Origin of the sequence: Algibacter miyuki, from assembly GCF_030409805.1 — a bacterium.
GTDB lineage: Bacteria > Bacteroidota > Bacteroidia > Flavobacteriales > Flavobacteriaceae > Algibacter > Algibacter miyuki.
On the sequence record NZ_JAUFQP010000013.1, the window covers coordinates 115,344 to 173,014 of the forward strand.

Here is a 57,671-nt window from a genome sequence, read left to right on the forward strand (position 1 = left end):
GTTTTCCTTTTTCGTCCCAGTTTTTTTCAGCATTATATTTTGCTATAAGGGCATCATAATGGTTGTTAGATGCTGTGTATGCATTTCTAACAGCGCTAGAAAACTGGAAAATGTTTAAATTCTCAGGGGTAACAACTGCTTTTTGTAACTCATCACCAATGACTTCACTTTTATAATTTTGTTCTTTTAAAAACGTATCTAACTCAGCTTGGGTTAAACTGAAAGAACCTGTAAAAACGGTTCCTATAAATATGGCTAATCCTAATAGAAAAAGGGCTAAGCCGGTTTGTTTAATTGCTTTCATATCTTATGCTTTGCTAAAAATACGTTTCCAGCTTTTCTTTTTTAATTGAATGTTAGTGTTGTTTTCTTGGTTGAATTTCGCGACGATTTCCTTTTCGTGAAGTTTGTAAAATTCAGGATCGAAATTAGCATCGGCTAAATGTTCTAAAACATAATCTACCGTGCGTTTTTCATTTAAAATCTTGTCGAAAAATTCGTGACGCATGCGTATTCCGAAGTTGTTAATACCAATAAATTCTCGAGTGGTTTTATCGTAATTAATATGAATACATTTTTTACCATCTTCGTGTTCCCAATAAAAACGAGATTCATGGTCTTTAGCTTGTGCCCAAACCCAACCATAAGTTTGGTATTCTATATCGATAAACTTGGCAGAGTTAAACCAATGTCCTGGTTTGTATGCGGTTTTATTTCCGCAAATAGTTTGAGCTAAGGTTTCGCCCATCATACGGCCAGTGTACCAAACGGCCTCAATAGGGCGGCGTTGGTCAATGCCTTCATGCTGTTCGGCACAATCGCCAATGGCATATATATAATCAAAATTGGTTTCTAAAAAGCGGTTAACTTTTACACCACGTCCTATTTCAATGCCAGAATCTCTTAAAAAATCTATATTTGGTGAAACTCCCGCAGTTAATCCAACTACGTTACACGGAACTTCTTCTCCAGTTTCGTCAATAATAATTGATTTTACCTGCCCATTTTCATCCGAAACAATTTCTTTTAAGTTGGTAGAAAGGCGTAAATCTATTCCGCTACTTAAAATTTCACGGTTAATCATTTGGCTTTCACCTTCAGGTAATACACCATTCCAAAAACTGTTTTCTCTTACTAAAAACGTTACCGGAATATGGCGTGAGTGTAGCATTTCGGCCATTTCAATACCAATTAATCCGCCTCCAACAATCACAGCACGTTTACACACTTTATTATCTGGCGCATATTTTTCTAGATTTTCTAAATCTTGTTTATGGTACATACCCATAACACCATCTAAATCTTGCCCTGGCCAACCAAATTTGTTAGGCTTGCTACCTGTGGCAATAATTAATTTATCAAACATCATGGTGTCTCCCTCAGTAAAATGTAAGGTCTTGTTTTCGGGATTAATACTTTTTACAAAACCTTTTTTTAATGAAATCCTGTTTTTCTCCCAAAACCAATTTTCATAGGGTTGAGTATGTTCAAACTTCATGTGTCCCATATATACATACATGAGTGCTGTTCTGGAGAAAAAGTACTCCGTTTCAGCAGAAATAATCGTTATTTTTTTGTCCGAAAGTTTTCTAATGTGTCGCGCTGCCGTAACACCCGAAATTCCATTTCCTATAATGACAATATGTTCCATAGTGTGATAATTATGTTATACTAGGTCGTGTTAAATTCAATAACTTAACGTAATCTGTTTATTTAGAATTATTTTAAATTGAAGCTTGTTGTGTAAGGAATTATAAAGGTGTACAAACTTTTTATTTTTTTTATAAATGTAAGTTATCTTACATATTAGGCGACTGAGGTATTGTTAATTTGTATTTATCAAAACCTACAAACATGAAATATAGAATATTTATAATTGCTTTATCTTTAATCTCTTTTAACGGATTTTCTCAAGATGTTTCCAATTATTTTTCGAAAGCAAATGCTTTTTTTAGTTTGAATGTTTCCAACGGAAAAGTGAATTATTCAAAAATAAATGCCAACCAAGAATCGCTTAACGAGATTTTAAAGTTAGCCGAAAAAATGGTGGTAAGCAAGGAAAATCCTCAGACCTACCAAGCTTTCTGGATAAATGCATACAATTTGGCTGTTATAAAAGGTATTGTAGATAACCACCCGATGAAATCACCTTTAGATAAAAAAGGCTTTTTTGATACAACAACTTATAAATTAGGTGGAAAAACAATAACCCTTAATGATATAGAAAATAATGTGTTGCGTGCCGAATTTGGCGATGCCAGATTTCACTTTGTGCTGGTTTGTGGCGCTTTAGGCTGCCCGCCCTTAATAAGTAAAGCATATATGCCAAAAACATTAAGTGCACAAATGGATAAACAAACCAAAATAGCTTTAAATGGTTCTTTTTTGAAGATCAATACAAAGAAAAATCAAATTGAAGTCTCTCAAATTATGGAATGGTATAAGGAGGATTTTACTAAAAAAGGCACTACCGAAATCGATTTTATAAATAGTTACAGAACAGAACCTATTCCATCAAATTATAAATTAAGTTACTTTCCTTACAATTGGGCAGTTAACGCACAATAAATAAAAATTTAAGATTGATACTTTGTTCTGCGGAATCTTAAAATATTTATTCCTATAAATGAGGATGAAAAAGAAGCTTCAGTAAACATGTTGTCTCGATGAAAATAACCAACCAAAAATATTAAAACATGAAGAAAATTACAGCAATCCTTATTTTACTAGTCGTATCATATTCAAGTTTTGCACAACAAACCGATGTGGAGAACACCCAAAAAAGTAATATTCAAACCTATACACCTTCAAAATTATTGAGCGAGGGGCAATGGGATATCAAGTGGTTTAATAATTTATATACCGAAACTAAAGATTTATTTGGTGCTAATGGCGCTAAACGAGACATTGCTAGACAAACCTTTTTTACCTCTACTTTAGACGTGTTTACCGGGGTTTCGCCAAATAGTAAATTAAATGTGGGTTTGTTATTAGAGTTTCGATCTAATGTTATTGGAGGACGCGATGCACTCGATGTTTTTAAATTTGATGGTGAGCGTAATACAGCGCGTTCTGGTTTAACATCTTTTGCGCCGGCCATAAAGTTTAATCCTATAAAAGGAATTGGTAATTTTACAATTCAGACGGCATTTCATATTCCATTAGTAGATAATGAAGTGGAAGATGGTGTGTTTTTAGATCAAAAAGGCTTTACATTTCAAAATCGTTTTTTCTACGATTTCAGTTTTTCAAATGGCGATTGGCAACTGTTTTCAGAACTAAATACCGAATATAATTTTGGTAAAGAAATAGAAAGGGATATAACAGGAACTCAAATAGGGGGTAGTTTCGCAAACAACAGTTTCCGTTTAACGCCTGGTGCATTTTTAAGTTATTTCCCGAGTACTAAATTTACGGTTTTAGGCTTGGTACAACATTCTCAATTAATCGATGCGGGAAACAATTTTTCTCAAAATTACACCGCTTTGGGTGGTGGGGTTAAGTATCAATTAACCAATGTGCTAAATATAGAAACCCTTTATACGAGCTTCGTTAGAGGTAATGATACTGGATTAGGAAAAACTTTTAACATTGGTTTAAGAGCATTATTTTAATCAATAATAGTACATTAGTCGTTTAAATATATTTTATTGATGAAGCTACCTAAATGCTTGTTTTTGTTACTATGCTGTATCGTACAATCTTGTACATCGCAACCTAAAAAAATTAATGGAGTCAGTTTTGTTGCTTCGCGCGAACCTATTTCTAAAGAAAACGTGATGCCCGTGGTGCGTGTTAATGCCAATTTTGCAGCCGTAATGCCTTTTGGATTTATTAGAGATTTAAATCATCCTGAAATTAAATACAATACCGAAAGACAGTGGTTAGGAGAAACAAAGTCTGGCGCAAAACAGTATAGTGTTGAGCTACAGAAAGAAGGCATTAAAATTATGGTTAAACCTCAAATTTGGATTAATCATGGCACGTTTACAGGGCATATTAAAATGACTACTGAAGCCAATTGGAAACTCCTAGAAATATCATACAGTAAGTTTATTTTAGAATATGCTAACTTAGCAGAAACGCTACATGCTGATATTTTTTGTATTGGTACGGAACTAGAACAATTTATTGAACACCGACCAGCGTATTGGAGTCAGCTTATTTTAGAAATTAAGAAGGTTTACAAAGGGAAACTAACCTATGCGGCCAATTGGGACGAATTTAAACGCACGCCGTTTTGGGATCAATTAGATTATATTGGTGTCGATGCTTACTTTCCGGTAAGTGATAATAAAACCCCAACGGTGGCCGAATGTTTAACGAAGTGGGAAGTGCATAAACCGGTGATTCACGAGGTGTCTAAAACATACGATAAGCCTATTTTATTTACTGAATTCGGTTATCGAAGTGTAGATTATTCAGGAAAAGAGCCTTGGAGAAGCGACCGAGATATGAATGCTGTAAACCTAGAAGCTCAAGCTAATACAACCGAAGCGCTGTTTAAAACCTTTTGGGATGAAGCGTGGTTTGCTGGCGGTTTTATTTGGAAATGGTTTCACAATCACGATAGATCTGGAGGTGAAAGTGACTCGAGATTTACACCACAAAATAAGCCGGTTGAAAACTTAGTAAAAGCCCATTACGGACGCTATAAGTAATACGGAATTTTAATAAAAACTTTTGATACCATATGATAAAACAATTACTTATTTTTTTATTGATAATTGGTTTTGAAGGTTTTGCCCAAAGCAATAAAATTTCCGAATTTAAAATTGAAGGGGCCAAGAAACTAAAAGAATCTTTCGTAAAAAAGATAGCATTAATAGAGGTTGGTGACGCCTTAGATTCTTTAGTTATCGCTCAAGATATTATCAGTTTAAAACGGTTACCATCCGTGTCTCATGCCGATTTTGAAGTTACTAAAACTTTAGAAGGCTACTTTGAAGTGGTTTATAAAATTCAAGAAAATTTCACACTTATTCCTTCAGTAAATATCTATACTACCGACGACGACGAGTTTGCATACCGTTTGGGGCTTTACGAATTTAATGCCTTAGGAAGAAACATCACGTTTGGCGGGTTTTATCAACGGGATATTTTTGATAGCTACGCCATTAATTTTAGAGCACCTTATTTATTTTCTAATACCATAGGGTTGGCTGTGAATTTACAGGATTTAACAACCCAAGAACCTATCTTTTTCGATAACACTTCGGCTAATTACAAGTATAATAATAGATCTGTTGAGGTTTTAGGGTTGTATCAGTTTAACTTCAGTAATAGGTTAGAATTGGGATTTAATATTTTTGAAGAAGCATATAAATACCAGTCTGGCGCCACAAGTGCCGATGTTCCACAACAATATAAAATCCCAAAATGGATGATAAAAGGGATTTACGAATACAATAATTTAGATTATTTCTATCAGTATGTTTCGGGGTTTAAAAGTCAGTTTAACTTTCAATTTGTTACCTCTAGTAGTCATGAATCTTCTGAGTTTTTTATAGGTTGGAATGACTTTCTATACTTTAAACGTGTAGGTGAAAAAGGCAATTGGGCCAACAGACTTCGGTTAGGTTTAGCTAATAATGATGATACGCCGTTTGCACCGTTTTCCGTAGATAATAATTTGAATGTTAGAGGTGTTGGTAATACTATTGATAGAGGAACGGGGGTTATTGTTTTAAATACCGAATATCGTTATACATTACTAGAAAAAGATTGGTTTATTTTACAGGGGAATTCTTTTGTAGATGCGGGAACTTGGCGCAATGCTGGAGGTCGCTTATCAGATTTTGGTAAAACAAAAAATATTAAAATTTATCCAGGTGTTGGACTGCGCTTAACGCATAAAAAAATATACAATGCCACCTTCCGTATAGATTATGGTTATGGGATTACCAAAGGCGCTACAAAAGGTCTTGTATTTGGTATTGGACAGTATTTTTAGAGGTTTAATGTGTGCTGTTACTTTTGATGACTTAGGTTCTTTTGTGCCATAAATAACTGGTTAGTCACAGTGTTTTAGGGACTGTATAAAGATTCTTGTATATTCAAAACACATTAATTTTACCCCAAAATGATGGAAAATTAACAGATAATTAAGCATATAAATACGCCAATTTCAATGTTTTGAGAAACGGGCATGGAGTATACCTTTGTCGTGTAGAATTATTGCAAAACAATTAGTCCAAATCTTAATATTATGTTTATATCACAAGCCTACCACTGTAATCAAGTATTACATGAAGAAAAGAGTTCAAGCGTAGAAAGAGAAACATCAAAAGCGAACAGCCAAATAAATGGGAGTGAAAACTTTTTTCAAAAGTTAAAACAGGTTTTTAATGTTAAAAAACGTGTGTTTCAATCGTACTAAATAGAGTAATATAAAATGCCCAAATTAAACTGTATTCTATTTTTACAGCTTAACTTGGGCATCTTTTATTGAATAATTTAGTGTTTACTCTAAAATAAGTACTAAATCTTCCGAATTCACCATAAATCCAGTTTTTAAAACAATTTTCTTAACGGTAGCATCGGTTGCAGCTGTAATGGTGGTTTCCATTTTCATGGCTTCAATTATAAATAACGGTTGATTTTTAGTTACTTTTTCACCTTTCTTTACCAAAATAGTAGAAAGCATACCTTGTAATGGTGCGCCAATTTCATTACTATCGGTTTTATCCACTTTCATGTTTTCAACTTTATCCACCTTAATAGAGGTGTCTTTAATTTCAACACTTCGGCCTTGTCCGTTCACTTTAAAATAAACGGTTACTATACCGTCTTCATTGGCTTTTCCTATAGAATCTAAAGTAATTAGTAGGGTTTTTCCTTTGTCTAATTCAACAATAGTTTCTTCTCCAATTTCCATACCGTAGAAGAAATTCTTGGTCGGTAAATTCATCAGGTTGTCATATTTTAAATGCTGATTGAAAGCATCGGTAAATACTTTTGGATACAACTGATAAGATAAGAAATCGGTGTAATCTATAGTTCGACTTAAATCGTGTTCAAATATTTTTTTGAAAGCCTTGTATTCCTTATCGATATCCAGCGGCGGAATATGCGCATTTGGTCTATCGGTGTAAGGTTCTTGGCCTTTCAGAATTAATTTTTGTAGTGCCACTGGAAAACCACCAACAGGTTGTCCTAATTCACCTTTGAATAAATCGACTACCGACTGCGGAAACGAAATCGTGTCACCACGTTCCTTTACATCTTGAATGGTTAAATTGTTGCTCACGAGGTATTGCGCCATATCGCCAACTACTTTAGAACTTGGCGTTACTTTTACAATATCTCCAAAAAGCGTATTGACTTCACCGTACATTTTTGTAATTTCATGAAAGCGATCTTCCAAACCTAAAGCACGTGCTTGTGGTTTTAAGTTTGAATATTGTCCACCAGGAATTTCGTGCTTAAAAACGTCTCCCGAACCGGCTTTTAGGCCCGATTCAAATGGATAATAATATTCTCTTACGGTTTCCCAATAATTTGAATATTCATTTAAAGAATCGATGTTGATGGTACTCGCACGATCTTGAAACTTCATCATCTCGACAATCGAATTGAAGTTGGGTTGAGCGGTTAAACCGGATAAGCCTCCAAGTGCAACATCTACAACATCTACACCGGCTTCAATAGCTTTTAAATAAGTAGCCGATTGAATGGATGAGGTATCGTGCGTATGCAAATGAATAGGAATATTAAGCTCTGATTTTAATGCTGAAATAAGCTCGTAAGCGGCATAAGGTTTTAGTAAACCAGCCATATCTTTAACGCCTAAAATATGCGCGCCAGAGTTTTCAATTTCTTTGGCTAGGTTAACGTAGTATTTTAAATTGTATTTGGTGTTTTCGGGGTTTAAAATATCGTTGGTGTAACAAATAGAACCTTCGGCTAAACCGCCAGTTCGTGTGCGTACATGTTCAATACACGGACCTAAGGATTTCATCCAGTTTAACGAATCGAAAATTCTAAAAACATCAACGCCGTTTTCCCAAGATTGTTCTACAAATTCACCAATAACATTATCGGAATACGCTTTGTATCCCACGCCATTAGAACCTCTAATAAGCATTTGTAATAATAAATTAGGCATTGCTTTTCTAAGCATGCGTAGACGTTCCCAAGGGTTTTCTTGTAAAAAACGCAAGCAAACATCGAAGGTTGCACCACCCCAAACTTCCATACTAAAAATATCAGGATGGTTTTTTGCATAGCCTTCCGCAACTTTCATCATATCGTAAGTTCTCATGCGTGTGGCCAACAAACTTTGGTGCGCATCACGCATGGTGGTATCGGTAAAATGAACTTTCTTTTCATTCATTAACCATTGCGAGAATTTTTCTGGTCCTAGTTTTGTTAATAAATCCTTAGTACCTTCTGTGTATGGCGCATCCGCATCAAACTTCGGAACTTTAGGTTTTATAAAGGTTTTAGAACGATCTACTTTTTTTACGTCGGCATTTCCGTTAACAATAACATCGCCTAAATAAGTGATTAGTTTTGTGGCACGATTTCTCGGTGCTTTAAAAATGAATAAATCCGGATTAGATTTAATAAAATTCACCGTTACTTTACCTTGTCTAAAGGTATCGTGTTTTAAGATATTATCAAGAAACGGCATGTTTGTTTTTACACCTCGAATTCTGAATTCGGCCAAAGCACGACGAATTTTTCTACTAGCACCATCCAACGTTCTACTATTTGCTGTAACTTTTACAAGCATGGAATCGAAAAAAGGCGAAATAGTAGCACCTTGATAGATACTTCCTGCATCTAAGCGAATACCAAAACCAGAAGCACTTCGGTAAGCCGATACGGTGCCGTAATCGGGCTTAAAATCGTTTTGTGGGTCTTCCGTAGTAATTCTACATTGCAAGGCGTAACCGTTGATTTGTACCGATTCCTGGTTCGGAATTTTTATTTGTTCGTCGGCTAGCTTGTAACCGCCAGCGATAAATATTTGTGTTTTAATTAAATCGATATTAGTAACAACCTCGGTAACGGTGTGTTCTACCTGTACACGCGGGTTTACTTCAATAAAGTAAATAGAATCGTCATCGTCCACCAAAAACTCAACCGTACCAATATTATTATAGTCTACGGCTTTGCAAATTTTAATGGCATAGTCATAAAGTGCTTGTTTCGTTTCATCTTTTAAACCGTAAGACGGTGCAAATTCAATTACTTTTTGGTATCGGCGTTGTACCGAGCAATCTCTTTCAAATAAATGAACCGTATTACCAAAGCTATCGGCTACAATTTGAATTTCGATATGTTTTGGGTTTTCTACAAATTTTTCTAAAAAAACGGTATCGTCTCCAAAAGCATTTAAAGCTTCACGTTTACTTTCGTTAAAAGCACCTTTTAGTTCATCTTCTTTTCTAATTACACGCATACCACGGCCACCACCACCAGAAGCAGCTTTAAGCATAATAGGGTACCCTATTATTTTAGCTTCGGAAATGGCTACGTCAATATCAGTAAGCGGTTTTGTATTACTTTGAATAATAGGAATGTTATTTTCTACAGCCACCGTTTTTGCTGTAATTTTATCCCCAAGGGCTTTTAAAACAGATACTTTGGGGCCAATAAAAATAATGCCGTTGTCTTCACAGGCTTGTGCAAAATCAGCATTTTCTGATAAAAAACCATAACCGGGATGTATGGCATCAGCCCCGTTTTTAATTGCCACTTTTATAATGGCATCAATATTTAAATAAGGTTTTAAAGGTTCGTTATCTTCTCCAATTTGGTATGATTCATCGGCCTTGTATCGGTGCAAGGAATAGCGGTCTTCAAAAGTGTAAATACCTACTGTTTTTATGCTGATTTCTGTACAGGCTCTGAAAATTCTAATCGCAATTTCTCCTCTGTTGGCTACAAGTATTTTTTTAATTTTCAATGTAATATGGTGTTTAGTTTGTATAGTGAAAAAGTTAATTGGTTTTAAATATATGAAAAAATTATGTATTAAAAATCTTTATTATTAAGCTTATTTAAAACATATTAAAATGCCTTGTTTTTAATGTTTTAATATAAATTTAATGAGCTAATTTTTAAAACGATTTAGAATAAATTAGATTTGTAAAAAAATAAAATATGCGCACCATTGCAATCGGAGATATTCATGGCGGATTAAAGGCTTTAATTCAGTTATTAAATAAATTAGAAGTAAAAGATGAAGATCATCTTATTTTTATGGGCGATTATGTCGATGGTTGGAGCGAGTCGGCTCAAGTTATTGCATTTTTATTGGATTTATCTGAAAAAATAAATTGTGTTTTCATTAGAGGAAATCATGATGTTTGGTGTGAAGAGTGGTTGAAAACGGGAGAAGTAAACAAGACTTGGTATCAGCATGGTGGTAAAGAAACCATGGCGAGTTATCACAATATTTCTGATGAAGAAAAACAACAACATATCACCTTTTTTGAAAACTTAAAAATGTATCATATCGATGCTGAAAACCGCTTGTTTTTACACGCCGGCTTCACATCTATGCATGGCGTTGAAAAGGAAGTGCATTTGCCAACGTTATACTATGATAGAACGTTATGGGAAATGGCTTTAGCGATGGATAATAATTTAGATACTGAATCTTATTTTTATCCAAATCGATTAAAGCATTACCACGAAGTTTATATAGGGCACACACCAACAACTAACTTTGATTGTGACATACCGATGAACGCTGTTAATATTTGGAATGTAGATACAGGCGCTGCTTTTCGTGGTAAAATCTCAGGTATGGATATCAATACCAAAACCTTTTTGCAAAGTGATGCTGTGTATACCCTGTACCCGAATGAAAAGGGACGCAACAAAGATTAAAGCTTAGGAGGTTACTCTATAGTTTTAAACGCTTTTATGGCCGCATTGGGTTCAATGACATTGTAACCTTTCCAGAATTCCGGATCGTATTTTGGTAAATACACGGGCTCTACGTTTGGTTTTTCTTCAAAGTTGTTAAAGTCTGTTTCTGATATTTGTTCATTTTCAAAAATCACTAGCTCACTTTTTTGTCTTATCGACATTATAAAATGTATGTCAGAATCTAGTTCGTTTTGTTTGCGTCGGCCTTTAACATGTTTATTCTTTTCAATAATGGTTAAAGGGCGATCAATGCCAAATTTGCTGCCTTCTTCTAATTCGGCATATTTTAAAGTGTATTTTTCGGTGTCGTTTTTAGAATAGATAAGTGTTCCTTTTTTTAAGTTTCTTGTGTGCGATAATCCTAATAATTTAAAACTTTTAAGGATTTTTACGTTTTCATAATCTATTCTAATAATAGCGAAATCATCAGTGTTTACGTAAAGGATGCCTTTAAAATCTTCATTTCGTTTTGGGGTAAAACTTATTTTATAAACAAATTCATCGTTTAAAAATGTATAATCTTCGACTATAAAATCAAATCGATTTTCTTTTTCTAAAAAGTTTAAATCGCTGTCTTCGAAAATAAAACTGTCGTGTTCAAGTTTTGATATGGCCGATTTGCGGTAATTTGCAAAATCTTTTTTACGCTCGGCTTCTTTTTTCTGTTCTTCTTCGAGCATAGCTTCTGTTTTTTTAACGTCCTTTTTTTCTGAATCGGAAATAAAAGCCGTGGAGTCTATTTCTGTTTTTGTACCAAAGAAACCTGATTTTATTTTAAAATAAGAATCGCGTTTTACGTGCTTTTTCAGAATGGTATTTAATTTTTCTTCATACCCTTCAAAACTGAGTTCTTTACTTTTGTCGTATAGGTGAGAGGCTTTAATAATATCTATTTTTTGCTTATCATCTTCATCTGGGGTAGTATATAAATTGGCTAAAATCTCGGTGTAATCATCGGCATGCTTCGGAATAGCAGCAATTAAACTATCTGTAAATTGTTGGTTAAATTCCGGAATAGTGGATTTATTGATTTTAACATCGTGTTTTAATAAATTTTGAAAAGATGACGCGCGGTAAAATAATTTGCTTTTAGCAAAACTATGATCGTAATTATTATCTAAGTTTTCTTTTACTTTTTCAATAATTTCCTCGGGCGTATAATTTTTATTTGAAACTAAAATCTCGTCTAATTCTATAGATTCGGTATGCATCAAAACCAAACTATCTTTAAAGTTTTGAGCTAGAAATTGTTTGGTTTGATAACCAAGACATCTAATTTTTAAAGAATCTGTTTTAGAGAACTTTCCGCGTAAATTAATTTGAAAATCACCGTTAGAGTTACTAATTACCCCAGAGTTATCATTTATAGAAATGGTAGCAAACGGAATCGGTTTTTGTGTTACCGAATCTAATATTTTAGCATGTATAGATTCTTGCGAAAACCCGAAAAAAGAAAGAAAGGTAAAAAGAAAAGCGGTGTAAATATGTTTCATAAAATCTATTGTTTCGTTTAAAAGTAGACGAACCAGCGAACTATTTGTAACATTTAGTTTTTCTTTAAGTCAATTTTATTAGTTTTTAACAAAATAGGAGTGTGCTTTATCATTTCTTTAAGATTGAAGTGAACGCATTCTAATGTAGTGGTTTAAGTTTTACTTTATTATGAAGAAATACGAAGAAAACACAACTATAATCAACCGTTTTGAAGCACGTGTTTTACGTAATATTGATTGAGTTGCTTTGGTGAAGCTCCCAATCTTTTTTTAGTATGAATTACCCAATAATGATATTGTAATGTGCCAACACCTTTGTTGTTGTAGTGACGTGCCGAGGTGGTTAGCCATTCTTGAATAACTACAAATTGATTTATGGCGTATAGTTTTTCGGTAAAATCGTTGTCTTCATAAATTATGAAGTTTTCATCATAACCGCCAATAGTTTCAAATAAAGAAGCTGTAACAAATAAACTTTGATCGCCGCCTCTGCATACTTTCCAATTAAATTTTGTAAACCAACCTGCAAGAGTTAACCACCAATGTTTGGAGTCGAATTTCATCTTAAAACAACCAGCGTTATTACCTTGATTTACTTCGTTTAAAATTAAAGAATCATATTGGTTTGGCGGAAAAGAATCGGCATGTAAAAAATAAAACACATCACCTTTTGCAGCTTTAGCACCGGCGTTCATTTGTTTGGCGCGTCCCTTTTCCGAAGTAATTATTTTTATGCTTAATCCTAAGTTTTTTATAATGCTAATACTATTGTCTGTACTGCCACCATCAACCACAATAATTTCCGAAATGTTGCTTAAATCCGCATGATCTATCAGATGATATAAGAAATCTGCAATAGTTTCAGCTTCATTTAAAACAGGAATTATTATCGAAATTTTACTCATTCAAGTCCCAGTTATAATCTTTAAAGCTTTTTTTCGCTTTCGCGGAAATGTCTACGCTTGTGTATTGGTTTAGAAAATCGATTAAACTGCCGTCTTTCTTAAAATCTTTTGCAAACCATTGAAATATTTTTGAAATTTCAATGTGGTTTTCGCTTATGTTATTTCTATTCGTGTCGCTTAAAAACTCTTTGGTAGCTTCTGTAAGTTGCGTTTCTAAACTTTCGGAAGTAAAGGCTTTGTTTTGCAGTTTCGGACAAGAAAAAGAGGCGCAGACAATAGCAAAATGAATACGCGGTTCGTCCATTTTTCGTAATATTTCATGTTCAATCTCACTTAAATTGAACCATTTTTTGTCAAGTTTCCAAAGACGTTGTTCCCAAGGTTTATCGATGTCTTTAATGCTTTTTAGGGGGTAATTCCGAAGAATTAAATCTACCGTCATGGCATTGTATGCGTTTATCCAAAAGGCTAAGGTTTCAGTTTTTGACAGGTTTTTGAAACCTTCATTAGTGTATGTTACATTTAAAACTTCAATATAACTAAGCAACTTTTTATGATCTAATTTAAAGGTTTTGTAGTTTACTTGGCCAGCATCTGAAACGTGTTTTTGAAGCAATTCGTCCCACAATTGGTGCGTGGTTAAAAAGCGTTTACTAAGTGTTTGGTTCAATTCTGAAACAGCCGTTGTATCGTTTGTACCTGTTGTAGATTTTGCCGTTTCTAAGGTTTCCGTGTTTAAATATTTTGTTTCTGTTTGAATAGCTTCAGCTTGAACGGTTTCCGAAGAAATTGAAGCCACTTCTTTTATTTCAGTAAATTGTGGTGTATCTGTAGTGTGAAATGTTTTTTTTGTCACACAAGACGTCATGAAAACAATGCATACTAAATAGGTTAATACTTTCATTTTTTTAATGGGTAAAGTTCTTGACTTATAAAATCTTTTGGGAATTTATCATCATCTTCAAAACCTAATTCAATATCTCTACCGTTGTGCGGCACATAATCGGTTTTAAAAATGTAATCCCAAATACTTAATGTTAGTCCGTAATTTACGCCGTGCCTTACATGTTTTGGTAATGTTTTTACATGGTGCCAAATGTGCATTTTCGGGTTATTGAAAACGTATTTTAAAATGCCGTAATCCCAACCTAAGTTCGCGTGGTTTAAGTGCCCGATCGCAATGCTGAAGAAGTAAACAATAGCCACATCTTGCGCACTGTAATTGGCAATAAGCGCAAGCGGAATATATAGAATCGATTTGTATACTACCGGCTCCATCCAGTGGTAACGCAGGTGTGCGGCAAAGCCCATTTCTTTTACTGAATGATGTACTTTATGAAAATTCCAAAGAAAAGGGACGTGATGTAATAAACGATGGGTATTCCATTGTACAAAATCGGAAACTAGAAAGAAAATAATTAAACCCAACCATTTTGGTAAATCGTCGGCATTAAATACTTGTAAATCTTGTAATGATATGCCAATGGTGTTTAGTGCATCATTTAAAAATTCGGCTGCAGTATTAGAAAGCGCAATTAAAATAATGAGGTTTAAAAGAAAGAAGTTGAAAAACATGTAAAACGTATCTAACCAAAAATCTTTACGGAAAATAGATTGATTTTTTCGCCAAGGAAAAGCCACTTCTAAACCCCAAACAATTAGAGAAATAGCTATAAGTCCATAAAAATAATTATCCCAGTTATTCTGAAAAAGGATCTCATTTTTAAGATAATTCCAGTAACCCGAATAAGCGTTTTTTATGATGTTTAGGTATTTTTCCATGTTGAAAATTTGAGTAATACATGAAGGTAACAACGCGTTATCTAAAAGAATAGCTAACGGGTTGTTGCTGTTTTATAGGTGTGTTGAATTCTGAATTAAAGCGTTTTAATAAGTGCTTTAAATAGAATGATCATTTCTGGTTCGGCTTTTTCTGCCATGGCGATTATTTCGCTAATATCAACTGGTTTCAAGTTTTCTGGATCGCATTCATCGGTTAAAACAGAAACTGCCGCAACGTTTAAATTGAGATGATTGGCAACAATAATTTCAGGAACGGTGCTCATGCCAACAGCATCTGCTCCAAGGGTTTTTAACATACGGTATTCGGCACGTGTTTCTAACTGTGGCCCAACCACACTCGCATAAACACCCTCGTGAAGTGTAATGTTGTTTGCTTTAGCAATACTTTTAAATTTTGTGTTTATTTCAGCATTGTAAGGTGCGCTCATATCTGTAAAGCGTTCGCCTAAAAGTTCAACGCCTTTAAAAGCTAGAGGAGAACCTCCTTGGAGGTTAATATGGTCGTCGATAAGCATAAGCTCACCTTTTTTGAAATCAAGATTTATGGCCCCCGACGCGTTAGAAACTAATAGGGTAGTAATGCCTAACTTTTCCATAATACGCACAGGATATGTTACGTCCTGCAAGGTGTAACCTTCATATAAATGGAAGCGTCCTTGCATTACAATGACCTTTTTACCTTCCAATTCTCCATAAATAAGTTTTCCTTTATGGAATTCAACGGTAGCCGTTGGAAAGTTTGGTATGTGGTTGTAGCTTACTTCTTTTAAAATAGTTACTTCGTTTAAAAGTTGCCCTAAACCTGTTCCTAAAATAATTCCTACTTCAGGTTTGTCAAATCCTTTTTCAACTAAATATTCTACGGTTTCTTCTATAAATTTTATCATTGTAATTGCTGAATTCGTTGTTGTAAATTGGTGTTGTTTTTGTAAAATGCAGAGGCTTTTAAATCTTCAAAAGTATCAATGTCATTTAACGGTTCTAACAAGGTGTAAGATACATTGTTTTCGTCTAATTCTTGGAGTGTCGTATCTAATAAATTAGGTTGGCTCCATGGTTTATTATCGAAAATGGCAGTGTTCAGTTTTGATAATCCTACGAGGTAATAACCGCCATCTAGTGCAGGGCCAAAAACCACATTGTTAGTTTGTAAAGCTTTTAGTCCGCTTTCTAAATGAATAGCATCGATATCTGGCAAATCGGAGCCAATAAGTACAATACGCTCGTAACCTTTGTTGAATCCATCGATAAAAGCGTTTTTCATGCGTTGGCCTAAATCTTCACCATTTTGAGTGGTTTTAAAATAGCTTTCCCAAGTATTACTTTCTACTGTTTCAGAAAAGTAAATATGTTTATCTGTTTTGGTATTTTGAACGGCTGTTTGAGTCACTTTTACCAATTCGCTATACACATCAAAAGCTCCTTGATTACCAATAGTTTTGGCTAATCGAGTTTTAACTTTACCTAATGCGATGTTTTTTACAAAAACGATTATTAAATTTTTATTCATAAATTTTTATGCCTTTTTTAAGCCATTTACTCCATGCTTTATTGAAGGTGTGAATGCTATCTGTTTCTTTTTCTTCGGAATTGTAAACCGGAAAATTATTGTTTTTCCATTCAAAAATACCACCATACAAGTTTTCGACATGTGTGTATCCGGCTTGTTTTAAACTGTCTGCGATAGATTCTGATCGGATACCGAGTGAACAGTACACAACAATTTGGGTGTCTTTATTCGGTATTTTTTTTTAAACACTATCAATTTTAAAATGGTTGTAACCAATATGAATAGCTTGTTTTAAGTGGCTTGTTTCGTATTCGTTAAGCTCTCTTGAGTCTAAAATAATAGCGTTTGTTTTCGGCATGGCTAATTCCTGTACCGAAATATACGGAACGCTATTATCGTTGTATTGCTTCAAAAGTTTATCGATAGATTTTTGAGCAAACAAAGAAGATCCGTAAAGTAATAAGCATAAAATAAAAGCCTTTTTCATAAGAAATTAGTCTCCTTAAATATCGAAAAATTACAATTTTTAATCAAAAATAGTTTTACTAATTAAGGGGTCAAATTTACACCAAATCCTTGTAAACCACTTTCTATGTTTGGTAAAATTTCGGTGTTATCCCAAATGCCAGTGATAATAGTTCGGGCGTATTCTTCGGGAAGCACTCCGTTTAACATCAGTTTATTAGTTAATTTATGGTTGTAATGTAACGTGTGGTGTTCTACGTTTAACGTACCGTTGGTGTCATCTAAAATAGCATACCAAACACTTGGAGTGCCATCGTTGGCTGGCATGCCGATAACACCTGGATTTATCCATAATTTATCATCTTGTTTATCCTGAAAAGGAAGTCCGCAATGGCCGCCAATAACAACATCGAATGCATTGTCTAAAAAACTAGGCGCTTTAGATTCCCAAGGTGTTGATTTAAATATGAATTCTGAAATGTTTTGATAAGAACCATGCACCACCATAACCTGTTTGCCTGCATAATGAAACGTAATATGATCAGGTAATGTTTTTATGAAATCTAACGAATTTTTTGAAAGTTTACTCTGGACAAAAGGATACCATTGCTGGGAAAAATCATCGCAACGAGAACCTGCTCTAAAATCACAACCACAGTTTTCGGCACCATCATTTAGTTGTTTTTCAACATTACCCGCAATACTTTTCGCTTTCCATATTTTAAATAATTGTGCCGTTTCTTCGGGTTGTGCACAATAACCAAATAGATCGCCTGTAGAAATACAGTTTTCGGGTAGAATATTTTCTTTTTCGGCCACTTGTTTAAGGGCTTCTAAAGCTTGAAGATTGCTATAAATACCTCCGAAAAGTAATACTTTACCTGTAATTTGACCTAAATAGTCTGTTTTTTTATCCATTTTGGAATAATATATAAAATGATACAACTTAAAACGCCCCAGAAATTCACCCAAAGTAAATCGGCATATTTTCCAGAGGTAAAAATAAGCGACTTCGGAAAGGCATCAAAAACTAAAACGATGCCAAAAATGAGTCCGCATATAACACTTAAGTAGAAACTTATCTTCGGAACTTTCATATTCCAAAAAATAAATACGGGCGTTAAGCCAATAACCATGGTGCCAGAAATGGTTGTGGCCGATAAAATTTCAGCATTTAAAAACACGGGAAGCGTACCTAAAATAGCTACTATAACCATAGAGATACGACCGAAAGTAACATTTTTTCCTAAGTTCAAATCTACCGATAATAGTTTTGAAAAAGATGAAAAAGTTGAGTCTAACGTCGATGCCGCCGAGGTAATCATAATAAAGTTTATAATCAATAAAATAAAGACTCCAAAGGCTTTTCCAACTTCAACAGCGGCTTGGCCTTGCATGTTTTGAGTTTGTGCATAAACACCAATAATACTGAAAAATATAATACAACAAGCACCTAAAACACTAGCAATTAAAAAACTGCGACGGGTTACTTTTGGCGAACTAATAAAAGCTCTATCGGTAAGTACGGGGTCGTGAAACGGGTAGCTAAACGATTGAATTACCGCTGCGAAAAGTAGATTTAATCCGAGCTCGAAACTCCAAGTTCCAGAGGTTGCAATGTCTTCGGATGTGAAGTTGTCAATAGAAAAAATATGATATAAAATAATAATGAGTAAAATTGAAAAGAGTCCCATTTGAACCACATCTGTGAAAATAGAACTGCTTAAACCTCCTTTTAAGGTATAAGCTAAGGTGAGTAACGTAAATAAAATAATAGACCAATAATAGGGTGCGCTGCCTTGTGCACCAAAATAACTACCAATAACCATGGTGTTACTCCAAACTTCATTAAAGAGCCTAAATGCAATTAAAATTGAAAAGATGGCCATAGCACCTTTTCCAAATTTAGAGGTTAAAAAATGATGTACACTTTCAAAACCGCCTTTAACTCGCATTTGGTAAAGAATAATACCTGCAACGGCAAAAGAAACGTAATAACCAGCATAAGCCACGCCACCAACAATGCCATAGCTAAGTCCGAGGTTAGCGGCATTGGTGATACTTTTAGCAAATATCCATGAAATTATTAAACTTCCAGTTAAAACTAAAGTGTTGGGTTTTTTAGAACTTTTGGTAGCTTTGAAAAATTGATCTGTAGTTTTTGAGTAGGGTGATAGAAAAAAGAGAATTGTACTCGATGCTATAATTAATAGCCATTGCATTGTAATTGTATCCATATTATATTATTGATGCCACCAAACGGGCGTATTTATACTGTTATTATTCGTTTTTTCGGCTGCTTTTAAATAGTTTTCGGCATTTAAAGTTCCTTCTTCTGCTGGGTAGGGCAAGCGTACAGGAATTAAATTATCGTTTAAACTTGCTGAAATTGTTCTTAGTTTAGGGAACCCTGTTCGGTTGTATTCAATCCAACCTTCATAACCATTAATTGTATTGGCAATCCATTTTTGAGTAATTATTTGCTCTAATGGTGTTTTATCGCTGGCATTAAAAGCGGCTTTTCCGGTTAAGTAATTTGGAGGTAACTCGGTTTTCCAATATTCAAAAGCTAAAGCCACGCCTGTTTCATAAAGCGTTTGCGCATCAGCAGTTATTAACTTTTTTTCAGCAGCTTCAGCTAAAGCCAATTGCACTTCCCATGCTGTTATAAAGTTCGCATCTAGGGTTGAGGTGTCTTCTCTAAATGCCGTTCCTGCTAGAGAATAATCAGCCAATGTTACCGATGTTGAACTGGCATCAATACCATTCAATAGTCCATTAAAATCGTTGGTTGTACTGTTGGAAAAAGGCTTGAATAACGTGCTTATTCGTGGATCGTTTAAGTCGGTTAAAATATCTTCCATCGTTTCAGAAAGCACAAAATTATTAAAATCGCCAACTCTTAACTGGGCAAGTCTAAAACTGTTAGGGTCAGAGTTTGTGAAATTGAAAACGGCATTTTCAGAATTTGTTTTAATATAATCGCCAGAATTAAATATGGTTTGTAATGCTTCAGAAACGTCTATTTTATCAGAAATTCTTAACAGGTGTTTAATTTTTAAAGCATTGGCAAACTTGATCCAACTTTGTAAATTACCGTTGAATAAAATATCACCTTCCAAGACAATCACATCGTTATAATTGTTGATGGCTGCAATGCCTTTGTCAAGGTTGTCTAAAATGCCATTCGTATTTAAGTAAATAGCTTCTTGGTCGTCATAGCTTGGTGTTACGGTATTATTTATGCCGTTGAAGGCTTCAAAGTAAGGAACATCTCCAAATAAATCGGTGAGGCCAGCCGCCATATATGCTTTTAAAATAAGCGCAGGGCCTTCGTAAACTTTGTAAGCTTCAATGGTTTGCGATTGATTTAAAATAATATCGTTATCCCGTAAATTGGTGTAGAATATTGGCCATGGGTTACCGCCTAATTGGGGCGATTTCAAAGCGTGTCTATCAAATAAATTGAAATCTAAAGCAGTTCTGTGTTGTGCTAGTAAATCGCCAGCAACAAAACCTTCGTAACTCATTTCTTCGCCAAAATTGTAAATCACTTGACGAAGTAATAGGCTAGGTTGCACGGCAACCGGTGCGTTGGGGTTTGTATTGATGTTTTGAAAATCTTTCGTGCAACTCATCGTTATAGAAAGACTCAAAATAGTTAATAAGTATATTGTTTTTTTCATGTTGTTATAGTTCTAGAAACGTTTCAGAATTAAAAATTGATGCCGGCTTTAAAACCGAAACTTCTTGTGGTTGCATAACTTAAATCTTCTACACCACTTACAAATCCGTTCCCTTGTACAGCAACTTGTTCCGGATCGAAGTGTGGGTTTTCGGTAATGGCGAAAATATTATTTCCTGTAAAAGCTAAGTTGATGTCAGCGCCATTTTTTAAGCCTAAAACACCTTCTTTAATTTTGAAATTATAACCAATAGCAAATTGACGAAGCTTTAAAAATGAAGCATCGTACACGTTATTTTCTTCGTGATTTCTGTCGTAATATTGACGGTAGTAACTCTCGGCAGTAACGGCAACGGTATTAGGTAAACCTGTAGTTTGGTTTACGCCTTGCGCGATAATACCAGCATCTGGTCTATAAGCTGTTTCGGCTAATTGACCGCCAACATTACCTAAAGCGCTAGTTCTAGAAACCACTTCACCGCCTTGTCTCCAGTCGAAAAGAAAGCTTAAAGTATAATTTTTTAGGCTGAAGTTATTATTCCATCCTAAAGTGAAATCCGGATTATAATTTCCTAATTTTTTTAAAGTGTTATCGGCAATATAGCGCCCGTTATCATCAATGATAAATTCGCCATTTTCATTTTTAGAATATCCGGTTCCGTATAAATCACCGAGGCGTCCGCCTTCTTCAACTTGAAACCAAACGGTTTGATTTGCGCTATCGTAAATACGGCTAAAAGCGAGTGTTAACCGTCCATCATTTTGCGGTAAATCTTTAATAGTAGCACGATTTGCTGCAAAATTGAATGTGGTGTTCCATTTAAAGTTTTCAGTTTTAATAGGTTTAATGCCAAGTACCATTTCAATACCTTTTGAGTTTACTGTACCACCATTAATAACCTGTTGGTTGTATCCTGATGAAATGGCAATAGGAAGCGAAATAATTTGATCAGAAGTGTTTGAATTATAATAAGTGATATCAAAATTTAAGCGGTCTTTAAAGAATCTTAAATCGGCCCCAACCTCAAAACTGGTCGTTTGTTCGGGTTTTAAATTAGCATTCGGAATAAAATCCTGATTGCTAAAAGTTGGTTCTCCATTAAATGTGGTTTGAGAAACAAAAGCACCTGATGTTTGGTATGGGCTAGTGTCGTTTCCTACTTGGGCAATGCTCATACGTAATTTTGCAAAAGAGATGGCTTTGTTGAAATGAACAACATTAGACAACACAAAACTCGCAGAGGCTGATGGGTAAAAAAACGATGCGCCATCTACAGAAAAAGGTGTTGCAAGTGCGCTAGACCAATCGTTTCTGGCGGTAAGGTCTAAATATAAATAATTTTTATACCCCAGTTTAGTAATACCGTATAGGGAGTTAATACGTTTATTGCTTTCAAACTGAAACACTTCTATTGGAGATGCCGCATTGTTTAAACTGAAAATACCAGGTTGCGCCAAACTAACCGTTTGCGATTGTTTGGTTGAAGCCGTTTGGTTTAATCGGTTTCCTCCAGCAGAAACATCAATAGTCAAGTTTTTTATAGCGGTATTGTAGTTCAGTAAAAAGTCGGTATTTACTTCTCGATAGCTCACGTCGTGTTCGGCATAACCACCGTTTTGAAAACGATTACTGCTGAAATTTCTCAGTAACTGGCGCGTCTCGCTACTGTAATCCATACCTGTTCTTAAGGATACGCTAAAATGTTCCGTTAATTTTTGATGTATGGCGATGTTTCCGAAAATACGATCGCGATCAAACCCATTTCTGTTTTCTAATAAAATAAAATTCGGGTTATCAAAAAAGGTATAGTTGAAGGCGTATTGCTGAACACCTTCCAAACCAGGTTGCCAATAATTTTTCAAACTATTTGTGTTTAAAGACCGTGGCCCCCAAGCCACTAAAGAATAATTTACGTTTTCGCTACCATAACCGTTTGATGGTCTGTTGTCACTACTCGAATTAACATAACTTATCGAACTGCTTATTTCGGTGCGTTCCGATGGACTGAAATTCAATTTCGTAGCCACGGTTTGACGGTTTAAGTTAACCCCAGGAATTATTGATTCGCTTTTTAAGTCGGTAAATGATAACCTGTAATTCCCAGAGTCAAAACCGTTAGAAATAGAAATGTTATTTGTTGTGGTTACGCCGGTATTATAAAAATCTTTTAAATTGTCAGGATTGGAGTTAAAAGGCGTGGCCGTAATAGGTAGGTTGTTGTATAAAGCGGTATCTCCACCACGAACAAAAGTACCATTAGGGAGTTGCACAGGACTATCAAATTGCGGAATTAAATTCCCTACATCCAAACGCGGGCCCCAAGAATAGGTGATGTTATCACTAATACCACCACCAAGGCCGTCTTTATATTCAAACACACCCGATTGGCCTTGGCCATATTCATTTTGAAATTCGGGAAGTTTAAATGCCGAGTCTATAGTAATGGAGGAATTAATACTGACGCTAAATCCTTTTTTAGCATCGCCATCCTTGGTCTTTATAATAATAACGCCGTTTGCAGCTCGTGTTCCGTAAAGTGCAGCAGCATTAGCGCCTTTTAATACGGTAACCGATTCTATATCGTCCGGATTTACTGCCATAGCGCCATTTCCAAAATCTATTTCTTGAAAACCGGCAGCAGCTTCGTTGGTGAAATTAAAAACGGTTTCGTTATTAATAGGAATACCATCAACCACAAAAAGCGGATTGTTATTTGAAAAAGACGATTCGCCGCGTATGGTGATTTTTGATGAAGAGCCTACGCCTGTAGCGCCTTGTGTAACCGTAACACCGGCCAGCTTTCCTTGTAGGTTGTCTAAAAAGTTTACCGTTTTTACTTCGGTTAAATTTTTAGATGTAATGGCTTGCACGGCATAACCAAGTGCTTTTGTTTCTCGTTTTACACCCAAAGCGGTAATTACAACTTCGTTAAGTGCAGCGGCGTCTTCAATTAAGCTGGGGTTTATTGTGGTTTTTTCACCAACAACAATGGTTTGTGTTTTGTAACCAAGATAAGAGAATTTTAATGTGCTGGAAGATGATAGTACGTCAATGGAGTAATATCCATTTTCGTCACTAATGGTGCCGGTGTTATTGGTTGTAATATTGACAAAGGGTAAAGGTTGTTTGGTGGCGTTATCGCTAACTTGACCGGAAATAGTAGTTTGAGCATGACTAATACCAAAGAAGGTACATAGCATGCAGAGTAAAATATGCTTCATGTATTGGAATAAAAAGTGAATAAACCTTACTTCAGAAAGGTCTAGGGTAGGGAATTTTTAAAAATGAAGTGGTATGGGAGAGCCTTTGTTGTGGGGGCTTTGAAAATAAAGAATTCTGAAAATAATAGCAGAGTGGAATATAGCCTTTGAAACTAAGGCAAGATATTGTAATAAAATAAACTTGAGAGATGTGGAAAGACTTTTGAAGCTGTCTAGAATATGTTTTATATCCGATGAATTGTCTATATCGGTTAGAGCTTCTAGGTATAAAACTTCTGTTTTATTTGAAATTATTAATTTTGATATGCAGTTGTTGAGGTTGGCTCTTTGCCAAGGTAAACTTAAAAAAAGCGCTTTGTTGAAATGGCTTTTTTTCAAGCCCATTAAATAAAAACCACCATCTCGTGATGGACCTAAAACCAATGGGCATGTTTTTAATTTATCAACCGTTTTTAAAATATGGGCGCTTTTTAAATGTGGTGTATCGTTCCCGATAGTTATAACAGTGTCAAACCCTTTGGTATAAATAATTTGTATGGCATTTGTAAAACGTTCGCCAAAACTATCACCCGTTTGTTGTTTTTCGCTAACATGAAAATAAGGTAAGCCCGTTTGTTTTGCGATTTTTAAAGTTCGCTCATTTAGAGCGTCGAATAAATTACTAGAAGAAAAGGATTTTGAAAGCACCTCTTGCTGTCCAGAATTTGCAAAAATTAATAAGGCTATTTTATTATATATCATATTTATGCTACAACACCTTGGCAACTACTACCAGCACCTGCGGTACAGCCATAACAATGTTGAGAGATGACTATGTTTCGTCCTTCGAGAAGACTTTCATTATATTTAGAAATGTGTTTGGCTTTACTATTTACAGGTAAATTAAGCATTTGGTTAAAATCGCAATCAAACAAATAACCATCCCAACTAATGGATAGCGTATTGGTACACATCACGTTTTTTACCGCTGCAGGATTATAAACTTCAACTAAAGAATACATATAATCTTCGTAATTTTCTGAAGCGATAAGGTAGTCTAAAAATCTTGCAATTGGTAGGTTTGTAATCGCAAATAAATTATGAAAGTTGATGTCGAAGTCCTCTTTTAATCCTTTTTTGAAATCCTTTTCCATAGATGCTTGATCGCTAGGCAAAAAGGCGCCTGACGGATTGTAAACTAAATCTAAACGTAAGTCGCTGCCTGGCATACCGTATCCAATAGCGTTTAAATCTTGTAAAGCTCTAATGGATTTATCGAAAACACCATCGCCACGTTGCTTATCTGTTTTTCCGCGCGTCCAGTGTGGCATGGAGCTAATAACATGTACGTTGTGTTTTTTGAAAAACTCAGGTAAATCGTAATATTTTTTATTGGCTCTAATTATGGTAAGGTTAGAGCGTACAATAAAATCTTTAATTCCTGCTTTGGCAGCTTCTTCTACAAACCATCGGAAATCGGGGTTCATTTCAGGAGCACCACCTGTTAAATCTAAGGTGTGGGCACCGGTGTTTTTAATAACTTCTAGACATTCACGCATGGTGTCGCGCGTCATGATTTCCTTACGGTCTGGACCAGCATCAACATGGCAATGGTCGCATACTTGGTTACACATGTAGCCAACGTTGATTTGCAAAATTTCTAGTTTTTTTGCTTTTAAAGGGAATTGATTGGTTTCGGAAATTTTACTTTTAAAGGTTGGTAATTCTCCGTTTTGGAAAATTCCATTGGATAAAAGTTCGAGTTGCCTGTTGCTATTTGCTAGGTCGCTTTCGCGTTTTTGTAAAGACTTTGTTGCCATTAATTTTTAGGGTCTACGGTAAATTTTATTTAGATGAACATTTTTTTTTGATTTAAAAACTGCTCTTGGCGGATGAGTGCGTTAGGGATTGAGGCTTTGTTGGAGCTCTTTTTGTGTTGTTGCACCTATGCAACACAAAAAAGCGACTGTCGAAAGCCCGACCCTTTTCGGGTAACGCTCAAATTTTAACCGTCTAATTTATTTACTTTATTCATCATTTGTACGCCATGTGCTAGGGTTGCTCCACTTTTTATGGCGGCGCCTACGTGTATGGCTTCCATCATTTCTTCTTTAGTTACGCCGCGTTGCAGTCCGTCTTTGGTGTAAGCGTCGATGCAATATGGGCATTGTTCGGTGTGGGCTACGGCGAGTGCGATAAGTGATTTTTCGCGTGCTGTGAGTGCGCCTTCTTCGAAAACTTTGCCGTAATACTCAAAAAAACTTTCGCCTAGTTCTTTACTCCATTCTGTTATTTTTCCGAATTTTCTTAAATCGGCTGGGTCGTAATATGTTTTCTGCATAGCGTTTGGTGTTCTATAGATAGAAATCTGGTTAATTTTGTCGTTTACTTTAATGTAACTTAACAAAAATCGCCAAATAATATGGTTTTCCATATTATTTGGCGATTTTTTATAATTAAAGTGTGGTGTTTTATGCTTTGATAAGGCTTCGGGAAATAACGATTTTCTGTATTTCGGAGGTGCCTTCGTAGATTTGTGTGATTTTTGCATCGCGCATAAGACGTTCTACATGGTATTCTTTTACAAAACCGTTTCCGCCGTGTATTTGCACGGCTTCGACGCTGTGTTCCATGGCTACTTTGCTGGCGTAGAGTTTGGCCATGGCACTAGATCGGTCGTAATTATGGCCTTGGTCTTTATCCCAAGCGGCCTTCATCACGAGCATTCGTGCAGCTTCAATATCGGTGTACATATCGGCCAGTTTAAAAGCGATGGCTTGATGGTTGCAAATTTCGGTGCCAAAAGCTTTGCGTTGTTTGGAGTATTTTAATGCCAATTCGTATGCGCCAGATGCAATGCCAAGCGCTTGTGCTGCAATACCAATACGGCCGCCAGAAAGTGTTTTCATCGCAAAGCGAAATCCAGAGCCGTTGGCGCCAATACGATTTTCTTTAGGTACTTTTACATCGTTAAATTGTAAGGTGTGCGTGTCGCTTCCGCGGATGCCCAGCTTATCTTCTTTAGGACCAATATGGAACCCTGGCATGTCTTTTTCTACAATAAAAACGTTTATGCCATGCGAGCCTTTGTCGCGATCGGTTTGCGCAATGACTAAGTAAACACCTGCGCGACCACCGTTTGTAATCCAGTTTTTTGTGCCGTTTAAAAGGTAATGGTCTCCCATATCTATGGCAGTGGTTTGCTGCGATGTGGCATCGCTACCTGCTTCGGGTTCGCTTAAGCAGAACGCGCCTACAATTTCTCCTGTAGCTAATTTGGTTAAATATTTTTCTTTTTGAGCTTCAGAGCCATAGGTTTCTAAACCATAACAAACCAAGGAGTTGTTTACGGAAACTATAACAGATGCCGAAGCGTCTATTTTAGATAATTCTTCCATAATTAATACGTATGATAGTGCATCCATGCCGCTACCCCCGTATTTTGGGTCGACCATAATACCAAGAAAGCCAAGATCTCCCATTTTTTTTACAAGTTCTTCGGGAAATTCTTGTTTATTATCACGTTCAATAACGCCAGGAAGCAATTCTGTTTGAGCAAAATCGCGGGCGGCGTCGCGTATCATTATATGTTCTTCTGAGAGCTTAAAATCCATAATTCGTAAATAAATGAGTTAATTTAATAGAGAATGTTTTCAAATATAGCTTTTTAGTGTGAATATTTCAATGGGTATTGTTATTTTTACATCCATGAAAAAAAATAATTACCATGTTATAGGCGTTATGTCTGGAACATCGTTGGATGGTATAGACTTAGTGGAGGCTATATTTACCTATACTGATACTTGGCGTTTTGAGATTATAAAAGCTGAAACCGTGAGTTATACAGCTGGTTGGTTTGATACGCTGAAAAATTTGGTGTCAAATTCTTTAGAGGAATTGCAAGTTATAGATGATGATTACTCGGTGTTTTTAGCCGAAACGATTAAGAAATTTATTTCTAAAAATAACATTACAGATATCGATGCTGTGTGCTCGCATGGGCATACCGCCTTGCATAGACCGGAAGAAAAACTAACTTATCAAATAGGAAATAAACCCATTTTAGCTGAAATTTTAAAAGAAACGGTGGTTTGCGATTTTAGAGTTGAAGATGTGGAACTTGGAGGGCAAGGTGCGCCTTTAGTACCTATTGGAGATAAACTATTGTTTTCTGAATACGATTTTTGTCTGAATTTAGGTGGTTTTGCAAATATTTCAACCGAAATTGAAGGTGAACGTATTGCTTATGATATTTGTCCAGTGAATATTGTACTGAATAAATATGCCAATCAGTTAGGTTTTAATTATGACGATGGTGGAAAAATAGCAGCATCGGGCAATTATTTGTCTGGCTTAGGAGAACAATTGAATCTTTTGAATTTTTATACGGAAACACCACCAAAATCTTTAGGGTTAGAGTGGGTGAATACCAATATATTTCCTTTAATTGAATCTTTTAAAACGGAAGAAAAAACTGTTTTACGAACTTTTTCCGATCATATCGCTAAGCAAATGGCTTTGGTTTTAAAACCTGAAGCTAAAGTTTTGGTGACTGGAGGGGGTGCGTATAACACTTATATTATAGACGAAATAAAGAAACATGTTAATGCTGAAATAATAATCCCGAATGCAGATTTGGTAGAGTTTAAAGAAGCCTTGATTTTTGCCTTTTTAGGGATTTTAAAACTTCGTGATGAAGTCAATTGCTTACAAACCGTAACAGGTGCATCAAAAAATCATAGTTCGGGTAAGATTTATTGATAAAATAACAACAATTTAATCTTGCCAGATTTTAAGTTTTTTTATATTTGTTTCTTCACATTAATAATTTAAATTTTTATAAAATGAATCAGCTTTAGCTACACAATACTCGGATTCAGATAGTAGTGCATTAGTTAAAGCGAACATTTATAAAATATGGAAATGAAAGAATTATTAAAAAAGTACGAAGATAAAGCCCCTGAAATAGTATTTAACTGGAGAGATTCCGAAACGGAAGCCGAAGGTTGGGTGGTTATAAATTCCTTGCGAGGTGGTGCTGCTGGTGGTGGTACTAGAATGCGAAAGGGATTAGATATGAACGAGGTATTGTCTTTGGCAAAAACCATGGAAATTAAGTTTACAGTTTCTGGTCCTGCGATTGGAGGAGCCAAATCGGGTATTAATTTCGATCCGAAAGACCCGAGAAAAAAAGGTGTTTTAGAACGTTGGTATGCTGCCGTTTCTCCGTTATTAAAAAGTTATTACGGTACGGGAGGCGATTTAAATGTAGATGAAATTCATGAAGTGATTCCAATTACGGAAGAAAGTGGTGTTTGGCATCCACAAGAAGGTGTTTTTAATGGGCATTTTAAACCCACGGAAGCCGATAAAATAAATAGAATTGGGCAGTTAAGACAAGGGGTAATTAAAGTGATTGAAAACCCGAGTTTTTCGCCAAGTGTTGCCCGAAAATATACCGTTGCCGATATGATTACCGGTTTTGGAGTGGCTGAAGCTGTAAAACAATATTACCATATTTATGGCGGTTCGGTTAAAGGGAAACGTGCTGTAATCCAGGGGTTTGGTAATGTTGGCGCCGCCGCAGCATTTTATTTGTCGCAAATGGGGGCAAAAGTGGTAGGAATTATAGATATTGCAGGTGGTTTAATTAACGAAGATGGTTTTACTTTTGAAGAGATCACAGAATTGTTTTTAGCTAAAACAGGTAACACCCTGGAAGCCGAGCGTTTAATACCGTTTGAAACGATTAATGAAACCATTTGGAAATTAAAAACTGAAATATTTGCACCTTGTGCAGCATCACGTCTGATAACAAAAAATCAGATTGATGAAATGATAAATAGTGGATTAGAAGTTATATCTTGTGGCGCAAATGTGCCATTTGCAGATAAAGAAATATTTTTTGGACCTATCATGGAACACACCGATAGTTTGGTGAGCTTAATTCCAGATTTTATTTCAAACTGCGGTATGGCTAGGGTTTTTGCTTATTTTATGGAACGTCGCGTGCAAATGACAGACGAAGCCATTTTTAACGATACTTCAAATAAAATTAGAGAAGCAATAGAAAAAGTACATCATAAAAATAAAACTAAAACTGAACTCAGTGCAACAGCTTTCGAGCTCGCACTAAAACAACTTGTATAAAACTAATTTTTTTAACTTAATATGGAAGCAGCAATTATTTTAGTATTCGTTTTTGGCTATTTGGCCATAACTATGGAACACAGTATAAAAATCGATAAGTTGATACCGGCTTTAGTCATGATGGCTATTTGTTGGGCATTAATAGCCTTGGGCATCGATGGCTTTACGCAGTGGTTCGATTCTTCTAACCATACCTTAATGGAAAACTTTGGCAGTTTGGGCTCCGAAGAAAAAATGCATTTAATGGAAGAAACCTTATTGCATCACTTAGGTAAAACTTGTGAAATTTTAGTGTTTCTTTTAGGGGCGATGACTATTGTTGAAATTATTGATTATTTCGATGGTTTTTCAACCATAAAAGATTTTATTAAAACTAAAAAGAAAAGTAAAATACTTTGGATTTTTGCTATTCTAGCCTTTATCCTATCGGCTATCATCGATAACTTAACAGCTACAATTGTATTAATTTCAATACTTCAAAAAATTGTTAAAGATAGAAGCGTACGTATCTGGTATGCCGGTTTAATTATTATAGCTGCTAATGCTGGTGGTGCTTGGTCTCCAATTGGAGATGTTACAACCACAATGCTTTGGATTGGTAAAAAAGTATCAACAGGTCATTTAGTTGGTTATTTATTATTGCCTTCATTCCTATGTATGGCGGTTCCAACATTTATCGCATCATTTTTACCTGCGTTTCAAGGAGATTTAGATATTGAAGAAGCGGTTGAGGAAAAGAAATCTAAGTTTAGCGCAAGAATGCTTTATTTAGGGTTAGGTGCTATTGTTTTTGTACCTATTTTTAAAATGATTACACATTTACCACCTTATGTTGGTATGATGTTATCTTTAGCGGTTGTTGCTATTTTTGCTGAAATGTATAGTAGTACTAAGTTTAGTATGACAGATCATGATTCTGAAGAAAGTGATGCTGCTGCTCACCATAGCCCAGTACATCATTCATTATCTAAAATTGAGTTGCCAAGTATCTTATTTTTCTTAGGAATTTTAATGGCAGTAGCGGCGTTAGAATCTTTAGGTATCTTATTTGATTTTGCAGGATCTTTACAAGCATCTACACCAATGTTAGGAACAGAAATTCACCCAGGAGGGCATGAAGGTGTTTCAGATTTAGTTGTTTTATTATTAGGTGTTGGTTCAGCGGTAATCGATAATGTACCTTTAGTAGCAGCAAGTTTAGGAATGTTTCACGAACCTATGGATAACGAACTATGGCACTTTATAGCTTATTCAGCAGGAACAGGTGGGTCAATGTTAATAATTGGTTCTGCAGCAGGAGTTGTTGCTATGGGAATGGAGAAAATTGATTTTTTCTGGTACTTAAAAAAGATTGGATGGTTAGCATTAGTTGGGTTCTTAGTAGGCGCTGTAGCCTTTATGTTTACTAGAACTTTATTTTAGAATAATACATAAAACCTTTTTTCGTTTTTACGGAAAAGTGGCATGCATGTTGATTATTTTGTCTGTTTGATGCGAACACCCTAACGAGTAAAGTTCATTTTTAACTTTAATTGAAAAAAGTAAGACGATTACTATAATTTAATAAGAATATAAGCGTTATAAGTTGCAATACATTAATATTTTATGCTAAACATATTATTACAAAATGCACAAGAAGGTGCAGAGGCAGTAGCCGAAGGAGAACCAGTTGAAAAAACACTTTCAATTATTGAATTAATTAGTAGTGGTGGCTTTGCAGGGCAGGTTATCATTGCAATCTTATTCTTACTATTGGTCGTGGCTGTTTATATTTATTTCGAACGTTTATTCGCTATTAAAGCGGCGTCGAAAATAGATGCCAACTTTATGAATCAAATTAAAGACCATGTAAGTAATGGTAAAATTGATTCGGCACAAATGTTATGTGCTCAAGTAAATTCTCCAGTATCTCGATTAATTGGAAAAGGAATTTCTAGAATAGGAAAACCACTAGCCGATATTAATACGGCTATTGAAAACGCGGGGCGTTTAGAAATTTACGGACTAGAGAAAAACGTAAGTGTTTTAGCAACCATTTCTGGTGCAGCACCTATGATTGGATTCTTAGGAACCGTAGTCGGGATGATTTTAGCTATTTTCGAACTGGCAAACGCCGGAGGAAGCATTCAAATGGATGTTTTAGCAAGCGGATTATATACCGCCATGACTACAACGGTTGCCGGATTAATTGTTGGTATTGTTGCGTATGTAACTTATAACCACTTGGTGGTTAGAACCGATAAAGTCGTGTATCAGATGGAAGCGAATTCCCTAGAGTTTTTAGACCATTTAAACGAGCCTTCTTAATATGAATTTTAGAGGACGAAATAAAGTTACACCAGAGTTTAATATGTCGTCTATGACGGATATTGTATTTCTGTTACTTATATTTTTTATGATTGCTTCTACTTTGGTAACCACTAATGCTATTGATATTTTACTACCAAAAGCAAGTGGAAAAACCGAGAATAAAAAGTCTATAGCAGTTAGTATCAAAAAAGATTTAACCTATTATATCGATCAAAAACGAGTTGGAGAAAGTGTATTAGAAAACGAGCTGTTAGCAGCTTTATCTAGTAAAGAAGAACCAACCATTGTTTTAAGAGCCGAAAAATCGGTGCCTGTCGAGCATGTGGTTAAAGTGATGGATATAGCAAATAGAAATAAGTTCAAAGTTATTTTAGCGGTAAAACCTAATTAATGAAATACTTCCAAACGAAACACGAAAAAGATTCAGCGAAAATAACCAGTTTAATTATGGTTATTATTTTGCTGTTGCTCTTTGTTGTTGGTCCGCCATATATGGATCCTCCCGAGGAGTATGGTGTGGCTGTAAATTTTGGAACTACAGATTTTGGTTCAGGAAATATTCAACCCAAAGCACCGGTGAAATCAGAGCCAAGGGAAGTGGAAGAAGTTCCAGAAGTGGAACCGGAGCCAGCAGTAGCAGAGCCAACAAAATCGGCAGAAGCTAAAGAAGAAGTTTTAACTGCCGAAAACGCAGAAGCTATTGCAATAAAGAAGCAAAAAGAAGCCGAGGCGAAAGCAAAAGCTGATGCTAAGGCAAAAGCCGACGCTAAAATTAAGGCCGAAGCTGAAAGAGTTGCGAAAGAAAAACGCGAACAAGAAGAAAAGAAGAAAAAATTAGATGCTTTAATTGGCGGTGTTAGCAAATCTGAAGGAACAGCTTCCGGAAGTGAAGGCAACGATAACAAAGCAGGAGATAAAGGTCAATTAGATGGCGATCCGTACGCCCCAAGTTATTTTGGAGGAAAAGGATCGGGTAGTGGTGGTGTAGGCTACGGACTTAACGGTCGTGGGCGTGCATCGTTTAAAACGATAGAGCAAGATTGTAATGAATCGGGAATGGTGATTGTAAAAATCATTGTTAATCAGAGCGGAAACGTGGTTTCTGCCGAACCGGGTCAAAGAGGCACAACCAATACGGCAGACTGTTTATTGGAACCAGCCAAAAAAATAGCATTATCTCATAAATGGCCTGCAGATTCTAAAGCACCAGCAAAACAAATTGGTTTTGTAAAAGTAAACTTCAAATTGGGGCAATAGCAGATGACATATAACGATACTCTCGATTGGATGTTTTCTCAACTGCCCATGTATCAAAGACAAGGACAATCGGCATATAAAGTGGATTTAAGTAACACGTTGGCACTTATTAGCCATCTTAATAATCCGCATCATCATTTTAAAAGCATTCACGTAGCGGGCACTAATGGTAAAGGGTCTACAAGCCACATGTTAGCGTCTGTTTTACAAGAGGCAGGCTATAAAGTTGGACTATACACTTCACCACATTTAAAAGATTTTAGAGAGCGCATTAAAATTAACGGAAAGGAAATCAGTGAAACTTTTGTAATTAATTTTATAAAAGATAATAAACCCTTTTTTGAAGCTAGTCAGCTGTCTTTTTTTGAAATGACTGTAGGTATGGCTTTTGAGTATTTCGCTCAGGAAAAGGTAGATATTGCTGTTATTGAAGTTGGTTTAGGAGGACGGTTGGATTCAACGAATATCATTACGCCAGAAGTTTCGGTAATTACCAATATCGGATTAGATCATACGCAATTTTTAGGAAATACTTTAGAATTGGTAGCTGGAGAAAAAGGTGGTATTATTAAACCTGAAGTACCGGTTGTTATCGGAGAAACCCAAGCCGAAACTACAGCTGTTTTTGAAAGTTTAGCATCTAAAAATAAGGCTCCCATTATTTTTGCAGATCAACAAGTTAAGGTTGATTATGAATCGGATTTAAAAGGAGATTATCAATCGAAAAATAAACAAACAGTAGTTGAAAGTATAAAGGTGCTTCAGCAAAAAGGTTTTATAATTTCCGAAGAAAATATAAAGAAAGGGCTACTGTACACTATAAAAAATACGGGACTGTTAGGGCGTTGGCAAGTTCTGAATGAAAAACCTAAGGTAGTGTGTGATACGGGACACAACCGAGAGGGATTAATTTATGTCATGAAGCAGCTTTCGAAAGAAACTTTTGATAAGTTGCATATTGTTTTTGGAGTGGTAAATGATAAGGATATATCATCGATAATCGATTTATTGCCTAAAAATGCACAGTATTATTTTTGTAAACCAGATATTTCTCGTGGGTTAGATGCCGAAGTTTTAAAGCAAGTGTTTGTTGAGAATAATTTGCTAGGTGAAGCTTATGGTTCTGTAAATGAAGCCTATAAAATGGCTTCAGAAAATGCAAAACCTAACGATTTTATATTTATAGGCGGAAGTACCTTTGTAGTAGCAGAAATAATTTAAAATTTTTTCAAAAAAGGTTTTGCAAAGTCAAAAAGTAGTGTATCTTTGCACCTCCTAATAATTAGGGCGCGTAGCTCAGTTGGTTCAGAGCACTTGGTTTACACCCAAGGGGTCAGGGGTTCGAATCCCTTCGCGCCCACAAAAAGTTTAAGATTTAGTCTTAAGCTTTTTTTATGTAAAAAAGTAGTTTTTTACATCTAGCAAAATTATTAGGGCGCGTAGCTCAGTTGGTTCAGAGCACTTGGTTTACACCCAAGGGGTCAGGGGTTCGAATCCCTTCGCGCCCACAGAAAAGTCTAAGATTAACTTCTTAGGCTTTTTTTTATGCATAAAAAGTTGTTCTGATTTTTTTTAAATGTCTTATTTTTACTTCATTATAGTACCAACCAACCTAGCTTATGAATAAAAAAATAATTAAAGATACCTATAAGGAGATCTTTAAATCTAGAGATACACCTTCGCTTAAAAGTCATATCGAGAAGTTTATTGAGTTGGATAAGTATTTGCCTTATAGCTCTACGTTTTATTGTATTACTAATACGCAACAGTTAACTTTTGAATTTATTAGTAAAAACATGACAGCCTGTTTGGGGTTGGATCGAGAGGAGTTAAAGCGTAAGGGAATGCGTGATTTTTGGGGTAGAATGCATCCGGAAGATCAAGATCCATGGCTAAAGGCGCTTAATGATTTAATGGAGTTTACATTAAGTAAAATTTCGCTACAAAATAGGGAAAGGATAAGTTATGCTTGGAATTATAGATTAAAAAATGGACAAGGGGAGTACGTGAATGTACTTCAGAACACGACGCCTTTAGAGTTTGATAGTGATAATAAGCCCATAATTGGTTTGGCACATTATACTATTTTACCTGGAGAAATGCAATTAGGGGTATGCGCTTCGGCTAAAATGTTAAATGATAGAGATCAGTATGAAACAATATACTTTAGTAATTTTTCTCAAAAATTATTGAAAGATGGAATTACGAATAGAGAACGCGATGTAATTAGGCTTTTGGCTCTTGATAAATCGAGTAAACAAATAGGGGAAAACTTAAATATTAGTTCAAATACAGTAGATACACATCGTAGAAATATTCTTAAGAAGCTTAATATGTCTTCTACTGGTGAGTTGGTTGGTATGCTAAAAATGAATAGAAATTACCTTTAGATGGGGTATTTAGTTTGTGAAAAGGATTTTTCAGAAAATCTTTTTTTAATAAAATAAATAGGAATAACCCTGATTTATAGCAAGGTGTTATGGTAATTACAGTGTAAATTGTTGAAATAAAGTTGTTTTTCTTTTAAAATACTCAATTTGAGTATTGTGAGAAAACTATTAATTGCGGATATTTGCTTTGCTATTAATTAATTCTTAGGGAGAATTACTTATAACCTGGTGCTTAACTTCTGAAGTTAAGCACCTTTTTTTTTGGTTAATTTAAAATACGTTCCAAGGCCATACCTCTGGATCCTTTAATTAGCAATGTTTGATTTTCAATTTCAGAAATATCGAAGCTTTTTTCTAAATCGGAGTAGGTCTTATATTTTGTAATGTGTTCGGCATTGATTTCGACATTATAAAAGTTTTCTCCAACTAAAATAACGCGATCTATTTTTGAGTTAAGCGCTAAATCTGCAATGTTTTGATGTTCTGCTTTTGCTGATGTGCCCAACTCAAACATATCTCCTAAAATAGCTGTTTTCTGTCCAATTTGTTTTTCAAAGTTTAAAAGTGCGGCACGCATACTCGTTGGATTTGCGTTGTAGGCATCGAGAATAATGTTGTTTGAACCTTTTTTTATTATTTGCGACCTGTTGTTTGTTGGTGTGTACTGCTCAATAGCGGTTTTAATTGCTGTGTTTTCCACTTTAAAGTAGTTTCCTATAGCTATTGCTGCTGCAATATTATTGAAGTTGTAATCGCCTATAAGTTGGCTTGTTACTTCAATGGTTTCAATTTTGCAGGACACAAAGGGTTGTGCATTAAGAAAATCGATACCAACATCAGATTTGGACTTGGAATTTCCAAAAGTAAAACGTTTCGCGTCTTTTGTTTTTTCCGTTTGAATACTGTCATTGGCGTTCACAAAAATGGTGTTGTCATGGGCTATCAAAAAATTATACATTTCACTTTTAGCTTCAATAACGCCTTCAATACTTCCAAAACCTTCTAAATGTGCTTTACCAAAATTTGTAATATATCCAAAATCGGGTTTCGCTATGTGACATAAAAATTCAATTTCCTTTTTATGGTTAGCCCCCATTTCAACAATGCCGATTTCCGTAGCTTCGTTCATGGATAGAAGGGTTAACGGTACACCGATATGGTTGTTAAGGTTGCCAATAGTTGCTGAGGTGTTATATTTTTGTCGTAACACCGCGTTAATAAGTTCCTTGGTTGTTGTTTTGCCATTGCTGCCTGTTAATGCTATAATAGGAAGTTTTAAATACGAACGATGAAAGCTGGCTAGTGTTTGTAGTGTTTCAAGAACATCAGCAACTAGTATGGTTTTATCTGAAATGTTAAATTCAGCCTCATCAACAATGGCGTAACTTGCTCCAGACTCTAAAGCTTGTTTGGCGTATGTGTTCCCATTAAAATTATCACCTTTTAAGGCGAAGAACATGCTGTTGTGTGTTATTTTTCGAGTATCGGTTGATACGGATTTACAGGCTAAGAATAGGGCGTGTATTTGTGCTATTTCCAAAACGTATATTTTTAAAATAAATGTATAAAAAAGTCCTAACAAATTGCTAGGACTTTTTTTATTTTATGAACGATTAAACTTGGTATTAGTTTTTCGTTTTGTTTGTTCCTTTGCTTTTAGAGCCTACACGCGACATTGCGCATCTAAATCCGATATAGTCTGTAGCCATATCTTGTGGGAAATAACGACGTTGCGCTGGATCTAACCAGTATTCTCTATCTTTCCAAGAACCACCTTTATAAACACGAACTTGATCGTTAATTAAAGATGTTCTATTGTTTGATTTATCGTACTCTCTAACAATGTTTCCTTCAGCATCTCTTGAGATACTATGTTTTGGTGAGTTGTACATTAATTTTGTATCCGATGTGCCAGAATCATCATCTTCATCTCCAAAACTTTCAAATTGACGAGATGAACGTCTGTCACCATCTCTAAAGTTAATTTCATCACTTTTATCAAAGTTCGTTCTTTGGAAGGTTTCATTTTCATCAACCGGAACTTGTAAAATTTCTCCTGGTAAATTTCTAGCAATAATTTTACCGTTAGATAGCGTATCGTAAACAATTTCATCTGTAGTAATTATTTTTACAGAACCATCTTCATTGATAGCGTTTTTTGTATAAACATTTCCACGATAGTAGTTAAAATCATTAAATTCATCATCAATAATAGGTCTGTAAACATCGGCAACCCATTCAGCAACATTACCAGCCATATCGTATAAACCAAAATCGTTAGGTGCGTAAGATTTAACAGCATTTGTAATATCTGCTCCATCATCAGACCATCCAGCAATTCCACCATAATCACCTTTACCTTGTTTAAAGTTGGCCATTTGGTCACCTCTAATTTTTCTTTTTCCAGAGCGTGTATATTGTCCGTCCCATGGGTATTTTTTACGTCCACGGTATAAGTTGTAGCTTCTAATTTCGCTTAAACCTAAAGCAGCATATTCCCATTCTGTTTCTGTTGGTAGTCTGTATTTTGGTACTAAAACCCCTGTTTCTCTACTTGCGTAAATACCAGATTCGTTACCTTCAGCATCAACAGTAATGTTTCTATTACGTCTTGAATTTACAGGTTCTCCTGTATCCATAGAACTTGGATCGATAGTATATCGGTTTGTGTTGAATACGTTCTCTGGGTCCGTATCGGTATAATCTATTTCTAAATATCCGTTTTTCTGTAAGTTTAATTCGTTTACGCGGTCGGTTCTCCAGTTAGAGAATTCAACAGCTTGAATCCAGCTTACTCCAACCACAGGGTATTCTCCGTATGCTGGGTGACGTAGGTAGTTTTCCGTCATTACTTCATTGTAACCTAAACGGTTTCTCCATACTAAAGTATCAGGTAAAGCACCATTATAAATAGCTTTAAAGTTTTCTTCTGATGGTGGATATTTACGTTTAAGGTAATCTAAATACTCCAAATACATGGCATTAGTTACTTCCGTTTCATCCATATAAAAAGACATAACGTGTTGTTGGTTAGGGCTGTTGTTCCAGTCGTGCATTACATCATCTTGAACACGTCCTTTTGTGAATGTTCCACCTTCAATAAATACAAGTCCAGGAGATGTTTCCTGTTCTTTAAAATCTGTATTGTATTGAAAGCCACCATCTCTAGAATTAATATCCCAACCGGTAGCTCTAGAGCTGTTTTTTGAACTTGAAGATTTTTTACAACTTGTGGACACTATAGCTAGTGCGACAATTAGTAAAACCTTAGACGCCAATACTTTTTTCATATTCATACTTTTAAGTAAGCTAATAATATTTTTGGTGCTGCAATATAAGAATTAAAGCTTACACAACAAGCAATTTTTTACATTTTAACCAAAAAAACATGTATTTTATCTTGTTTTTATGCATTACATCGATGTTTTAGATCGAATTTCTGCCTTTTATTTTGGTAGATTGTGTTCTATAAACGGATGTTTTAGTAATTTATTATTGTATTTTTGAAGTTGTGTAAAAAAATGTGTAATTTTTGATACTAACTCTACGTTTACGACGTTAATTTAACGATGAAAAAAATAATATTCTTACTTTTATTTATTTATTCTTTTATAGGTGTTGCTCAGCAGAAGGTATTTACCCTCGATTGGGAAGATTCTCAAAAAATATCGGCAGGTAATTATACTCTTGAAATTCCGGGTTTTAATGAAGCTTGGAGCCATTTCGATTTCGACACCGGATTACAATTCATTTCACAGTGGGAAATTTCAACTTCAATAAACGAAACTTCAGTTACTATCACCCAAGTAAGGTATAGTAATATCAGTTTAAAGGAATTAAAAGATTTAGAACTTAATAAAATTCCGAAGCAATTAACGTATACATTAAAAAATACCAATGCACGAGGTAAGCAGTTTGCCATGTTGCAAATGTCTCCTATTATAAATGATAATGGGGTGTTTAAAAAAGTAACGCAGTTTCAGGTAAACTATACCAATGGGTTTGCACGCCGTGGCACATCATTAAATAAAGCTTTAGGAACTAAGGAAATTTCGAATTCAGTATTAGACAAAGGAGAGTGGTTTCGGTTTTATGTTGATACTACTGGTGTGTTTAAGCTAGATAAATCATTTTTGAGTCGCTTAGGCGTTAACGTGAATAACATTGATCCGAGAACTATTCGGCTTTATGGAAACGGCGGACGCATGATTCCTTTTAAAAATAGTGAAAGCTATCCTTTTGATGTTCAAGAGAACGCGATAAAATTTATAGGTGAAGAAGATGGCGTTTTTAACGATTCCGATTATATCTTATTTTATGCACAAGGCCCTAATGGCTATAATGCGGAAAGTGATACCAATATTAATTGCTACACCGATAAAACTTATTATTACATTAATACCGGTTTGGGCACGGGAAAAAGAATTTCTGCATTTACACAACCTTCAGGCGCTATCGATTTAAACATCAATACATTTCAAGCTTATACGTATCACGAATTAGACGAAGAAAATATCGTATTACTCGGAAGGCGTTGGTTTGGTAATCGTTTTGATGTTGAAAATATTCAAAATTTCGAATTCGATTTCCCAGATTTAATAACCACAATTCCTGTAAATTTAAAAGTGTATGTGGCGGCTGTATCTTCTGGTTCTACTAGCATGTCTATTAGTGTTAATAGCACGCAATTGGGCACTTTAGGTCTTAATGGAATTAATGATCCTGCTTTGGCGGACGATGCTACTTATGTGAATAATATAATGGTATCAGATTCGAAAATTAACGTGGAATTAAATTATAATAATCAAGGCGATCCGAGTGCTTTGGGGTATCTAGATTATATTTCTGTTGAAGGAACTCGGGCTTTAAAATTTCAAAATACACAATTAACGTTTAAAAATAGAGTTGTAGAATCGGCTTCTGGTATCGGGCAATACACCATTGAGAATGCTTCTAAAGTTTCTGAAGTTTGGGATGTTTCTGATATTTATAATGTGACTAATTTTGAAAACGCTTCCGCGGAAGAAAACTTGATATTTAATGCGACATTGGGGACTTTAAAAACCTATGTAGCGCTAACGCCTTCGGATTATTACGAGCCAAAGTTTGATAATAAAACAACGCTTAGTAATCAGAATATTAAAGGAACTATTTTCTTGAATGATCAAAATGAATTTCAAGATGTAGATTATATTATAGTGACACCCGATAATATGCGGACTCAAGCTGAGCGTTTAGCTCAAATTAATAAAACGCAGTATAATTTGAATGTGAAAGTCTTAGGTTTAACCGAGATTTATAATGAATTCAGTACCGGAAATCCAGATATTGGAGCTATTAGAAATGCGGTTAAATATGTTTATGACAATGCTAGCTCTGATGAAAATAGACTAAAATATTTATGTTTGTTTGGCGATGGTTCTTTCGATTATAAAGATAGAATTCCCAATAACACCAATGTTATGCCGTCTTGGCATTCATACAATAGTTTTAATCTTACCAATTCCTTTGTGTCTGATGATTTTTATGGCATGATGGACGAGGATGAAGGTACCATGATTACCAGTGATAAATTAGATATTGCCGTGGGACGGATATTGGCTGATACGCCTGAGCGCGCAAAGCAAATGGTAGATAAAATAGCATCGTATTATGTTAAGGAAGCCGTTGGAAGTTGGAGAAACAATGTAGTGGTTATTTCTGATGATGTTGATGAAGATTGGGAAGGGATTTTAGAAAACACAACCGATAGTATAGGTAATGTTATAAGTAGAGAAAAACCATTTTTAAATGTTGTAAAAATCCATACTGATGCCTATCAACAAGAATCATCAGCCGGAGGAAATAGATATCCACAAGTGACCACAGAAATTGTAGATGCCATTGATAATGGCGCGTTAGTAGTAAATTATTTTGGTCACGGAGGTGAAGATGGGTTAGCACAAGAACGTATTTTAACGCATACTGAAATTGAAGCCTTACGTAATTATGGAAAGCTAAACTGTTTTGTAACAGTAACCTGCGAGTATACCAAATTCGATAACCCATATAAAGAAACTGCTGGTGAAGCAACCTATTGGAACGAACAGGCTGGAGCCATTGGTTTAATTTCTACCACGAGGCAGATTTTTGTGAATTTTGCGATTAATTTTAATAATAATTTAGGGCAGTATTTATTTTCATTTGCTGACGATGATGCTTTTGAAGACTATGAATATCCTTCTATGGCAGAGGCGTTAAGGCTGACCAAAAATAATCCGCTAATTTCTAACTCTAGTCAAAGACGTTTAATATTTTTTATTGGAGATCCAGCCATGAAATTGGCTTTTGCTAAACCAAATGTAGCGCTAACTAAAATTAACGATGTGCCGCTAGCAACTGTTACCGATACGCTCAAAGCATTAAGCTACGTAAAGCTTGCTGGGCAAGTAACCGATGTTTCCGGAAATCTTTTAAGTGATTATAATGGCACGCTTTCTACTACTATTTACGATAAAAATATAGATCGTGAAACCTTGGCAAATGATGGTGTTAGATTGAACGGAAGCCTCGTTAAATTAGAATTTTCTACACTTGGAGAAATTATTTTTAGAGGACAAGCTTCAGTAAAAAATGGCGAATTCGAATTCGATTTTATTGTACCTAAAGACATTGGTATTCCCGTGGGCTTTGGTAAAATTAGTTTTTATTCAAAAGATGAAGCTTTAGAAAGTAACCAAGCGGGTTCAAGTGTTGGTACGGTTAAAATTGGAGGTTTAAACGAAGATGCGCCTGCCGATAATATCGGGCCTGTTATTTCGTTGTATATGAACGACGAAAACTTTGTTACAGGTGGTATAACTAATGAATCTCCCACGTTGTTAGCAAAAATGGAAGATGAAAACGGGGTAAATACAGCTAGTGGTATTGGACATGATATTGTGGCTATTATTGATGGTGATGAAACCAATCCGGTGGTGCTAAACGATTATTACCAAACGGAAGTCGATGATTATAAAAAAGGTGTTTTAAGTTATCCATTTAGAGATTTAGAGCCTGGTTTGCATACCTTAACACTTAAGGTTTGGGATGTTTATAATAATTCGTCAATTGCTGAAATACAGTTTATTGTTCACGATAAAGATGAGGCTTTGGTTGTTAATAATGTTTTAAATTACCCAAATCCGTTTGTTAATTACACAGAATTTTGGTTCAATCACAATAGTTCCGAGGCTTTAGACGTTTCTATACAGATATTCACCGTATCTGGGAAGCTAGTACGTACCTTAAATGGACAAACAGCTTCGGGGTTTAGCGTGACCAGTTCATTATCTAGAGATATTATTTGGGATGGTCGTGACGATTTTGGTGATAAAATCGGGAAAGGAACCTATATTTACAAACTGAAAGTACATTCTAACTTGCTGAACAAAACAGTAGAAAAAATTGAAAAACTAGTAATTCTCTAAAAAAAAATATATTTTGCAATCAAATTTTTTAATTCATGAAAACTAAACTATTGTTATTATTAACACTTGTCCTTGTTGTAAAAACAAATGCTCAAGAAACGACTGTAATCATACCAAATGAAACAGATTCTCGGGCGATTACCACAGGAATCCCCTTTTTAATGATTGCTGCAGATGCTAGAGCAGCAGGTATGGGGGATATGGGAGTAGCGACTTCGGTAGATGCGTTTTCTCAACAATGGAATTCTTCAAAATATGCTTTTTCTGAAAGTAAAATGGGAATAGGTGTAAGTTATACACCATATTTAAGTAAGCTAGTAAACGATATTTTTTTAGGAAATGTAAGTTATTTTAACCGTATTGATGAGCGTAGTGCTTTTGCTTTCAGTTTACGATATTTTTCATTGGGAGATATTGAGTTTCGCGATAATGCAACCGACGATCCTAGAATACAAAGACCAAGTGAGCTATCTTTAGATGGATCTTACGCCTTGCGTTTGTCTGACGAGTTTTCCATGTCTGTAGCCATGCGTTATTTACGTTCGGATTTACGAATTGAAGGTGTTGATGGAGATGCTACCGCGGCAAATACCTTTGGGGTAGATATTTCAGGATACTATCAAGGTGAAGAAGAAGCTTATGCTGATTTTAATGGCCGATGGAGAATGGGGTTTGCTATCCAGAATATTGGACCTAAGTTTTCTTATGATGATGGTGCTACAAACGATAGTTTTCAGCCCACTAATTTACGCTTAGGAGCTGGTTTCGACTTTATATTTGATGATTATAATAAAATTGCAGTAACTGCGGAAGTTGCTAAATTATTAGTGCCAACGCCTCCAAGATTGGGAACAGAGATAGTTTTTGAAGATAATAATGATGACGGTGTTTATAATGAAGATGATGGCGATGTTTTAATTAGTGAAACTGATAATGTAATTTATGAAGGGCAATCTAATGATGTTGGATTTATGGCTGGCATGTTTCAATCTTTTGGAGATGCTCCAGGTGGATTTAGCGAAGAGATAAAAGAGTTTACTTACTCGTTAGGCGCAGAATATGTGTATCAAGATTCATTTGCTTTTAGAGCAGGTTACTTTAACGAAAGTGAAGAAAAAGGCGCTAGAAAATTCTTTTCTTTAGGAGCTGGTTTTAGTGCTAATGTAGTCGATATTGATTTATCGTATTTGTTTTCAGCATCTAAAGTGCAAAGTCCATTAGAAAATACTCTACGTTTCTCTTTAACTTTCAATATAGATAAAGGCGCTTATCGCGAGTATTAAAACATAAATAAATTTATAAAACAAAAAGACTACTCGAACAGGGTAGTCTTTTTTTGTTTTGTACTAAATAGGTCTATAAACCTTTATATTTTTCAATGGCTTCTCTAATTTTTTCAATACGATTGTCTGGGTCAGGATGTGTACTTTGAAACTCAGGAACGCGATTTGGACCAGCTGCGGCTTTTAATATTTCCATTACTCCAATCATTTCTTCTGGGTTGTAGCCCGCTTTAAGCATAAAACGTACGCCCAATTCGTCGCTTTCAAGCTCATCGTCACGTCCATTAGTTAATAAGGTGTTTTGCCCAATACCGCTTACTACGCTTCCCATATCGGCACCTACCGATCCGGCTGTGGTTAAGCCTTGCCAATATTCACTCTCAGCAATACGTTCGGCACTATGACGGCCAAGAACGTGTCCCACTTCATGACCTAAAACGCCTGCTAACTGATCTTCATTTTTCAATTGAGAAAATAAAGCATAAGTAATAAAAATTTGCCCACCTGGTAATGCAAAAGCATTAATTGTATTAGGGTCTGCCAATAAATGAAACTCGTATTTATAAGGTGTTTCTTGAGCAATACTGTTATTTACTAATTTTTGTCCTACATTATCTACCAAGGCTTGGTACTGTGTGTTTTCGTGTAGTCCGCCATGTTGTTGTGCCATTTGCGGAGCGCTTTGCAAGCCTATAGCAATCTCTTCGTTAGCATTCATAGATATAGTTTGCATTCTACCAGTATATGGGTTTTCTTCCCGTTGACTACAACGTTTAAAAACAAAAAATAAGGCAATGGCTGCGCCGATTAATAATCTGACTTTTAGGTTTTTTCCTCTCATAATCCGTCGGGTTTATTGGTAATAAAATTACAAAATAATAGCTATATAAATATAGACACGTATTTTAAGTATCAGTCACTTGCTGTAAGTTTTTTAATTAAACGCGCTTATACATTACAAAATGTGGTCCGATATCTGAAATATTAAATGGTTTTCCAATAGTTTTGTAGCCATTTTTATTGTAGAATTTTACAGCTACTTCGCGAGCATTACACCATATTAGTTGTGTGCCTTTTTTTATTAAAATGCTTTCGCTGGCTTGTAGTAATTTATGACCAATACCTAAACCTTGATGTGTGTTTAAAACTGCCATACCGCGCAATTGGTATTGAATAACTTCAGAGTGTTTAGTATTATTTTTTTTCAGAAAAGAACAAACGCCTATGATGTCATCATTTGAAAAGATGCCAAAATGTAAGGTAGTTTCAAGATTGTCGCCGTCAAAAACGCAAGTTTCAATTGGTTTTCCAGGGCGTAACACAGGGTGACGCACAGCGTGCGTTTCTTCAGCAGGAATCTGTTTAACGGTATAATTTGTGTGTTTCATAAAATCAAACTTAGCTAAAATATTTATCTTTACTAAAAAAAAGAATAATGTCTTTCACATATAAAATCATTGAAAAGGAAAACATCGATTTGGTGATTCCTTTAGTTCAGAAATTAAATAATAATCAAGTTTCTGATGCTGTTTTAAAAATACGTTTTTCTGAAATGGTAACGCAAAATTACGAATGTGTAGGTCTTTTTAAGGATGAAAAACTGATTGGAATATGTGGTTTATGGTTTTGTACACGTCATTATTCGGGGCGAAGTGTTGAGGTAGACCATGTTTTTATAGACGAAAAATTTCGAGGACATGGTATTGGTAAGCAATTTTTCGAATGGATTTATAATTATGTAAAAAATAAAGGTTTTGAAGCTATAGAGCTAAATACCTATGTATCAAATCATGGCTCTCATAAATTTTATTTTAATGAAGGTTTTAAAATTTTAGGATATCATTTTTTGAAAAAAATATAAGATTTATTTGGAAAAAGAAAGATATAGTTCGTATGTTTGCACCCGGAAATGCGAGAGTAGCTCAGTTGGTAGAGCGTCAGCCTTCCAAGCTGAATGTCGCCGGTTCGAACCCGGTCTCTCGCTCAAAAAGCTTCATAGAAATATGAAGCTTTTTTTATGTCTTAATTTTTCAATTTGTCTTTTTTCCGAAGAAATACTGAAAAGTTTTAAATCTGTCTGAAAAGATGTGCTTCACTCATTTATAGTTCAAGCTATTTTAAATTATTAAGCGATGTTTCGCTGTCAACTTCATAAGGTGTTTTATTGTATTCAAATACACGAGCTGGTAATGTGCCTTTTAGTATAATTTCGTCTCCCGATACTTCCAGCCAACTACCTTCGCGCAAGCCAACAACCGGATTGGTATTAAAGTTATGAAACTCTTTAATGCGTGTTTCACGCGTTTCCCCCATGTGTGTGCTTCCTGTTATAGGGTCTAAATAATGCGGATTTATATTAAAAGGCACCAAACCTAAAGCATTAAAACTTGGCGGATAAATAATAGGCATATCGTTAGTGTTTTTTATAGTTAAACCACAAATATTACTTCCTGCACTGGTGCCTAAATAAGGTGTGCCGCTGTTAATTGCAGCTTTTAAAACACCTATAAGGTTGTTTTTGTAAAGTTGATTGATAAGGACAAAAGTGTTACCGCCACCAACAAAAATCGCTTCGGCTTGTTTTATGGCTTCTGTTGGGTTTTCAAAAGTGTGCAGTCCGGTAACGGTTTTGTTTATTTTAGCAAAAGCGGTTTCTACGGTTCTGGTGTATGCGTTGTGGCTTATACCACCTGGTCTGGCGTAAGGAATAAACAGGATGTTTTTGGCATCTTTAAAATACGTTTCTAGATGGTCTAATAAATATTCTAAATACCCCGATCCGTGTATGGTAGATGTGCTAGCAATTATTATGTTTCTCATGGATGTCTCGTTTTGTGGTAAAACTAAATAAATTTATGTTTTTTGAAGGAATTTTTTCCTGTTTTACTTGAAAAGTAATCGGTTAAACCGTATTTTTAATAAAAATCAATTATGAAAAACACATTAATATTACTTGTTTGTTTTATAGGTAGCTTGGCATTTTCTCAAGATTATCAACGCTTTAATGTTGAAGGAAAAATAATCGTTGAAAGCAATGATATTTCTGGTATTACCGTGCTTAATGCATCATCTGGAGCAGGAACAATTACCGATGATAATGGTGGTTTTACACTTGCGGTAAGACTTAACGATGTTATTGAGGTGAGTGCTTTACAGTTTCAAAACATTAAATTTAATGTGAATGAGTCCATTATGGGGTCACGGAAAATGAAAGTGTTTTTAATCGTGGAAATTAATAAGTTAGATGAAATTGTACTGAATCCGCAAAAACTATCGGGTAATTTGGTGAAAGATATGGAAGTAGCCAAGCCTTTTGAGCCTAAGTTAGATGCCCTTTATTTCGGGATTAAGCATAAAGAAGAATTTGAGTTTGCTAAAGATTACAGTACTAAAACTGTTACTGAAACGGGACATAGGCAACATTTAGCCATGATTAATGGATTGAATATTATCAATGTTGTAGACCAATTATTACTGCCGTTATTTAGGTCGAAAGTAAAAAATAAAAAAGAGATAGGAATCCCAGAAGTACCTATCGAGACTATTAAGTATTATTTCGGATCGGGGTTTTTGGTTGATAATTTCGATATCCCAGAACACCGTGTGGAAGAGTTTATCCATTATGTGCAACGCGACGATTTCGATTATTCTTTGCTTAATCCGGGGAAAGAAATGGTGTTTTTAGAACTGCTTCATAAAAAAAGTATCGCCTTTTTAAAGTAGAGGATGGTTTCCGTTTCTTACATTTTTTAACAAAACATTAAATTGACTTTTTAATTTCTTTAAGAAGTTTAGACCGTTATTAGTGCTTTGAAAACTCAAAGTGTGAAACTAAAACTACTTTTCTTATTGATTTTAACGTCCAAATGTATCTATAGCCAAACTATAGAAATTATTGGTAAAGTAACTAGCATTAGCGATGTTGAAAACATTCATGTTATCAATAATACGGCACAAGCGTTTACTATTACCGATAAAAATGGCGAATTTAAAATTCCCGTAAAATTTAACGATACACTAATTTTTTCTTCCATTCAGTATAAACTGAAGGAGGTGGTTGTTACGCATCAAATGCTTTTAAATCAGGCTGTTTTGGTAAAACTTGACGAGCAAATTAACGAACTAAAAGAGGTGGTTATTGGGCGCATATTAACGGGTAATTTGTTGAAAGATATAAATAATTTACAAGGAGAACGACCTGTGAATTTTTTCGATGTTGGCATTCCTGGGTACACAGGTAAAATAGCCACGCAAAGCGAAAGGCGGCTAAGTGAAGCTGGCGGTTTTAATCCCAGTTTAGGGAGTTCAGGCTACGGTTTAGGTGGCTCGATTGGTTTTACACCTATTATTAATGCCATTACTGGGCGTACAAAAATGCTTAAAAATAGGGTGAAACTTGAAGAAAGGGAAGTGCTCATGCAAAAGATAAAACGCAACATAGCTAAAGATTTTTTTGCTTCAAACCCTATGGAAGAGGAGTTGAAAATGGATTTTTTATACTTTTGTGCCGACGATGTTAACTTTATAAAATATTGTAAAAATCAAACCGATTTTAAAGTGCTCATTTTCTTAAGAGTGAAATATAAACAGTACATGGAAAATAGAGATTAAATATTGTTTTTTCAAACTGATAAAATAAAATGATGACTTCGGAATGCTTTTTGAATTCCAATAAACCATTACTTTAGCAAAAAATCAAACTGAATGAATCGTTTAAAAATATTTTTTTTACTTACTGCAATCACCTTTTTTTCGTTTACTACCGTTCATAAATATTACATCAGTGTTACCCAAGTTGAATTTGTAAAAGAGAAGCAATCGGTTCAAATAATTTCAAGACTTTTTATTGATGATTTTGAAACTGTACTACGAAATTCTTACGGAGAAAATATTACGTTAGCCGGAAAAAATGAGCCAGATTCTGTAAATGAATACATGTTTAAGTATTTGAAAGATAATGTTTTGGTTTCTATAAATAAGAAAAAGGTTTACTTCAAATTTATAGGAAAAGAATACGATGGCGATATTGTGCGTTGTTATCTTGAAATTGAAAATATTTCTGACATAAAAGCGTTTGAAATTTCCAACAAACTACTGTTTGATGTGTTTAATGAACAACAAAATATTGTAAAAACGAAGATAAACAGCAAACAAAAAAGTGTTATTCTTACAGAGGAAAATAATACCGCATTGTTATATTTTGACTAATTAAAGGTTAAATGACTGTAAAATTTATTATTTTCGAGCGTTTTAGTTTTAATAAATTATTTTTTTAGAGCTAAAACGTGAAAATTGTTAAACCTTATTTATCGCTAGAATGAGAATCTTAAAGTATTGTTTCCTATCCGTAATTTTTATTTCCACAAGTATTTTTGCCCAAGAATCGGCCGAACCTAAAGAACAAGGTCATACCGATCAAAACAAATTTAGACAAATGAAGGATTTGTTGGCTACACCCAACGAAACCAGAACAGCATCTGGAGCTCCAGGCTATCAATACACCCAACAAAAGGTGGATTATGTTATGGATATTCGTTTAGATGAAAATAAAAGTCAAATTTTTGGTGACGAAAAAATTACGTATCACAACAATTCTAAAGATCATTTGCAATATTTATGGGTGCAACTCGATCAAAACATGCGCGCTAGAGATTCTAAAACACCAGATACAAAAAGTGAAAGCTTTAGAGCACCATTTGCAGGTGTAGAGAATTTTACCAAAACAAATTTAAAAAAGAAATTTGATGGTGGTTTTAATATTGAATCTGTGAAACATGATAATGGATCGGATGTCTCTTATACCATAAACCAAACCATGATGCGTATTAATTTAGATAAACCCTTAGCGCCTGGCGACGAGTTTAAATTCGAAATTAAATGGTGGTATAATGTAAACGACCACGTTAAAGATGGTGGACGTTCTGGTTACGAAGCATTCCCTGATGGCAATAATACATATGTTATTGCTCAATTTTTCCCAAGATTATGTGTTTATGATAATGTAGAAGGTTGGCAAAATATGCAATTCTGGGGCAGAAGTGAGTTTGCTTTAGAGTTTGGAGATTACGATGTAAAATTAACAGTACCTGCCGATCATAAAGTGGAAGCTACGGGAGATTTACAAAACCCTAAAGATGTTTTAACTAAAGAACAAATTAAACGTTTTGAAGCGGCAAAAAAATCATTTAAAGATCCTGTTTTTATTGTAACACAAGAAGAAGCAGAACAAGCAGAAAAGCAACGTAGTACAGAGTTTAAAACTTGGCACTTTAAAGCAGAGCAAGTTAGAGATTTCGCTTTTGCTTCGTCAAGAAAATTTCTTTGGGATGCTATGGCTGTAGATATTAATGGTCGTTCAGTAATGGCAATTTCATTATATTCTAAAGAAGGAAACCCGCTATGGGAAGAGCATTCAACACGTGTTGTAGCAAATACTTTAGAAGAGTATTCTAAATTAACTTTCGATTATCCTTATAATAAAGCGGTTTCTGTACATGCAGAAATGGGAATGGAATACCCAATGATTTGTTTTAATTACGGGCGTCCAAAACCAGATGGAACATATTCTGAAAGATTAAAAAGAGGTATGATTGGTGTAATTACTCACGAAGTTGGGCATAACTTTTTTCCAATGATTGTAAATAGTGATGAGCGTCAATGGACTTGGATGGACGAAGGTTTAAACTCTTTTGTTGAAACTTTGGCTGAGCTGGATTACGATCCAAACTTTATCACAGGAAACTTACCAAAAGATATTGTGCCTTATATGGGCGGCGATCAAAGTAATATTTCACCAATTATGTCGCAAGGTGATTATGTACATCAATTTGGACCAAATGCCTACACAAAACCGGCTGCAGCATTATATATGTTGAGAAAAACCATTATGGGGCCAGAATTGTTCGACTATGCGTTTAGAACGTATTCGCAACGTTGGATGTTTAAACACCCTACACCAGCCGATTTTTTCAGGTCTATGGAAGATGCTTCGGCAATGGATTTAGATTGGTTTTGGAGAGGTTGGTTCTATACTACAGACTTCACTGATATTGGTGTTAAAAATGTAAAAGAATATTATTTAACTGATAAGCCAACAGAGAACGCCAAAAAAACAGCGGCTCGTTATAAAATGAATTTAGAAGATTATCAAGGGAGACTAATTTATTATGCTGAAGCTGAAAATGGTGTAATTCCTGAAGATGCTAAAAGTGCCTCAGACTTTTCAGTGCTAAATGATTATTTAGAAAGTTTATCATCTGAAGAAAAAGCCGAATTATCGGCAGCTCCAAAACACTTTTACGAAGTTGTTTTTGAAAAACCAGGAGGATTAGTAATGCCGATTATTTTAGAAATTACTTATGAAGATGGTACGAAAGAGAGAAAACAATATCCAGCAGAAATATGGAGATACAATGAGCATGAAGTGTCTAAAGTATTTAAAACGGATAAAGCAATAACAAGTTTTTCTATCGATCCAGATTTAGAAACTGCTGATGTAGATACATCTAATAATGTATGGCCAAGAAAGGAAAATAACACCGCTTTTGACCAGTTTAAAGAAAAAATAAAGTAAGTGATTAATAGCAAATCCAAACTTACTAAAGCCGGCTTATCTAAGTCGGCTTTTTTTTGTGCTTATTCTAAATTGAAATATTACGTTGTGTCCTACTGTTTATATGTAGTAGCTTAAAATGTTGATCTTATTTTAGGTTGAAGCTGTTATTTTGAAAGAATTAATAATTTAGCGTTAAACAAATTAAAAAATGTTTAATCTAATAAAACAAGTTACTATATTTGTAGCGTGATACACTTAGCAACATTTTTATTTATCAGCGGCGCAGAAATTGCGTTTATCCTATTTATTGTGGTAATGGTTTTTGGTGCCGATAAAATACCAGAAATTGCTCGCGGTTTAGGAAAAGGTATGCGTACTCTAAAAGACGCGACTAATGATATTAAACATGAAATCACTAAAACGGCCGAAAAAAGCGGTATTGATACCAGTATTTCAGGCGATGTTAAAAGAGAACTGGATAAAGTAAAAGACGATATCGAAGATTTTGCTGGTTCTGTTAAACGTAAAATGTAACGTTACACCTTCTTCTTTCTTAAATCTGTTTTAAAAAACAATCCAACTTGTAAGCGGTTTAAATTCAAGTGATTTATTTCATGATTTAAATAGCCCAATTGCACATGACTTGATTTTGATACATTAAATCCAAAGGCAGCATAAAACCTGTTTTCGGTAAATACTTCATCTTTAAAATTCATAAATATTTCATTATTGATATTGAAAAACACGGCTTTAGAAAGCTTGATTTTTGTGCCTAAACGGTAACGAACACGATGTAAAACCGTATGGTCGTGCTGGTAGTTTAAAAAACGTTGTTCAAAGCGTAACCTATGATATATGGGAAGTGTTTTTGTGTGTTGTGTGTAACTCAGTTGTTCGTATGGGCGGTTTTCGTAAAGATGGCTTTCGCCGGAAATTGTAAAACTTCGGTCTATATCTAAATAAGAATACATTAACGTTAAGGTGAGGTTTTTGTTGATATGGTAATTTGCACCGATGTAATAGAATAGTAAATTAATATTATCTAAAACTTCAAAAGACCGTAGTTGGAAGCCTGTTTTAATGCTCCAAGCATCGGCTATTTTGTGTGTGCCATCAAGCATATACCAGGCGCCAAATTTATCTTCCGCAGATTGTGCATGCGAATGATATATAGAAAATAGACTTAGAATTATGGGTAGTAAATATTTCATAATAAAAGGGTGGGTTAATAGTTTAAAACGAATAACCTAATCGTCTTCAGTATAAAAAAAGCTGTATAAAAAGTGGGCTATTCAACGTGGTATAATCATTAAGAAGACTATGCGTTATGTTTACTTTTTATACAGCTTAAAATAGGACTCAGCAGCTTATTAGATGCTTTCGTTTAAATGGTGGTGCTCGTCAATTAGCGGTCCGCCTTCAATAATTTGATCTGAAGCTTGAGCTGCAAATTTTTCAAAATTTAAATGGAAGGAGTGTGCTAATTGAATAGCTTTTCCAACGTATTCTCCTTTTTTCAACCACGTATTCATTGGGTCTAAAATTTCGGTTGGGACACCTGGGCAATATTTTGGCATGTGTAAACCGAAAATAAAGTTTTGATCGTAATCCACATCTTCTAAGTCTCCATTTAAAATAGCGGTAATCATGGCTCTAGTATATTTTAATTTTATACGAGACCCTACACCGTAAGGACCAGCGCTCCATCCTGTGTTTATTAACCAAACATTTACACCAGCATCGGTCATTTTTTTACTTAGCATTTCACCATAAGCTGTTGGGTGTAATGGCATAAAAGGTTCGCCAAAACAAGCTGAGAATGATGGTACTGGTTCTGTAATGCCAGCTTCTGTTCCTGCAACTTTAGCAGTGTAACCAGATATAAAGTGGTAAGCTGCTTGGCCAGGTGTTAACTTAGATACTGGAGGTAATACACCAAAAGCATCACAGGTTAAAAAGAAAATGTTTTTAGGATTGTTTGCATAAAGTGTTTCCTGAATATTATCAATATGATAAATTGGGTAGCTTACACGAGTATTTTGCGTAATGCTGCTGTCCATATAATCGGGTTCACCGTTTTCTTTTATCACTATGTTTTCTAGTAAAGCACCAGGTTTAACAGCTCTAAAAATGTCTGGTTCTTTTTCTTCAGATAAATCGATAACCTTTGCATAGCAACCGCCTTCAAAATTGAAAATGGTATTATCTGCGGTCCAACCATGTTCATCATCACCAATTAATTTTCTATCTGGATCTGCTGAAAGTGTTGTTTTTCCAGTTCCTGATAAACCAAAGAAAATAGCGGTATCTCCTTTTTTTCCTACGTTAGCAGAGCAGTGCATTGGTAATACATTTTTTTCTAATGGTAAAATCATGTTTAATGCAGAGAAAATACCTTTTTTCATTTCTCCTGTATAAGCAGAGCCTCCAATTAATGCGATTTTTTTTGTGAAGTTGATTATAGAGAAATTACCTTGACGAATACCGTATGCTTTTGGGTCTGGACATTCGTAACCTGGTGCATCTAAAATAAGCCAATCTTCGTTGAAGTTTTCTAACTCACTAGCGCTTGGGCGTAAAAACATATTGTAAACAAACATGTTAGACCATGGGAATTCCGTGATGGTTCTAATATTTGTTTTGTATTCTGGTTCTGCACATACATAACCATCTCTAGCATAAATTTCTTTCCCTGAAAGGTATTTGGTTACTTCAATTTCTAATTTATCAAAATTTTCAGGAGAAATCGCTTTATTTGTTTTTCCCCACCAAACGTTATCAGCAGTATAATCATCTTTTACAATAAAACGATCTTGTGGAGAACGCCCTGTAAATTTTCCTGTATTTATAGTAAGGGTGCCGTTAGCTGTTTCTTTACCCATACCTTTATCAATTGTTATTTTCTGAAGTGTTTCTGGTGATAAATTCCAGTTTACTTTCACGTCTGTAATCCCGTATTGTGCTACGTTTGGATGTTTTGTCATGGTTTCTGTTGTTTTCATAATACTTGATTTTAAAGGTTTCTAATTGTGGTATTAAAATGGCCAAATAATAGGCACGAGTATAAGTGTTATTATAAAGAAGAGGAGCAGTAATGGAGCGCCTACTTTTAGGTAATTCATGAATTTATAGCCACCAGCCGTCATAACCATTGCGTTGGTTGTGGTGCCAATAGGTGTTAAAAATGCTGTTGATGCACTTATGGCAACCACAATCATAAATGGTGCTGGTGATAGGTTTAAAGTACTAGCTGCTAGAATGGCGATAGGTGCCATAAGGACGGCCGTTGCAGAATTGTTAATTACTTGGCTAAAGATGGTGGTAAGTAAAAACACACCGCCTAACAGTAGAGTAGGGTGAATGGCACCTAAATACTCTACCAATCCATTCGCGATAAGCTGGGCTGTACCGGTTTTTTGCAATGCAATACCCATGGGTATCATAGCGGCAATCATAACTACGCTAGTCCAACTAATGCCTTTATAAGCTTTAGAGATAGGAACGCAACCGGTGAGTAAAACAATACCTGCAGAAATTAAAGCAGCCATAGAACCCGGCACAATTTTAAAAACCATGAATATAATCATCAATATTAATGCGCCTAAAGCGATGTAAGATTTTGAATTTAAACTGTCTACGTTTTTTGCCATGCCTTCTGGACTACCAATAATAACAAGGTTGTCGTTTTGTTCTTTTAAATCTTCAATATGTGCCCAAGTACCTCTTATTAAAAAGGCATCACCCACTTTTACAATTATTTCTTTTTCTAGTAAAGGCTTATTGTTTCTAGAGGCGGCTAAAAGCTGAATACCGTATCTTTTAAAATAATCGCCTACTTTATATTTTCGTCCTACTAAAATTGAATTTGGGTTAACAATAACTTCTGCCATACCAACTTCTTGATTAATTAAATTGTGTTTTAATTCATCGGTTGTCACTGGTTCCAGAGGTAAAAGTCCTAATCTAAATGTGATCATTAATTTGTTAATCGCCTTAGCATCACCTTTTACTGTAATAATATCATGGTATAAAAAACTGGTTGATGGTACTGGGAATTCTTCAAACTGAGGGATTCCTTTTAAAACATTTGGATGTCTTCTTTTAATTCTTATAATAGATACATTAAATTCTTTTTCAAGAGACCAATCTTCTAGTTTTGTATTAATGAAAGGTGAAATAGAACGTACACGTAGTCTGTAATAACCATCGTGTATTTTATATGCTTCAATCCAATTATACAGTGTAGATTCTATGTTTACAGGCTTATTGTTCGTTTTGTTGTTGGGTAATAATTTATAACCAACATATCTAAAGTAAAGCAAAGTAACCAGTAGTAATGGGATGCCAATAAGTGAGAATTCAAAGAATGAAAATCCTTCAAAGCCAGCTTCAACTAAAGCATTACTCGCAATAATATTAGGCGGTGTGCCTGTTAAAGTCAGTAAACCACCTGTATTAGAGCCAAAAGCAACAGGCATAAGCATTTTTGAAGGTAACGTACCAATACTCCAAGCAGACGAAATAGTGAGAGGCATTAAGGTCGCTACAGTGCCTGTATTACTAACAAAGCCTGAAAGTATACCTGCGCCTAAAGTGATAATAACTAAAAGCTTTGGAACACTTTTTCCTGCCCATTCTACGAATTTTTTACCAGCCAAAGCCGTCCAACCTGTTTGTGCAATACCTTCTCCAATAATGAAGAGGGCTGCAATCATTATTACCGTGGGGTTACTAAAACCACTTAAGGTTTCGGTACTGTCTAATATGCCGGTTAAAAACAAACTAAGCATAGAGATTAATGCAACAATATCTGGTGTAAACTTTCCCCAAACAAAGAGACCAATAGTTATAACTAAAATGATAAGCATTAAATAGATCATAATTTATAATAGTTTACTAGCTTAGCGTTATAAGTGCTAGTTTTTAATTCTATTGTAAATTTAGAGTACTTAAAGGGTAATAATTATGACGAATGTCATGCTTTGAAATGATAGCGTATTTTTGAATAATTGTTATATTTAGTAGCTTGTAATTAAGGAATTGACTTACGAATACGTTTGCGTTATAGTGAGTATTGCGATATTCAAGATTTTTGGTGGATAATTAGAAATTTCAGCATTAAAAAAATAGATAAAAATTAAAATAAAATAGAGATGAAGTTAGATATTCTTGCTTTAGGAGCACATCCCGATGATGTAGAATTGGGTTGCGGTGGTACCATAGCAAAAGAAATTTCAAAAGGAAAAGCAGTGGGTATCATAGATTTAACCCAAGGAGAATTAGGTACACGTGGCACTGCGGAAACGCGCTTTTCTGAAGCTACAGAGGC

The 57,671-nt window shown here is 35.1% G+C and carries 49 protein-coding genes and 3 tRNA genes (2 of these 52 cut by a window edge); 25 read left to right on the plus strand and 27 right to left on the minus strand.

Annotated features, from left to right (window positions below):
* Nucleotides 1–304, minus strand: the 5' end (the start) of a protein-coding gene (locus QWY92_RS12725; RefSeq protein ID WP_290271861.1) for a 4Fe-4S binding protein. 1,319 nt of this gene lie to the left of the window's left edge; 304 of the gene's 1,623 nt are visible here — the first part of the coding sequence; the start codon lies at nt 302–304; its stop codon lies off the left edge, out of view.
* A gap of 3 nt (nt 305–307) precedes the next feature.
* Nucleotides 308–1,651 carry an NAD(P)/FAD-dependent oxidoreductase gene (locus QWY92_RS12730; RefSeq protein WP_290271862.1) on the minus strand — a complete coding sequence of 448 codons (1,344 nt, stop codon included), beginning with the start codon at nt 1,649–1,651 and terminating at the stop codon, nt 308–310.
* 203 nt (nt 1,652–1,854) lie between these two features.
* On the opposite strand from QWY92_RS12730, the gene QWY92_RS12735 reads away from it, so the two are divergent.
* The 4 genes from QWY92_RS12735 to QWY92_RS12750 all read left to right on the plus strand — a co-directional run bounded on the left by QWY92_RS12735 (nt 1,855) and on the right by QWY92_RS12750 (nt 5,953).
* Nucleotides 1,855–2,568 (plus strand): DUF547 domain-containing protein, encoded by a 714-nt coding sequence (locus QWY92_RS12735; RefSeq protein WP_290271863.1) that lies wholly within the window; start codon nt 1,855–1,857, stop codon nt 2,566–2,568.
* Nucleotides 2,569–2,696: 128 nt separating this feature from the next.
* Nucleotides 2,697–3,614 (plus strand): hypothetical protein, encoded by a 918-nt coding sequence (locus QWY92_RS12740; RefSeq protein WP_290271865.1) that lies wholly within the window; start codon nt 2,697–2,699, stop codon nt 3,612–3,614.
* A 39-nt stretch (nt 3,615–3,653) separates the two neighbouring features.
* Nucleotides 3,654–4,661 (plus strand): glycoside hydrolase family 113, encoded by a 1,008-nt coding sequence (locus tag QWY92_RS12745; RefSeq protein WP_290271867.1) that lies wholly within the window; start codon nt 3,654–3,656, stop codon nt 4,659–4,661.
* A 32-nt stretch (nt 4,662–4,693) separates the two neighbouring features.
* The gene (locus tag QWY92_RS12750) at nt 4,694–5,953 is read left to right on the plus strand and encodes a BamA/TamA family outer membrane protein (protein ID WP_290271869.1); all 1,260 of its coding nucleotides are present in this window, start codon (nt 4,694–4,696) and stop codon (nt 5,951–5,953) included.
* 510 nt (nt 5,954–6,463) lie between these two features.
* On the opposite strand, the gene QWY92_RS12755 is transcribed toward QWY92_RS12750, so the two are convergent.
* The gene (locus QWY92_RS12755; protein ID WP_290271871.1) at nt 6,464–9,916 is read right to left on the minus strand and encodes a pyruvate carboxylase; all 3,453 of its coding nucleotides are present in this window, start codon (nt 9,914–9,916) and stop codon (nt 6,464–6,466) included.
* A 197-nt stretch (nt 9,917–10,113) separates the two neighbouring features.
* Between QWY92_RS12755 and QWY92_RS12760 the strand changes: the two genes are divergently transcribed.
* Nucleotides 10,114–10,845: a metallophosphoesterase family protein gene (locus QWY92_RS12760; protein WP_290271874.1), complete on the plus strand. Its 732-nt coding sequence runs from the start codon at nt 10,114–10,116 to the stop codon at nt 10,843–10,845.
* Between the two features lie 11 nt (nt 10,846–10,856).
* On the opposite strand, the gene QWY92_RS12765 is transcribed toward QWY92_RS12760, so the two are convergent.
* From QWY92_RS12765 to QWY92_RS12835, 16 genes are all read right to left on the minus strand, one after another.
* Nucleotides 10,857–12,380 carry a carboxypeptidase-like regulatory domain-containing protein gene (locus QWY92_RS12765; protein WP_290271876.1) on the minus strand — a complete coding sequence of 508 codons (1,524 nt, stop codon included), beginning with the start codon at nt 12,378–12,380 and terminating at the stop codon, nt 10,857–10,859.
* Nucleotides 12,381–12,580: 200 nt separating this feature from the next.
* On the minus strand, nt 12,581–13,285 hold the full coding sequence (locus tag QWY92_RS12770; protein ID WP_290271879.1) for a TIGR04283 family arsenosugar biosynthesis glycosyltransferase: 705 nt from the start codon (nt 13,283–13,285) through the stop codon (nt 12,581–12,583).
* The gene (locus tag QWY92_RS12775) at nt 13,278–14,189 is read right to left on the minus strand and encodes a DUF547 domain-containing protein (RefSeq protein ID WP_290271881.1); all 912 of its coding nucleotides are present in this window, start codon (nt 14,187–14,189) and stop codon (nt 13,278–13,280) included. The genes QWY92_RS12770 and QWY92_RS12775 overlap by 8 nt, the downstream gene beginning before the upstream one ends.
* Nucleotides 14,186–15,067 carry a sterol desaturase family protein gene (locus QWY92_RS12780; protein ID WP_290271882.1) on the minus strand — a complete coding sequence of 294 codons (882 nt, stop codon included), beginning with the start codon at nt 15,065–15,067 and terminating at the stop codon, nt 14,186–14,188. The genes QWY92_RS12775 and QWY92_RS12780 overlap by 4 nt, the downstream gene beginning before the upstream one ends.
* Nucleotides 15,068–15,162: 95 nt before the next feature.
* Nucleotides 15,163–15,975 carry a purine-nucleoside phosphorylase gene (locus QWY92_RS12785; protein ID WP_290271884.1) on the minus strand — a complete coding sequence of 271 codons (813 nt, stop codon included), beginning with the start codon at nt 15,973–15,975 and terminating at the stop codon, nt 15,163–15,165.
* Nucleotides 15,972–16,598: a TIGR04282 family arsenosugar biosynthesis glycosyltransferase gene (locus QWY92_RS12790; protein ID WP_290271888.1), complete on the minus strand. Its 627-nt coding sequence runs from the start codon at nt 16,596–16,598 to the stop codon at nt 15,972–15,974. Before QWY92_RS12790 ends, QWY92_RS12785 begins: the two co-directional genes overlap by 4 nt.
* Entirely contained in the window at nt 16,591–16,833 is a 243-nt protein-coding gene (locus QWY92_RS20430) for a rhodanese-like domain-containing protein (RefSeq protein ID WP_336622104.1), read from the minus strand. The genes QWY92_RS12790 and QWY92_RS20430 overlap by 8 nt, the downstream gene beginning before the upstream one ends.
* A 6-nt stretch (nt 16,834–16,839) precedes the next feature.
* A complete protein-coding gene (locus QWY92_RS20435) occupies nt 16,840–17,085 on the minus strand; it encodes a hypothetical protein (protein WP_336622098.1) in 246 nt (81 codons plus the stop codon).
* Between the two features lie 62 nt (nt 17,086–17,147).
* Nucleotides 17,148–17,981, minus strand: a complete 834-nt coding sequence (locus tag QWY92_RS12800) for a metallophosphoesterase family protein (protein WP_290271891.1) — start codon at nt 17,979–17,981, stop codon at nt 17,148–17,150.
* Nucleotides 17,957–19,300 (minus strand): SLC5/6 family protein, encoded by a 1,344-nt coding sequence (locus tag QWY92_RS12805; protein ID WP_290271893.1) that lies wholly within the window; start codon nt 19,298–19,300, stop codon nt 17,957–17,959. The genes QWY92_RS12800 and QWY92_RS12805 overlap by 25 nt, the downstream gene beginning before the upstream one ends.
* A 6-nt stretch (nt 19,301–19,306) precedes the next feature.
* The gene (locus QWY92_RS12810; RefSeq protein WP_290271895.1) at nt 19,307–20,749 is read right to left on the minus strand and encodes a SusD/RagB family nutrient-binding outer membrane lipoprotein; all 1,443 of its coding nucleotides are present in this window, start codon (nt 20,747–20,749) and stop codon (nt 19,307–19,309) included.
* A gap of 29 nt (nt 20,750–20,778) precedes the next feature.
* The gene (locus QWY92_RS12815; RefSeq protein WP_290271899.1) at nt 20,779–23,970 is read right to left on the minus strand and encodes a SusC/RagA family TonB-linked outer membrane protein; all 3,192 of its coding nucleotides are present in this window, start codon (nt 23,968–23,970) and stop codon (nt 20,779–20,781) included.
* A gap of 57 nt (nt 23,971–24,027) precedes the next feature.
* Nucleotides 24,028–24,711 carry a TIGR04282 family arsenosugar biosynthesis glycosyltransferase gene (locus QWY92_RS12820; protein ID WP_290271902.1) on the minus strand — a complete coding sequence of 228 codons (684 nt, stop codon included), beginning with the start codon at nt 24,709–24,711 and terminating at the stop codon, nt 24,028–24,030.
* A 2-nt stretch (nt 24,712–24,713) separates the two neighbouring features.
* Nucleotides 24,714–25,769 (minus strand): arsenosugar biosynthesis radical SAM (seleno)protein ArsS, encoded by a 1,056-nt coding sequence (arsS, locus tag QWY92_RS12825; protein ID WP_290271905.1) that lies wholly within the window; start codon nt 25,767–25,769, stop codon nt 24,714–24,716.
* Nucleotides 25,770–25,954: 185 nt separating this feature from the next.
* Nucleotides 25,955–26,290 carry an arsenosugar biosynthesis-associated peroxidase-like protein gene (locus QWY92_RS12830; protein ID WP_290274089.1) on the minus strand — a complete coding sequence of 112 codons (336 nt, stop codon included), beginning with the start codon at nt 26,288–26,290 and terminating at the stop codon, nt 25,955–25,957.
* A gap of 130 nt (nt 26,291–26,420) precedes the next feature.
* Nucleotides 26,421–27,563 carry an acyl-CoA dehydrogenase gene (locus QWY92_RS12835; protein WP_290271907.1) on the minus strand — a complete coding sequence of 381 codons (1,143 nt, stop codon included), beginning with the start codon at nt 27,561–27,563 and terminating at the stop codon, nt 26,421–26,423.
* Between the two features lie 94 nt (nt 27,564–27,657).
* Here QWY92_RS12835 and QWY92_RS12840 point away from each other — a divergent pair, with 94 nt between their 5' ends.
* From QWY92_RS12840 to QWY92_RS12885, 10 genes are all read left to right on the plus strand, one after another.
* On the plus strand, nt 27,658–28,710 hold the full coding sequence (locus tag QWY92_RS12840) for an anhydro-N-acetylmuramic acid kinase (protein WP_290271909.1): 1,053 nt from the start codon (nt 27,658–27,660) through the stop codon (nt 28,708–28,710).
* A 162-nt stretch (nt 28,711–28,872) separates the two neighbouring features.
* Complete coding sequence (locus QWY92_RS12845; RefSeq protein ID WP_290271911.1) at nt 28,873–30,099, plus strand: Glu/Leu/Phe/Val dehydrogenase dimerization domain-containing protein; 1,227 nt, start codon at nt 28,873–28,875, stop codon at nt 30,097–30,099.
* A 21-nt stretch (nt 30,100–30,120) separates the two neighbouring features.
* The gene (gene nhaD / locus QWY92_RS12850; RefSeq protein ID WP_290271915.1) at nt 30,121–31,521 is read left to right on the plus strand and encodes a sodium:proton antiporter NhaD; all 1,401 of its coding nucleotides are present in this window, start codon (nt 30,121–30,123) and stop codon (nt 31,519–31,521) included.
* A gap of 183 nt (nt 31,522–31,704) precedes the next feature.
* Nucleotides 31,705–32,406, plus strand: coding sequence for a MotA/TolQ/ExbB proton channel family protein (locus QWY92_RS12855; protein WP_290271918.1), 702 nt, complete (start codon nt 31,705–31,707; stop codon nt 32,404–32,406).
* Between the two features lies 1 nt (nt 32,407).
* Nucleotides 32,408–32,800: an ExbD/TolR family protein gene (locus QWY92_RS12860; RefSeq protein ID WP_290271920.1), complete on the plus strand. Its 393-nt coding sequence runs from the start codon at nt 32,408–32,410 to the stop codon at nt 32,798–32,800.
* On the plus strand, nt 32,800–33,666 hold the full coding sequence (locus QWY92_RS12865) for an energy transducer TonB (protein ID WP_290271922.1): 867 nt from the start codon (nt 32,800–32,802) through the stop codon (nt 33,664–33,666). The genes QWY92_RS12860 and QWY92_RS12865 overlap by 1 nt, the downstream gene beginning before the upstream one ends.
* A gap of 3 nt (nt 33,667–33,669) precedes the next feature.
* Entirely contained in the window at nt 33,670–34,887 is a 1,218-nt protein-coding gene (locus QWY92_RS12870; RefSeq protein WP_290271924.1) for a bifunctional folylpolyglutamate synthase/dihydrofolate synthase, read from the plus strand.
* A 64-nt stretch (nt 34,888–34,951) separates the two neighbouring features.
* Nucleotides 34,952–35,026, plus strand: a tRNA-Val gene (locus tag QWY92_RS12875).
* 73 nt (nt 35,027–35,099) lie between these two features.
* Nucleotides 35,100–35,174: transfer RNA gene (locus tag QWY92_RS12880), tRNA-Val, on the plus strand.
* Nucleotides 35,175–35,285: 111 nt separating this feature from the next.
* Nucleotides 35,286–36,056, plus strand: coding sequence for a LuxR C-terminal-related transcriptional regulator (locus QWY92_RS12885; protein WP_290271925.1), 771 nt, complete (start codon nt 35,286–35,288; stop codon nt 36,054–36,056).
* A gap of 265 nt (nt 36,057–36,321) precedes the next feature.
* On the opposite strand, the gene QWY92_RS12890 is transcribed toward QWY92_RS12885, so the two are convergent.
* The gene (locus QWY92_RS12890; protein ID WP_290271927.1) at nt 36,322–37,596 is read right to left on the minus strand and encodes a UDP-N-acetylmuramoyl-tripeptide--D-alanyl-D-alanine ligase; all 1,275 of its coding nucleotides are present in this window, start codon (nt 37,594–37,596) and stop codon (nt 36,322–36,324) included.
* Nucleotides 37,597–37,681: 85 nt separating this feature from the next.
* Nucleotides 37,682–39,352, minus strand: a complete 1,671-nt coding sequence (gene gldJ / locus QWY92_RS12895) for a gliding motility lipoprotein GldJ (protein ID WP_290271929.1) — start codon at nt 39,350–39,352, stop codon at nt 37,682–37,684.
* Between the two features lie 273 nt (nt 39,353–39,625).
* Between gldJ and porU the strand changes: the two genes are divergently transcribed.
* A complete protein-coding gene (gene porU, locus QWY92_RS12900) occupies nt 39,626–43,504 on the plus strand; it encodes a type IX secretion system sortase PorU (RefSeq protein WP_290271931.1) in 3,879 nt (1,292 codons plus the stop codon).
* 35 nt (nt 43,505–43,539) lie between these two features.
* Complete coding sequence (porV, locus tag QWY92_RS12905; protein ID WP_290271934.1) at nt 43,540–44,787, plus strand: type IX secretion system outer membrane channel protein PorV; 1,248 nt, start codon at nt 43,540–43,542, stop codon at nt 44,785–44,787.
* Nucleotides 44,788–44,860: 73 nt separating this feature from the next.
* Here the strand turns inward: porV and QWY92_RS12910 are convergent, their stop codons facing one another.
* Entirely contained in the window at nt 44,861–45,628 is a 768-nt protein-coding gene (locus QWY92_RS12910) for a M48 family metalloprotease (protein ID WP_290271936.1), read from the minus strand.
* Between the two features lie 97 nt (nt 45,629–45,725).
* Nucleotides 45,726–46,175: a GNAT family N-acetyltransferase gene (locus QWY92_RS12915; protein WP_290271938.1), complete on the minus strand. Its 450-nt coding sequence runs from the start codon at nt 46,173–46,175 to the stop codon at nt 45,726–45,728.
* A 47-nt stretch (nt 46,176–46,222) separates the two neighbouring features.
* Here QWY92_RS12915 and QWY92_RS12920 point away from each other — a divergent pair, with 47 nt between their 5' ends.
* Together QWY92_RS12920 and QWY92_RS12925 are read left to right on the plus strand one after the other, a co-directional pair.
* Nucleotides 46,223–46,648, plus strand: a complete 426-nt coding sequence (locus QWY92_RS12920) for a GNAT family N-acetyltransferase (RefSeq protein WP_290271940.1) — start codon at nt 46,223–46,225, stop codon at nt 46,646–46,648.
* A 50-nt stretch (nt 46,649–46,698) separates the two neighbouring features.
* Nucleotides 46,699–46,771: transfer RNA gene (locus QWY92_RS12925), tRNA-Gly, on the plus strand.
* Nucleotides 46,772–46,899: 128 nt separating this feature from the next.
* On the opposite strand, the gene pepE is transcribed toward QWY92_RS12925, so the two are convergent.
* A complete protein-coding gene (gene pepE / locus QWY92_RS12930) occupies nt 46,900–47,607 on the minus strand; it encodes a dipeptidase PepE (RefSeq protein ID WP_290271942.1) in 708 nt (235 codons plus the stop codon).
* A gap of 111 nt (nt 47,608–47,718) precedes the next feature.
* On the opposite strand from pepE, the gene QWY92_RS12935 reads away from it, so the two are divergent.
* The 5 genes from QWY92_RS12935 to QWY92_RS12955 all read left to right on the plus strand — a co-directional run bounded on the left by QWY92_RS12935 (nt 47,719) and on the right by QWY92_RS12955 (nt 52,876).
* A complete protein-coding gene (locus tag QWY92_RS12935) occupies nt 47,719–48,510 on the plus strand; it encodes a hypothetical protein (protein ID WP_290271944.1) in 792 nt (263 codons plus the stop codon).
* A 102-nt stretch (nt 48,511–48,612) separates the two neighbouring features.
* A complete protein-coding gene (locus tag QWY92_RS12940) occupies nt 48,613–49,398 on the plus strand; it encodes a carboxypeptidase-like regulatory domain-containing protein (protein ID WP_290271946.1) in 786 nt (261 codons plus the stop codon).
* 93 nt (nt 49,399–49,491) lie between these two features.
* Nucleotides 49,492–49,995 carry a DUF6702 family protein gene (locus tag QWY92_RS12945; RefSeq protein WP_290271948.1) on the plus strand — a complete coding sequence of 168 codons (504 nt, stop codon included), beginning with the start codon at nt 49,492–49,494 and terminating at the stop codon, nt 49,993–49,995.
* Nucleotides 49,996–50,104: 109 nt separating this feature from the next.
* On the plus strand, nt 50,105–52,360 hold the full coding sequence (locus QWY92_RS12950) for a M1 family metallopeptidase (RefSeq protein ID WP_290271950.1): 2,256 nt from the start codon (nt 50,105–50,107) through the stop codon (nt 52,358–52,360).
* Nucleotides 52,361–52,588: 228 nt separating this feature from the next.
* Nucleotides 52,589–52,876 (plus strand): Sec-independent protein translocase subunit TatA/TatB, encoded by a 288-nt coding sequence (locus QWY92_RS12955; RefSeq protein WP_290271953.1) that lies wholly within the window; start codon nt 52,589–52,591, stop codon nt 52,874–52,876.
* Between the two features lie 2 nt (nt 52,877–52,878).
* Here the strand turns inward: QWY92_RS12955 and QWY92_RS12960 are convergent, their stop codons facing one another.
* The 3 genes from QWY92_RS12960 to QWY92_RS12970 form a co-directional block, all read right to left on the minus strand.
* Nucleotides 52,879–53,553: a DUF2490 domain-containing protein gene (locus QWY92_RS12960; RefSeq protein WP_290271955.1), complete on the minus strand. Its 675-nt coding sequence runs from the start codon at nt 53,551–53,553 to the stop codon at nt 52,879–52,881.
* 159 nt (nt 53,554–53,712) lie between these two features.
* The gene (gene pckA, locus QWY92_RS12965; RefSeq protein WP_290271957.1) at nt 53,713–55,344 is read right to left on the minus strand and encodes a phosphoenolpyruvate carboxykinase (ATP); all 1,632 of its coding nucleotides are present in this window, start codon (nt 55,342–55,344) and stop codon (nt 53,713–53,715) included.
* 33 nt (nt 55,345–55,377) lie between these two features.
* Nucleotides 55,378–57,222 carry an SLC13 family permease gene (locus QWY92_RS12970; RefSeq protein WP_290271958.1) on the minus strand — a complete coding sequence of 615 codons (1,845 nt, stop codon included), beginning with the start codon at nt 57,220–57,222 and terminating at the stop codon, nt 55,378–55,380.
* A 273-nt stretch (nt 57,223–57,495) separates the two neighbouring features.
* Between QWY92_RS12970 and bshB1 the strand changes: the two genes are divergently transcribed.
* Nucleotides 57,496–57,671, plus strand: the beginning of a protein-coding gene (bshB1, locus tag QWY92_RS12975; RefSeq protein ID WP_290271960.1) for a bacillithiol biosynthesis deacetylase BshB1. 544 nt of this gene lie beyond the right edge of the window; only the first 176 of its 720 coding nucleotides appear in the window; the start codon lies at nt 57,496–57,498; its stop codon lies beyond the right edge, outside the window.

Bases quoted from the DNA above. Each gene is read 5' to 3' on its own strand.
- QWY92_RS12730 (WP_290271862.1), bottom strand. From the start codon at position 1,651: ATGGAACATATTGTCATTATAGGAAATGGAATTTCGGGTGTTACGGCA.
- QWY92_RS12735 (WP_290271863.1), top strand. From the start codon at position 1,855: ATGAAATATAGAATATTTATAATTGCTTTATCTTTAATCTCTTTTAAC.
- QWY92_RS12740 (WP_290271865.1), top strand. From the start codon at position 2,697: ATGAAGAAAATTACAGCAATCCTTATTTTACTAGTCGTATCATATTCA.
- QWY92_RS12745 (WP_290271867.1), top strand. From the start codon at position 3,654: ATGAAGCTACCTAAATGCTTGTTTTTGTTACTATGCTGTATCGTACAA.
- QWY92_RS12750 (WP_290271869.1), top strand. From the start codon at position 4,694: ATGATAAAACAATTACTTATTTTTTTATTGATAATTGGTTTTGAAGGT.
- QWY92_RS12760 (WP_290271874.1), top strand. From the start codon at position 10,114: ATGCGCACCATTGCAATCGGAGATATTCATGGCGGATTAAAGGCTTTA.
- QWY92_RS12765 (WP_290271876.1), bottom strand. From the start codon at position 12,380: ATGAAACATATTTACACCGCTTTTCTTTTTACCTTTCTTTCTTTTTTC.
- QWY92_RS12770 (WP_290271879.1), bottom strand. From the start codon at position 13,285: ATGAGTAAAATTTCGATAATAATTCCTGTTTTAAATGAAGCTGAAACT.
- QWY92_RS12775 (WP_290271881.1), bottom strand. From the start codon at position 14,189: ATGAAAGTATTAACCTATTTAGTATGCATTGTTTTCATGACGTCTTGT.
- QWY92_RS12780 (WP_290271882.1), bottom strand. From the start codon at position 15,067: ATGGAAAAATACCTAAACATCATAAAAAACGCTTATTCGGGTTACTGG.
- QWY92_RS12785 (WP_290271884.1), bottom strand. From the start codon at position 15,975: ATGATAAAATTTATAGAAGAAACCGTAGAATATTTAGTTGAAAAAGGA.
- QWY92_RS12790 (WP_290271888.1), bottom strand. From the start codon at position 16,598: ATGAATAAAAATTTAATAATCGTTTTTGTAAAAAACATCGCATTAGGT.
- QWY92_RS20435 (WP_336622098.1), bottom strand. From the start codon at position 17,085: ATGAAAAAGGCTTTTATTTTATGCTTATTACTTTACGGATCTTCTTTG.
- QWY92_RS12800 (WP_290271891.1), bottom strand. From the start codon at position 17,981: ATGGATAAAAAAACAGACTATTTAGGTCAAATTACAGGTAAAGTATTA.
- QWY92_RS12805 (WP_290271893.1), bottom strand. From the start codon at position 19,300: ATGGATACAATTACAATGCAATGGCTATTAATTATAGCATCGAGTACA.
- QWY92_RS12810 (WP_290271895.1), bottom strand. From the start codon at position 20,749: ATGAAAAAAACAATATACTTATTAACTATTTTGAGTCTTTCTATAACG.
- QWY92_RS12815 (WP_290271899.1), bottom strand. From the start codon at position 23,970: ATGAAGCATATTTTACTCTGCATGCTATGTACCTTCTTTGGTATTAGT.
- QWY92_RS12820 (WP_290271902.1), bottom strand. From the start codon at position 24,711: ATGATATATAATAAAATAGCCTTATTAATTTTTGCAAATTCTGGACAG.
- arsS (WP_290271905.1), bottom strand. From the start codon at position 25,769: ATGGCAACAAAGTCTTTACAAAAACGCGAAAGCGACCTAGCAAATAGC.
- QWY92_RS12830 (WP_290274089.1), bottom strand. From the start codon at position 26,290: ATGCAGAAAACATATTACGACCCAGCCGATTTAAGAAAATTCGGAAAA.
- QWY92_RS12835 (WP_290271907.1), bottom strand. From the start codon at position 27,563: ATGGATTTTAAGCTCTCAGAAGAACATATAATGATACGCGACGCCGCC.
- QWY92_RS12840 (WP_290271909.1), top strand. From the start codon at position 27,658: ATGAAAAAAAATAATTACCATGTTATAGGCGTTATGTCTGGAACATCG.
- QWY92_RS12845 (WP_290271911.1), top strand. From the start codon at position 28,873: ATGAAAGAATTATTAAAAAAGTACGAAGATAAAGCCCCTGAAATAGTA.
- nhaD (WP_290271915.1), top strand. From the start codon at position 30,121: ATGGAAGCAGCAATTATTTTAGTATTCGTTTTTGGCTATTTGGCCATA.
- QWY92_RS12855 (WP_290271918.1), top strand. From the start codon at position 31,705: ATGCTAAACATATTATTACAAAATGCACAAGAAGGTGCAGAGGCAGTA.
- QWY92_RS12860 (WP_290271920.1), top strand. From the start codon at position 32,408: ATGAATTTTAGAGGACGAAATAAAGTTACACCAGAGTTTAATATGTCG.
- QWY92_RS12865 (WP_290271922.1), top strand. From the start codon at position 32,800: ATGAAATACTTCCAAACGAAACACGAAAAAGATTCAGCGAAAATAACC.
- QWY92_RS12870 (WP_290271924.1), top strand. From the start codon at position 33,670: ATGACATATAACGATACTCTCGATTGGATGTTTTCTCAACTGCCCATG.
- QWY92_RS12885 (WP_290271925.1), top strand. From the start codon at position 35,286: ATGAATAAAAAAATAATTAAAGATACCTATAAGGAGATCTTTAAATCT.
- gldJ (WP_290271929.1), bottom strand. From the start codon at position 39,352: ATGAATATGAAAAAAGTATTGGCGTCTAAGGTTTTACTAATTGTCGCA.
- porU (WP_290271931.1), top strand. From the start codon at position 39,626: ATGAAAAAAATAATATTCTTACTTTTATTTATTTATTCTTTTATAGGT.
- porV (WP_290271934.1), top strand. From the start codon at position 43,540: ATGAAAACTAAACTATTGTTATTATTAACACTTGTCCTTGTTGTAAAA.
- QWY92_RS12910 (WP_290271936.1), bottom strand. From the start codon at position 45,628: ATGAGAGGAAAAAACCTAAAAGTCAGATTATTAATCGGCGCAGCCATT.
- QWY92_RS12915 (WP_290271938.1), bottom strand. From the start codon at position 46,175: ATGAAACACACAAATTATACCGTTAAACAGATTCCTGCTGAAGAAACG.
- QWY92_RS12920 (WP_290271940.1), top strand. From the start codon at position 46,223: ATGTCTTTCACATATAAAATCATTGAAAAGGAAAACATCGATTTGGTG.
- pepE (WP_290271942.1), bottom strand. From the start codon at position 47,607: ATGAGAAACATAATAATTGCTAGCACATCTACCATACACGGATCGGGG.
- QWY92_RS12935 (WP_290271944.1), top strand. From the start codon at position 47,719: ATGAAAAACACATTAATATTACTTGTTTGTTTTATAGGTAGCTTGGCA.
- QWY92_RS12945 (WP_290271948.1), top strand. From the start codon at position 49,492: ATGAATCGTTTAAAAATATTTTTTTTACTTACTGCAATCACCTTTTTT.
- QWY92_RS12950 (WP_290271950.1), top strand. From the start codon at position 50,105: ATGAGAATCTTAAAGTATTGTTTCCTATCCGTAATTTTTATTTCCACA.
- QWY92_RS12960 (WP_290271955.1), bottom strand. From the start codon at position 53,553: ATGAAATATTTACTACCCATAATTCTAAGTCTATTTTCTATATATCAT.
- pckA (WP_290271957.1), bottom strand. From the start codon at position 55,344: ATGAAAACAACAGAAACCATGACAAAACATCCAAACGTAGCACAATAC.
- QWY92_RS12970 (WP_290271958.1), bottom strand. From the start codon at position 57,222: ATGATCTATTTAATGCTTATCATTTTAGTTATAACTATTGGTCTCTTT.